Source organism: Ruegeria sp. A4, from assembly GCF_056543025.1.
Map to the genome: position 1 here is coordinate 1 of NZ_JBQGAW010000010.1, position 57671 is coordinate 57671.

The following is a 57671-nucleotide window of genomic DNA, read 5'->3' on the forward strand; positions in this document are numbered from 1 at the left end:
TCGCCTCTGCCTCGGTCTGAGGCTGCTCAGTAGCGGGAGGTGTCGCCTCTGCCTCGGTCTGAGGCTGCTCAGTAGCGGGAGGTGTCGCCTCCACCTCGGTCTGAGGCTGCTCTGTGGCCGGAGGGGACGTCTCTGTCCCGGTTTGAGTTTCTCCGGTATCGGGCTGGCTCGTCCCAGTGTCAGGCTGGCTTGTCCCGGTATCAGGTGGGTTCACCCCGATATTGGGTTGGCTCGTTCCAGTATTGGGCTGGGATGGAGCGCTGATCACAGTATACCCGTTGTTTTTGAGCCAATCGATGTAAGGGCCTGTAATGCTGTTTGCGAGGTCCGAACCTGCATTTGCCAAATCCGCCGGGCTTCCTGGTATGACGACGTACTGATTGTAGCCATCCGTCTGCGCCGTGGCCTGATAGGTAAAGTGCTGGTCGTACTCTGTGGGCTTGATTAGGACATTGTTGCCGACGTTCCAGTCCGGCTGACCACTATGCCCCAGAATCTGCGACGTGATGTTTTGGGTGATCGCGACATTACTGGAGCCGTTCGATACGAAGATGAGCGGAATTTCAATGCCGCCTGTCTGTGTTTTTTCATCTACGTGCAGAACGGAGTTCTTTGTGATGGTGATACCATCCGCACCGTAAACCGAAATGCCATGCAGATGGCCGTTATAGATCACGTTCCCTTCGATCAGGACATTGTGGTGGATGACGTTCGGGTCGCTGAGATCCTTGCCGTCCCCACCAAACCAGATGGTCTGGGTGTAATCTCCGTTGCCCATGTCAAAGACGTTGTTGCGGATGGTGATGTTGTCACTGCCGCTGCCGTTTGCGCGCTGGACCTGGATCATGTCACGGTGATCGCCCGCGCCCGCAGCGCCGCCGAAATCGTGAATATAGTTGTTCTCTACCAGGATATTATCGACATTGTCGAATACCAGACCATCCGAGCGGATCGAATGAACGTCGTTCCCGGTGAAGCTCACCCCATCGGAGTTAAGAGCGATGGCGCCCTTCCACCATTTCGAGAATTCGGTATTGATGACGTCGATATTGTTGGAACCGGAGATCATCAGTCCGGTGCCATATCCGGTGCCATCCGCAGATGTTCCGGTGCCGCTGGCAAAATCACCTTCGAAGTTCGAATTCTGGAATGTGATGTTCGAACTGTTGGTGACGCTGAATTTATTCTGGAAGTGATAGTCTCCAGAGCTGTACGTGTAATCGAATTTGATCGTGTCGAACGTTACATTCGACGCCCCATTGAGATGCGCTTCAGAGAAGCTTGCGCTTGCATTCGGATCAGCGGATTTAATCGTTACGTTAGATGAAAACTGTTTACCATTCAGGCTGAGCTTGCCGTAATTGCCGGCCGCAAGCAGTATTGTTTCCCCACCTGTCGCCTGTGACAAGGCCTGGTTCAGCTCTGCCGCAGAGGTTACCGTAATTGTCGTCGACATATTTCACCTTCTGTTTCATAGGCGCTGTGAGTGGCAGCGCACGAGTTCCCGCACACCCAGGACAAATGGAACAGCTGCCCGAGGGCAGTAGAGTGGCCTAAATATGGCTATGTTTGGAAATTGTTGCCTGCATTGGGACAATGACGTCCCTTTGCCTTCATTTCCGAGTGAACTCGATACTCGATACTGGGAATTGTTCCACTTCCCTTGGCGGTTGACGCCTGTTTGGATAATTGATTCCCGTTAAGCAACAATGAACACATAATTGCCACTATTCCGGCGCGTCCTTGCGTATCTCTGGTAGGTGTCGGCAATGAATTGCCCGGTGCCCCTACGGCAACTTGCAGATTTAATTGAGACCACCCCGGAAAAGCACCGCTGAGTGTCTCGGAAATGTCATGCGATCCGAGGGGCACCACAATAGACAGTATGCGGGGGTTCGACTAAGCTTTCGAACGGTCGCAGATCAGAAAGGTACGTCATGTCCAGATCACGTATTCTTGCGCTGGCAGGTACGATCCTGCTGTTCTTTAGCCCTGCCTTGCATGCAAAGACCCCTTGCGACAGGCAGCAATTCAAACCCAGATTCACGGCCCAAACCCAAGGTCAGGCTATTTCCGACGCAGCAACGCTGGCAAGTGCTTTGCAGAATGCCCGTGGCGGTGAGGTCTATCTGCTTGCACCGGGGAACTATGATACTCTGAAACTGGGCAAGGCTTACCCGTCGCCGGTGGTGATCAGATCGGCTGACCCTGCCAGCCTCGCGTGTTTCAGTGTCGCCATTCTTGACGGGGCCGAAAATGTCCATCTGGATGGCATCAGGTTCGACTATACCTTCAAGAACGCTGACCCGTATCATCTGGCCAACTTTGTTGTTCGCAACAGCCGGAACATCACTATCTCCAACTCCGTGTTCAGCGGGGATGTCGCACGCGGCACCGGAACGCCAGAAGATGGGGCGGGGTTTGGCACAGGTCTGCTGGTGTTCCACGCCGCCAATGTTGATATTTCAAACTCCGAGTTTCTCACATGGTGGAAGGCGATCATCGCTATTAATACAGACGGCATAAAGATCACTGACAGCGACGTGCATTCGATCCGCTCGGATGGTCTGGTGTTCGACAATGTCGACGACATCCTGGTTCAGAACAATTACATCCACAACTTTGGCGGGGCCGATGGAGTTGGCGATCACCGTGATATGATCCAGATCCAGCGGGCCAATAACAGTGGAAGCGCCAATATCACGATCCGGGACAATATCTTCGATGTAGGTGCAGGCGACTTTGCCCAGACGATCTGGGCCGGCGGAGATGGGAAGAACATCGGAGACCCCGAGGTACGGCATCGGAACGTGTTGATCGAAAACAACATGATTTACAACGGCCATGTCCACGGCATCTCCATCTACGGTTCCGACAACATTTCGGTCAGAAAAAACTCTCTGATCAATGTTCCTGGTGGCCATTCTGTGCCGGTGATCAATATCTCACCAGACTCTACATCCGTTGTCATCGAACAGAACGCCGCGGCAAACATCATGGGGTATGAAAACCAGCGCGATTGGGTGCTTCTTAACAATGCCATGATTCAGGATCAAAACCCGTCTCAGGAAGGGTATTATGATCAGCAGTTCATCTACCATGCGTTGGGGCGGGAAAAGGGTTATAATGAGTTTGGCGTGCGTCCCGGCAGTCTCATGGATCGCCTGAATGCCGGATCAACGCTGGCAAAGAACTATCCCACTCAATGAAGACTGACATGGATGATTTCCGCTGGCGTGTTTAATGGCAAGGGCGTGGCTATGAAAGCCACCAGTTTTTTTTGGTTTTGAAGAGTTACTTGAGTTAAGGGCAGGAAATTCGAATGATCGCTGTTTCGTCAGCCAAAACGAGAGAACAGGTGGCAAAACCGCTTGTCCTGATGCTGCTTGTCATATCTTTTGCGATGCCATTTTATTTCTTCCTCGGCGGGCTGAAACTCAATGGCTATCGTGTGATCCTTCTCCTCTATATGTTCCCCGCAGTTTTTGGGTGGCTGAGCGGTAAAGCAGGTAAAATCAGGGCGGTCGATTTCTTAGTAATCGGCTTTGCGTTCTGGGCCAGCCTGACTTTGGCCGTCAATCACGGCATTCAGGAACTGTGGCAGTTCATCGGAATGTTCATAATAGAAACGCTAACCCCCTATTTTATTGCCCGAACTTATATTCGCAATTTGGATTCGTTCCGGTTTTTTGTGAAATGCCTCTTCATTCTGATCATGGTTCTCTTACCGTTTGCGGCTTATGAAGCTGTCACGGGTAAGATGCCGCTCCTGAATCTGTTTGGGAAGGTGATGAGTGTTTATCAAAAGTGGTATTTTCCACCGAGACTGGGATTGCTGCGCGCTCAGACAACGATGCCGCATCCGATTTTGTTTGGAGTGTTCTGTGCACCGGCTTTTGCACTTACCTGGTATGTGTTGGGATGGAATAAATCCTTTAACAAAAAGGTTGGTCTCGTTTCCATCGTTGGGGGCACCGTCTTCTGTTCCTTGTCGTCGGGTGCTTTCATGAATGTCATACTTCAGATGATGCTGATGGCGTGGAACAGGATATTTTGGTTCCTGAAGAATAGGTGGAAAATTCTTCTCTATATTTTCTCTTTTTTGTACTTCGTCGGCGAAGTCAGTTCCAATCGGACTATGTTTCAGATCTTCGCAACACACTTCACTTTGACACCGGGCACCGCATTTACGCGGATCAATATTTTCACCTTCGCCTCTGACGATGTTCTGCAGAACCCGTTGTTTGGAATCGGGTTGAATGACTATACGCGACCCCACTGGATGGCCATGTTGACCACGGTGGACAATTTCTGGCTGGTGATAGCATTGCGGCATGGATTCCCGGGGCTGTTTCTGCTGTTGGGTGCGGTGTTGGTTGTCTTTTTCCAAGCCGGCAACAGGAATTTGACCGGCGCCGTCGCAGACGCCCGTCTTGGGTATTTGATTGCGTTGCTGGGCCTATGTGTTTCCGCGATCACGGTGCATTTGTGGGACTCTACCTTCTGTTTCTTCATGTTTCTTCTGGGGGCGGGGGTTTGGCTTTTTGATGCTGATGATCAGGAAAGCCAGGGCGGCGACAGTGTACAGACACCGACTGAAGGCAGGAAATTGCGTTATACGCGGTTTCCACAGATTGTTCCGGGTGAGTTAACAGCAAGGCGGGCTGTCAGAACCGGTTCAGCCGGTCGTCATCCAGCGCCGCCGAGACATTCCCAAAGCCCGCCGCAAACGGCGCAGGGGCGGCATTTGACCGGATAAAGTGGCACCCATCTCGTGCGTGGACATATCACCACGCAACGAAGTCCGTGGCCGCAGAAAATTGTTTGCGCGCCAATTGCCGCCATCGCTTGACCAGGCAGCGGTGTACCCCGCATCGCGCAAGGCCCGAAGGACCCTTGCGTCATAGCGCCCGAAGGGGATGCCCGCCTCTGTCACCGGATGTCCGCAGATTTTTTCAAGCTGCGCACGTGATGCGCACAGCTCTTCGGTCAGTGCAGCATCATCCAGGGTGGGCCACGCCGTGTGAGCAATGCCATGACTTCCAATTGTCATGCCCGCGTCGCGCAGGGTGTGAAGATGTTCGACATCCAGCGAGCCCACCTGCCCGATCCGATCGGTGAGAACGAAAAAGCGCCCCCGGAGGTTACGGGCCGCAAGGGCGGGCAGGGCAATACTGTAATCTGAAAGATTGCCATCATCGAAAGTGATCGTGAAATGGCCCGGATCGGGGGCTTGGGCGATCTGATCCAGCGCATATTCGAATTGACTGACTGACAGCCAGTAAGGGGCCTCGTCCGGTTCCAGGGCACGTTCCGGTGTGCCGATGCCGTGAAAAATGATACTCGTTCCAGTGGTCATTGGCGTGCTTTTTTCAAGCGGGAATGAAGCGTTTCGGCGGTGCCTATCAAAGCCGAACCCAATCCGGCGGGTCGGTATTCATAAGGTCCGGCCGCCAACAAGTCCGTTCCACCGGTCCGTTGTTTGAATTCTGTGACGGTCGGATTGATGTCAGGGTCGATACCGTCCAGATCGTACCATTTTATGCCCTGTGTCCGATGCCGCAGGATGGATTCCCACATCAGATAATGGCCGGCATTGCAGCGGCGCCCCACATCCGTTGTCGCGCCAAACAGATAGACCGCGAAATTTCCTGTCCGGCCGATTGTCATGCCGGCTATGTCGACACCATCTTTTTGGGCAAACAGAACCTCGTGGGAAAAATCAGCACCCTGAAGCGGGTAGTAGAATTCGGGGGGAATATCAGGTTGCTCGAACCCTTTGGCGGCCTGCACCTGTTGATAGAGTTCATGAAATCTGCCCGAGGCTTCGGAGATCGGGGCGCTTTCCAGCGACAGATCGCTTTTCAACGCTTTGCGCAGATGGTTGCGCCATTTGCCATGTTGCGCCTTAAGCAATATTTCTTCGTCCTGATCGCAATCGATGATGACGGTCCGATAAGGCCGGGAACGATCGGTGGGATGAAACCCCGCCGAGGCCGCAGACCGATCTATTACCGGAACGTCATGAAATGGCAGGGCGGGAAGCCGCAACCGAAGGATATGGCCGGTTTTCCGGGCATAGGCGCGCAGTGCCGCAAATGTTGCATCCAGCCGGTCCTGGTCGATTTCGGGCTGTTCGCGGTGATGCATCATAGGGCCTGCTGCGATCCAGGCGATACCACGCCCCAGGCCGGGCACGCGCTTTACGCGCAGGCAGGCCGCAGCGGTCAAGTGACCGGCCTGATCTGACAGGGTGATAAAATCAGTCGTGGCACCGATCCGTTGTGCCGCGGCCTGCGCATACGTCAGGGTCTGTTCGTATGTCAGATCGTGAAAACTGGCGCTGATCCGGGGCCATTCTTCTGCGGTGACTTTCTGAAACGAGAGGGTCGTGTTCATAATTGCATCCGTATCCAGCTGCTCCAGAGGCTGTTCGGCCGGATTCCCAACCGCGGGCGGACTTTCAGGAACCAGACACGGTAGTAAAAGAAATGCAAGGCATCCGCCCACAAAAGCAGTGCACGGGCACGAAGCCGCGCGGAAGCCCGATCAGGTGCCAGAACGATATTGTAAAGCGGCACCAGATCTCCTCCGTAGCTCAGCTTATATTCATACTCGCCGGCGCCGGCTTCAATCAGGTGCGTATCCTGATCGATCAGCTCTTCAACACGCGCGACCAGACCGACGCGGCCCAGGCCAGCCTTTGCAAATTCGGCATCGACTTCCCGTGCATTGAGCCACCAAAGCACCTTGCCATTCAGGGTGTAACGTAACTGGCTGGACAGCAGCGTTTCATCCCGCCACTGTTCATCGATTGCCGCATGGCCTTTCGGGCTCAGGCGTTGCATCAGGCTGCGATAGAACGCTGCCGCAACCGGCCAGTCGGAAAAATGCCCCCCTTTCCCGGCGGCCTCCCATTGTCGTGTATGCAATGCGATGAACCGATCCATCATTGCATCGACGGTTTCCGGCGTGGAACTGACAGTGCGCAAGACCTCACCTGCCGGTGTCAGGCGCTTGATGTCCCGCCGGACTTCGCGGCGGCGGCTTTTCGAAAGCGAGGCCATAAACGCATCAAAGGTATCAGGCAGAGTCATCAGTGTATGCCCGCGGGTGCTGATGTCGCGTAAAACGGATAGGCCACGCCCATTCAGGGCACGCAGGTTTTCCAGTTGTCCTGCGCGTTCTGACAATGGCGACAGGCTTACGACGCTACATTTCAAATGATCGGTCAGGTGTTCAATGACAGCCCCGAGAACTGTGTTTTCGTAACCGGCGGCAATGGGCAGTTCCATGACCGCGAAATTAGGATCCACGCCCGCCAGCCGGGCGACGCGCACCGGAATGGGGCCGGCCCAAAGGGTTTCAACGCAAAAGGGCAGAACGCCAACAAGCTCTGAACCGTTCCGCAGAATATAGCTGACGGGATGCCGGCTGGCGGCAAACGTTTTGCCGTAATGGTCCCACCAGGCAGATTGCCAGTCGGACAGGAAATATATCTCGGCACCGGACGCTGAGACAAAACTGTCCCAGCTGGCTTGTACGCTCAGCTTGTGTGCAGGTTTTTCGACACACTCAAGCTCGATATCTGCACTGTTGGAAATGGCGTCCCTCATGCCATCGGTTCCTGACCGAAAAGATGATACCGGATTGCCGCTCCGGACAGGCGCAGCCTTGCCTTGCGATCAGGTGTGGCGCGCAGAAGCCCGATCAGTCCAAAGGCAATTCCGCGCAACATTGCACTGCTCAGGAAGATCGCGCGCGTTATCAGCTCACCACTGCGGCCATAGTGCTTTCTGGCGTAGATCGTCTTGCTTTTCTGTTTTTGCACATACATGCGCGATTTGATCTGAGCGGTGCTTTTCGAGCCGCCTTCAAGATGCAGAATCCGTGCCTCAGGCGCGAAGACGCAGCGTTTGCCAACATTGCGGATACGTCGGCACCAGTCAGCTTCTTCCGAATAGATAAAGAACGCGTCATCCAGCGAACCGACTTCTTCGAAGACCGGGCGTGGTACCAGCATGAACATGCCCGACACCACATCCACGTCGCGCTGCGTTGTTCGGTCCCAGCCCCCATATTCGGGCCAGGTAAACAGCCGTTTCAGCCCGAATTCGATCACTGCCAGGCTGAGCGGTCCGGGATCGGCAAAACAGGTCAGCTGGATGGTTTCAGGGTCTTCGAAGACCTGGCAGCCGACGCATCCGACATCCGGATGCGCGTCGAGCCAGGCGCTCATTACATCGATCGCATGATCCAGGATGATCGTATCGGGATTAAGCAGCAGCAGCTTGGCGCCTGTAGCAATCTCGAGCCCTTGATTGTTGGCAGCGGCAAAGCCCAGATTTTCGGTATTCGCGATCAACCGGACCTGAGGAAATTCATCGGCCACCATTTCAGGTGAGCCATCGCTGGAGGCGTTGTCGACAACGATGATTTCGTGCGGCAGCCGGGTCTCATGCGCAATGGACGCCAAGCAATCCCGAAGAATGTCCCGGGTGTTCCAGTTCACGATAATGATAGATACAGCGTATTCGCTACTCGTGCCGGGCGGCGATGAAACCATGACGCTTCGCTCTCGTTAACCACTTACATTCCAAATTTTAACCACTGCCACATTCTGTGAACACTTAAAACGTGACCGTACCGGGACCGTTGTTGTCGAAAAGTAGCTATAAAAGTCAAATCATTTAGATCAGTATATTGAGGTAATATTTTGACGGTGCGAAACCTTGAAAGACAAGACAGTATTAAGATCGGGTTTGGGTAAATTTTGGCCTCTGGGTTTGGCATCGAATGACTGACCGTGGGAACGCACTTTATTGCGGCGATCCTGTCATGCGGTTGTCCGATCTGTTTCGCCGGGATTCTGCTGGCGGGTACACGGCCCTGTTCCAGGACCGGTCGGTGTTTTGGAGCTATAATACCCGTGTGGCAATCCGGGCGTCCTGTGACCTTTTGGGGTTGCAGCCCGAGGATGAAGTTCTGGCACCCGCCTATAATTGTGGTTCCGAGGTCGACCCGCTGATTGATGCGGGCCTTTCGGTTCGGTTGTATCCGGTTTCCGAAAACCTGCGTGTCGATCCCGCACGGATTGCGCCACTTATTACCGGGCGGACGAAGGCGATATATGTGATCCACTATTTTGGTGTGCTGCAGCCATACCTGGCGGACCTGCGGGCCTTGTGCGATCAGCATGGGCTGCGGATGATCGAAGATTGTGCATTGAGCCTTCTCAGCGGTGCTTCGCCGGCAGAAGGCCGCACCGGAGACGTATCGGTTTTCTGCTTCTACAAATTTGTGCCTGTTTTGGGTGGTGGGGCCATGGTCATCAATGCGCCGGACCTGAGCGCCAGGCATCCGTTTCCGCGACCTGCCCCGGGCAAGGCCGTGACCAAAACACTTTTGCGCGCTGGTTTGGCAACCGTATTGGGGCTGTCCCGCATGCAGGCAATGCTTCAGAAGGTACGCGGCCGACAAGAACCGCCGCCCCACAGTGACGGGGATCAACCGGAAGACATTCCGGGGCACTATTATTTCGACCCGGCGCTGCGCGGCGCACAGATGAGTGTCTTCACATCCCGTCCATTGCGGGCCTATTCCGTAGCAGAAACCATTGCGATCCGGCGGTCGAACTGGCAGCGGTACCGGGATGTTCTCAACGAGTTTCCCGAGATACGCATGCTTGTTCCGGAGCTTCCGGTCGATGCCTGTCCGCTGAATATGCCGATCATAGTCGCGGGGCGTGACCGGGTCGTACGGGCGCTGCAAAAAAGCGGGATTGGTGCCACTGCCTGGTGGGCGGGCTTCAACCGCAATCTCGACTGGTCAGGGCAGGCCGAGGCTATGACCCTGAAAGACAATGTCGTATCTTTGCCAGTGCACCAGTACCTTTCGGCTGCGCATATCGATCACATAATAGCGCAACTCAAAAGTGAACTTGTGGCCTGATCAGGCGGGCGGTTTATGCAGAGTGAGGTCAGCGTAACCGGGGCCATCACGCTGCCTTGGACAGCTTGCGTTTGAGTTTTGCGGCAAGCTCCAGCGCCAGGCTCTCGAACCCTTTTGGCTTCCCGGCAAGGCGCCAGAGCAGCAGATGTGTGCCAACATAGACAAAAACTCCGACGAGAACTTTGACCGAGAACCGTATACGCAGCAGCGGCAGGTCTTCCGCTGTCTCGTAAGCCCATCCCACTGCGTCGCCACTGCCATAGGCACTGCTGACAAATAGAACGGCAAGCAACATGGCAAAGGTCGACGCAAATGTACGCCAGGCCATCAGGATCGGTGCCAAAAACCCACCGGTTCCGAAATCCTTGGCCATGATCAGCGCCAGACCGATCGCAAACAGGCTGGCGGCTCCGGAGCCGAGGATCGCGCCGGTAAAGCCGTAGTTCGATCCCAGCACCGTCAGCGCAGTTGTGGCGATCAGCAGGATCGTGTTGCGGAGAAACAGGCGCTTTGTAGAGCCTTCGACGTAGCTTGCAGACCGAACATTGGCCTGCAATGTCTCGATCGCTTTCAAAGGGGCAAGCACCCAGATGACCTGTGCGGCGGCCAGCCACTGATAACCGGCCACGACAACGATCAGGTGATTGGCAACCAGAGCCATGCCGACACTGGCTGGAACGATGATCCCCAAAAGGATGGCGTTGGCCCGTTCGAAGGCTTCCCGGCTGGAGCCTTTGGTCCGGGAGGCGTTGGCAAGGCTTGGATAAACCACCCGTTCCAACGGGCCGATGATCTGGCTGGTGAACAGGACCACAAGGCGATAGCCGACCCTGAAAATCCCTGCATCTGCCAGACCCAGCATGCTTCCGATGACAATCTGGGGCATGTTGTTGATCAGAAACTGGGTGATCTGGGCCCCTAGTGACCATGATGACACATCAATGCAGTCATGCCAGCATCTGAGCGTTAACCTGGGTCGCATCGGGGCGACGGAAAAGCTCCAGATGACCCGGATGACCTGAGTGATGACGCTGGCGACCACGATGGCCCAGTAATCACGCCAGATCCATGTGAGGCTGATGGCCATCAATGTATATGCAATTCGGCTGGTCGTTTCTTCGCCTGCGATGAAACCAAACCGGAGATCTCTTTCCAAAAGTGGGAAGCGTGTGCTTTTGATGGAAGTTGCGATGGCAATGAAGCAAAGCGGGGGGATCAGCGATGTCAGTTCCGCAAGCCCGAAGAATGTCATCAGAGGGGCGCTGGCCCAGATAAGGAGTGCCGAAAAGACACCCAACAGCACCTGCATCGTGAACACGGTGTTCAGGTGATCGTCGGTGATTTCGGGCTGGCGGATCAGAATCATGGAAACGGCCCGCTGGACGATTTCCAGAAACGCGGCCGCGATTATGAAATAGGCAATGATCCCGAAATCCGTCGGCGTCAGAAGACGGGCCGTCACAACCAATGTCAAAACGCCCAGAAACTGGCTGAAAACGCCCGATGCAAACAATGTTGCGGCCCCCCTGGTAAGGGTCGCGCTGTGATCGGGTGTGCCCGGGGCGATCGTCACGCCTGGTTCAACTGGAGGCTTCAAAAGACTTGCCTTTCCATACTCGGAACAAAAAACTTATCAACGTACCAATGTTTCTAATCTGGCTACCCTCAACATCGCTTCAAAAAACCAGCACTTGCTGTTCTAGGAATTTAGTCGGCTGGCTGCTAGTCAAACCTGTAAGTATATTTTTGTGTTGAAATCGCATGTTTTTCCAGTTTCAGAGAGGTACACCATGTTTCAATCAGTACCGTCGCAGCGAGTCGGCGCTGAATATTACATAGCAAAATGAAGTTTCGCCTCAGTGTCTCAGATTGGATTCTGACTGCGCAAGGGTAACAAGTAGAAGAGACCGGTGTTTTCCGGACCCGGTGCCTGTTTTCAAGATGGTATAACAGTATGAAGATTGCGATTTTTGGTCTGGGGTATGTGGGGTTCACGGCAGCATGCTGTCTGACCCGTGAGGGGCATGAGGTGATCGGCGTCGATGTGAATGCCGACAAGGTCTCGGAAATCAATGCCGGGCAGCCCCCGATCAAGGAACCCAAGGTGGCCGAGCTGCTGACCGAGGCGCTTGCAAAGAACCTGATCCGCGCCACGGTTGAAATCCCCGACCTGTCGGATGTGGATCTGGCCATCGTTTGCGTCGGCACGCCCAGTTCCACTGACGGCTCGCACAACATGAATTTCGTGGCCGAGGTGACGCGACAGATTGCCAAGGCCGTTTCGCCCGACCGCGCGCGACCGCTGACCGTAGCGTACCGATCCACCTTCCGGCCCGGCACGGTGCGGCAGCTGATCGAGCCGATCTTTCAAAGCTATCTGGGCGATCGGACGGATCAGGCGGTCGAGATTGTCTATAACCCCGAATTCCTGCGCGAGGCTTCGGCGGTGGATGATTTCTTCAACCCGCCCAAGATCGTTGTCGGCACGGCAGACGGAAACCGCTCGGCGGTGATGGACGAAATGCACGAAGGCCTGGATGCGCCGGTGTTCTATACCGCGTTCGAAGAGGCCGAGATCACCAAATTCGTCGACAACACCTGGCACGCCACCAAGGTGGCCTTTGCCAATGAGGTCGGCCGGATCTGTCACAGCATGGGCGTGTCGGCCAAAACCATGCACGAGATTTTCGTCTCGGACACCAAGCTGAACATCTCGGCCTATTACACCCGTCCGGGGGGTGCGTTCGGGGGATCCTGCCTGCCCAAGGATGTGCGCGCATTGCAGCATATTGCCGGTGAGGTGGGTGCGCATACCCATCTGATCGACAGCCTGTTGCAGACCAATCAGGCGCATAAAACCTATCAGGCGCAGGACATCATGGCGCGGCTGCCCGAAGGGGGCCGGGTGCTGATGGCCGGGCTGGCCTTCAAGGCCGGAACCGACGATCTGCGCGAAAGCCCAAATGTCGATATTGCCCGGCGGCTGTTGCAGGCGGGCTATCAGCTGTCGGTCTATGATCCTGCGATCAAACCGGCCGATCTGCGGGGGCAGAACCTTGGTTATGCCTTTACCCACCTGCCCAATGTGGGCAGCCTGCTGGTGGACCGCGCCACGGCCGAGGCCGGGCCCTGGGATCTGGTGGTCGGTTCAAACCGGATCGTGAATGATCTGAACCTGGGTGATGCAGAGGTGGTAAGAACCTATGAATATGACTAGCCCTGTACCCGCCGTTCAGCCGATTTCGTTCGAAGAGCTGCGCCAGAGCCAGCCCCTGAAGGGCCTCAAGGTTCTGATCGTGGTGGAAAACCTGCCCGTCCCCTTTGACCGCCGCGTCTGGATGGAGGCCCGCACGCTGGCCGCGGCCGGCGCGCTGGTCTCGGTCATCTGCCCCACCGGCAAGGGGCACGAGGAACGCGTTTGGGAAGATGAAGGCATCAAGGTCTATCGCCACCCGCTGCCGCTGGATGCCAGCGGGGCGCTGGGGTATCTGCTGGAATATGGCGCGGCGCTGTTCTGGGAAAGCTGGCTGTCGCTGAAGATCAAGTTCACCCGCGGCTTTCATGTCATCCATGGCTGCAACCCGCCTGACCTGATCTTTCTGGTGGCGCTGCCCTTCAAGCTGTTCGGCGTGCGTTATCTGTTCGATCACCACGACATCAACCCCGAGCTTTACGAGGCCAAATTCGACAAGCGCGGTTTCTTCTGGAAGCTGATGAAGACGTTCGAGCGGCTGACCTTTGCCTCGGCCCGGGTGTCGATTGCCACCAATGAAAGCTATCGCAAGATCGCCATCGAACGCGGCGGCATGGCGCCCGAGGATGTGTTTGTCGTCCGCTCGGGCCCCGACCTCAGCCGGTTGCAGCATCTGCCGCCGAACCCGGCCTGGCGCAACGGGCGGAAATACATGGTGGGTTATGTCGGCGTCATGGGTGATCAGGAAGGGATCGACCTGCTGCTGGAATCCGTGGCGCATCTGGTCAAGGTTCAGGGCCGCGACGATATCCAGTTCTGCCTTGTGGGCGGGGGCCCCAGCCTGGACAAGCTGAAACAGCAATCCGTGGATATGGGCCTGTCGGACTATGTCACCTTCACCGGCCGCGCCCCCGATCGAGATCTGTTCGAGATCCTGTCGACCGCCGATGTCTGCGTGAACCCGGACCGGGTGAACGAGATGAACGACAAATCCACCATGAACAAGATCCTCGAATACATGGCCTTCGAGAAACCCATCGTTCAGTTTGACGTGACCGAGGGGCGGTTCTCGGCGCAGGAGGCCTCGCTTTATGCAAAGGCCAACGATCCGGTGGATATGGCCGACAAGATCACCGACTTGCTGGCCGATGACGAACGTCGCGCCGCCATGGGCCGCTATGGCCGCGCCCGGGTCGAGTCCGAGATGGCCTGGCCGCATCAGGTGCCCGCGCTGATCGCGGCGTATCAGCGGATCTGGAAGGGGTAACCGGCCAGAGCGCTACTTTGCTACTTGTTTTGTTCCTGCCTGCCCATGCGCTTTCCTCGGAAACCGAAGCTTCATGGCCGGAGCCTCAATGAAGTGCCATGACAGGACCGCGCATAACAGGGAGAGGGGGAAAGACATCGCCATGTTGATGACTGGCGTCACGACGCCAGACTGCGCCACCAGTTGCTGGATCGGGAACGCGTAGATGTAGACCCCGTAGGAATAGTCGCCAAGCTTGTTGTAGCGCAAGAGAAGCGGGATTTTGACATAGCCGGCAAAAACCACGGCATAAGACAGGCTGATCGCAAAGACAGGTAGAAACAGTGGTGTGAACCAGGCCATAAAGGACAACGCGGCGGACAGGGCCAGCAGCGACCAGGACAATGGTATGTGCCGGCGCCAGATGTAAAAAACCATTCCCGACAGAAAAGGCAGACCAAGCCTTGTGAGGACCTCGATCCTTGGATTCACGTCAATGAATACGACGATGATTGTATAGAAACACAGGAATAACAGCGTTAGACCGGCAAAAATCTTTTTGTTTCCCAAAAATCCAAGCAAGCCACATAAGAGGACGCCCACATAGCAGGTGACCTCGTATGAAAGAGACCAGAGCGAGCCATTGATCGCGGCACCATAGGGGTTGGATTCGAACACGCCTGGCAATGTGTATTGCAGTTTGAACAACAGTATGTTGCGGATGAAGTAGCTGCCGGCTTCGCCCCAAAAAACAGAAGGGGGCGCTTGTGTTAACAGAAGCCCGGCAACCAGAATGGTGATTACGGTTACCACGGCAAGCGCTGGGAACAGCCTCAGGGCTCTGGCGATCAGGAATGATGCTGCAGACGGGTTCCGGTCGAAACTGCGTGTAATGAAAAAACCCGAAATTGCAAAGAAAGCCCATACGCACATCAGACCAAGCGACAGCCCATGCAGTGTGGATTCAAACGGCTGCCCGAACTCGGCGCCCAAACTCAGAGGATAGGCATGTGACACCAGCACAAGACTGGCCGCGATGATCCGGATCAGATTGAAATTGTTATCCCGCCCGTCTGATCGATCTGCGATAAACAGCGCAGGCTTCCCCGAAATCACATGCACATTATGCTCACTCATCTGCGGTTCTCTAGGTCACTGGCACTATCATGGGATACACAATTATTTGGAAGCTGATCTTTGATACAATATCCATGGTGCGGTTGTCGCAAGAATATTGAATCCCTGGATCTTTGGCGGAAACGATTCCGTCGAGCAAACGACAATTGTGTCAGCTTTGGCGTTTGACAATGTGGTTATTGCGGACGGCACTGTATGATGTGCGTCCGAGGCAACGTTCTGAACCACGTTTTGCACCTGGGCCAGCGGCCCGATGATGTGCAGCGGGTGCTGGGTGGGATCGGCGAAGGTGGGGATCGCGGTGCCGTTAAAAATCATGAGAAAGGACAGGGGTCGGCAATTGGGCCGAAAAAAGCGTGGATCCCTGGCGTCTTCGACATAGGCACCCGCGCCCAGGCTACGCGTATCATGGCTGCTCAGTGCCTCAAGATACGAGGCGTAACTTCTGCCGTCCTGATACCATCCGATGCTCAGCACCAGGTTTCGTGCCAGAAAAAGTCCTGCGATCATCGCAATAACGATTTCGCGGGACGGTGATTTCACATCGGGAGCCAGAGACAGGCTTGCGGCCAGAAGCGCCAGAAGTAAAAGCGGGATGCGTTCGCCCAAATGCCCGACACCGAACAGGGTCGGGGGTACGATCAGGATCAGCAGCACGCACAGGGCCACTGCAAGCTTCATGCGTCTGTCGATCTGCAATATCCCGGTCACGAGCCCGCCGATCAGTACGCCCCACAATACGATGCCAAAGCCCCAGTCGATCGATTGCCATGTGGTTTCGGCCACGCGAAGGAAGCCATCAACTCTCAGATAGGCTTCGGTGCTCAGCCGAACCCATAATGTTCCCTGTTCGGCATGGGCGAGAATACTTTCTATCGGTATGGTGCTTCCCGCACTTATGGTTTTCGTTTGGGTAAACAACAGGGTTGGTATGACAGCGACCAGCGCAAGCCTTGAAGCTTTGTAAAAAAGGGTACGCCCCCCCGGGTGACCGGGTCCAAGAGCAAGTGACAGCTCGACCGCACCCAACAGTAACCCCCACAACGCAAAGGCCAGCCCATGAATGAAAAACAGGAGCACACCTATGCACATAGTCACGGTCAATTGCCGGACAGGCCGGCCCTGTGTCGCAATCCAGTATCCGATAGCGCCCAGCAGAACCCCCAATCCAAGCAGGAAATTCGAAAAGCCCCAGATCAGAATATGGTTATACGCCACCAGACCGGCCAAAAAAACGGTCAGTACCGAGAGTTGGCCGTGCAAAACACGTGACAGATACAGAATACCCGCGAACGGGGCCGCAATGATCAACCCCGCTATCAGCTTGGCCCCCAAAAGCGGGGGCAGTACATGCATGATACCTGTGCCTAGAATGTCCAGTCCGAGATTGGGCAGCGGTTGCCAAGCGGCTTCGTAGTTCTGTTGCAACATGACCGAGTCCGGCAACTTGGCCAGAATATAATAGCGGGCAATATGGGCGTAGAAATCTGTCAGCGGTAGAACAGGGGTTACGCACAGGGGAACGAGGCAGGCAAACAGAGTCAGTGCCAGAACCGGGCGCAGTGAACGGCGTCGAAGTGTCGTAATCATTGCTGCCGCAGGCACATTTCCACCCACATACCAAGAACTAAAAAACCTGATCCCTCAGATATCAGTAACAGATCATTGTGCAATCTATAGTGCTTAATGCCATCTGACACCCGGGACGCAATGACTTCAGGGGAAAGATCTGGTGGCCAGGGCGCTGCGATCACATCGAGCTTGCCGTCTTTCTAAAACGGTACAAAGCGGGGCAGGCGGTTCAGGCTTGGCTCCATGAAACGTTGCAACCTTGCATCCGCATCCGCTTCGGTTTCACCGGGCAGGATGGGGGTCACAAACCGGACCAGAGCACCATCGGTGCGCCCCATGGTGAAGCCGTCCTGAATGACGCTCATCTTGGCGCGGAAATCATTGACCATACGCTTGCCGCGCTGCTCGAACCAGTAATAGACCAGCTGTTTTGACAGCTCTTTCTGGATCACGGCGCGGTTGACCGTAAAGCTGCCATAAGGCGTGTTGCCCGGGTTGATCTCATAAGGTTCAAGGCTGAAGATTTCCCAGCCGCCCACCGGCAGGCACACTTCGGGCGAATGGATGCCGTCGCCGTCGGTCTGCTTGTCGTAAAAGGCCACGAACATGTTCACGAAGTCGCCCGATCCGGTGTTGATATAGGTGGCATTGAGGTAATCGCTGGCCCCCAGAACCTGTTCAACCTGTGGATCCAACGTGGTGGGCGACCCGGACCAGGGGCCAAGCTGCCGTGGATAGAGAACAAACGGGTCACGTTCCACAGGCCGCACTTCGGAAGCGGGCTGCAGGGTCCAGGCGGTTGAAACCGCAAGCGTCAGAAGGGCCGCAACCGCCAGCGCCACCGATGCGCGAATGCCAAAGATACGCAAGGCAACAGAACCCAGCCCCTGGGTATCCAGATCAATGGTCTCGGCAAAGGGTTGCGGATTCGGCGCCAGGCGCTGCAAGCCGATGGCCATCAGGAACAGAATGGCGACGCAGAGCAGGAAGATGATCCAGCCTTCAAAGAAATGCATGAAGCCTTCAGCCTGCTCGATGCCGTGCTGATTGACCAGCACGCCGATCACGCCAATGCGGATCGAGTTCATCAGCACGGTCAGAGGGGCCGCCGAAACCAGCAAAACCACCTTGTGCCAGATCGGGCCACGGTAAAGCAGGGCAAAGAGATACGAGAAGCTCAGGATCGGGAACAGATAGCGCAGCCCGGAACAGGCCTCGGCCACCTGCAGTTTGTAGACCCCCAGATCGATGATGTTGCCTTCGATGAAAACCGAAACACCGGCCATCTGCACGAACCAGACGCCCAGCTCGGATGAAATCCATTGCAGGAAGATCGTGAGCTTCCAATAGACGAACTGCGGCAGCGGCAGCATGAACACCAGATGCAGCACGGGAAGCTGGTGGTATTTGCCCCGCTGCCAGCCGAACACGGTCAGCATGACGCCGCCCACCCAGATGATCATGGCATAGGTGACGATATCGGGAATACGGGCCAGGTTGCCCAGAATGGCGATGATCAGGGCCACGGCAATCACAAGCACGCCCGGCCAGCGATCATGCACAACCGGGTTGGGGGGCGGCATATCCCGCAATTCACGCAGGAACAGATACAGCGAGATGATCGGGATCAGCGGGCCATGGCTGTATTCGGGGGTGCTCCAGGCGGCGCCCAGAGACACGATCCCGATCCAGAAGACGGGTATCGATCCAAGCAGCAGCAGGACAAACCAGAACAGCCCGACGGTGTTCATGACCGGCAAGCCTCTTCTGGCCGCTTCAAGGATATTACTGCGGCTGTTCTTCGAATCGAGGTGATGCATCACGGTCCATCATGCACAATAAGGTGCGGCCTGAAATTATGACGGCTCAAGCTCCCGCTATTTTGATCCGTTTTCGGGACATTGGGCGCGGGATGTCCTGATTGTCGATATCATGAACCGCGTGAATGAGCGTCAGGGTTTGAGAGAAAAGCGCCGGCCCAAAGTCAGAAAGACCGAGTTTGAAGTTGCCTTAAAGCCGTTTTGATCGTCCATTTCATATTGGTACCCCACGTTTACGGCCCAGTCTTTCGTGACCGCTCGTGTATAGGACGCACTGAACGTACCGCGCTGGCGCGGGTTGGGTTGACCGGTTCCCTCGTCTTCCTGGTCGATGTAATCGATACTGAAAGACAGCCCCGATACCGGGTTGATGAAATAGTCATATGTCAGAAACACCAGTGTTTCGCGTGTTTCTATGCTCTGCGTACTGGTGCCGACCCGGCGTTGCACCGTTGCCCCGATCCGGGAACTGGCCAGCTGATAGCTGTAGTCGAGCTGCCCGATCGGTGTGACTTCGTCGAATGGTCCTCTGGTCAGGCCCACGTTGAAGCTCAACACGCCGTTGGCGCGCTGAAAACTGCGGCCGGCCGTTGCGTTTATCCGTGACCCATTAACCCCGAATGTCTGGTCAATCTGAAAATCCGCCGAGCCGTCTGGCAGGGTTTTGCTCCATGCGAAATCCCAGACGAAATCCTCGGTTACGGTGTTGGTATTGGTTGTGCGCTGCGTGTCATCCACCTGACTGTAACCGATATTCGCACTGACGGTGGTGACAGGGGATACGTCATAGGTTCCGCCAACTGTCACAACCGTTGTTTGCTCATCGGTTCGCACGTTGTCCTCTGCCGAGAAATCAGTGTAGCCGAGACGCAAGTTGGCCTGAAAAACCGGTGACACCCGCAATGTCGTGATCGCCGTGTAATTGCTTGACTTGTTGTCGAACAGGTTCGGATCGATTGTGTTTGTATAAGTGCGTTCGCTATAGCTGTAGATGAATTGGAACCCGATTGGATCATTCAGGCCGGTTTGCCAATTCAGGTTGCCCAAGGAGTTGACCTGATCCCCGATGGTTCCGGTCACATCGGCGGCATCAATTCTGCCATCCAGATTGGTGTCGGTCAGTGAACGATTAAAAGCCAGATCCTGTTCGCGGTAATCCAATAGCAGGTCAAGCTGGCTGTTCTGGCGCGACCGCTGATACGACAGGCGGGCAGACGGGTCCGCAAAGCTGGAATCCGTCCCGATAATCGGCTCATTGGCGATCCGGTACAGTCCGGAAAGGTCAAGAGCCAATCTCGAATCCGAGGTCTGCTTCAGAATACCCAATGCCAGCGTATTCTCCCACCAGGTCGTGGACCCAAGCGAAGGATCGGTCAGGCGAAGATTGCTGTCATGTCTGAGCGACGAGAGATAATCCAGGGTCACACTCAGGCCGGTCCCGGTCCCAATCTGCTGACCGGTTGGCAGGCCGACCCTTCGGGCCGGGTTTCGTTGTGCCCGTTGTGCGATCAGTTGCTGGCTGGGTGTCTGCTGCACAACCGTCGGTGCGACGGTTGTCTGCTGCACGGATGTTTGCTGTGTCGAGGTTTGTGTTTGCTGCGCAGTCGTTTGCTGTGTCGAGGCCTGCTGCCCGACAGCTGGTGTAAACGAACTTATGACAGCGATCCCGCCCCCCAGAATGGTGGACAGCCTGCTCCTGGATTTCCCCACCTGTATCAGCCCCTATTCGAACAAGCGGCGTGCTGGTACGACAACAACGTCTCCGGGTCTAAGCACTGTATTGCCTTGGATGCCACCGCCCGAGCCTTTGTAGTTATAGGTGTATTTTCTCATCACGCCTGTTTTACTGTCAGCCCGGCGCAATTCGATGCGCTTGCGAGCCGCGAAATTGGTCAGGCCACCGGCCTGAGCCAAAACCTGGAGAATTGTTGTGCCTTCGGTTGCCAGATGCTTGCCGGGCACATTGACCTCACCCATGATGAAAACATCGATGGTTGGTCCGGATGCGGCCTGTCCGCCCAGAAGCGGCGGCGGAGCCAGCGACGCCACTGAAATAAAGACTGTCGGCGGCGTATTGAAATTCGAGGCCAACGCCGATGAGAGCGACGCGCTTAATCCGCTGGTCGACTGACCGGCCGCACGGATCGAGCCGGCAAGCGGAAAGTTGATGGACCCGTCCGGCAGAACCAGAATGGTCCGATTCAGGGTGGGGTCTTCGAGAACTTCAACCTGCAGCGCATCACCCGGTTGGATTTGATAGGATTGCGCCCATGATGCGGTGGCCACGATCATGGTAATGACAAGTGCGGTCAAGGACCCGATGACTGTACGCATATTCAAATCTCTCACTTTTTCCTACTTATGCCTTCCCACAAGCTGCAAAACAATCAGCAGGGAGTCTGATACATACAAGATGCGGCAGAAATGCAGCGGCGTCATTAGCTCTGCGTTAGTGGCTGTTGGTGGGTACAGCGTTCAGCTGTTCAATCTCAGCCTCTACCAATGATGCGACTTCCGTAGAAGCCCCGCTGAAAGCCCTGGCTTTATGGAGAAGACGCAGCGCATCTTCGTTCCGTTCCAAAGCCGCATATGTTTTCCCCAGATGATATAGTACCAGGGGATGCTCAGGGAACGCCGCTGCCGCAGGTTCAAGATAGGCGACCGCCTCTTCATAATTTCCCACCCGGTAGGCGACCCAGCCATATGTTTCTTGAAAGACCGGTTCCTGTGTGCCGCGCAAACGTTGCGCCAAAACTTGCGCGCGCCGCAGGCTCTCCTCATCGTTACGATGTGTTGTCAGCAGGCTTGCAAGATTGTTGGCTACAATCAGAGAGCGATTGGTGATCGGATAGAGCTTTTCGTATGTTGCGATTGCTTGGTCCAGATCCCCGCTGCGTTCGTACTCCGTCGCCTGCAGCATGAGCAAGGCCGGGTTTTCAGGCAGATTGGTCAATGCCTCGGTCAGAATTTCCCTAGCCTGATCGGGCGCGTTCCGTTCCGTTGCCAATCCGTGCAACGCAATCCATGCCCGCGTCGTAGTCGGATATTCCTCAAGAATGACACGGTAGAGCTGCTCAGCCTCACCGCGGTCGCCTTCACTGATCAACGCGCGGGCTTTGATCAGGCGGATTGGCAAAGAATCCGGGTCTTCTGCAAGCAACTGGTCAAGATGGGCGAAGGCTTCGGCCGTCTGCCCCTTTGTAAGCATCAGGCGAACAAGCGCGATATCGGCGGGCAGGCCAAATTCGGGATCATCCGCCAGCTCGTTCAAGAAAGAGGTCAGCTCTTGTGTGCGTTGCTGTGCGGCCAGCATGTGCGCCCTGAGCTCATTCGCGGAGCGCCGTGTTCCCGGGCTGTCCAGATCCCTGATGGCATGAAGGACGGTTTCCAGGCGGTCCCAATCCTGCATGCTCAGATATACTTCTCCCAACAAAAGCAGAAGCTCGGAATGTTCCGGAGTCTGGCGCAGGGCTTGGGCCAAAACACGTTCGGCGATCACCAGATCACCTTCCGCGATCAGAAATCGGACATAGCGCAGCGTTTCGTCCGGTGCGTTCCCCGAAATTTCCGTCGCCAGCGCCAGCATCTCGCCCATCAGTTCTCTGTCTCCGTTGCGCTCATGCGCCTGGGCCATCAGGGTCATCAATTGCGGGTCACGCGGCGCCTGACCGAGCGCTTCGCGCAAAAGCACAATCGCATCGCCGGTCTTGTCCTCGTCAATCAGCCAGGACGCCTTGAACTTGAGAGCGCTGACCTGGGCTGCATCCTCGGACAGGACTTTTTCCACCAAAGCGCGGGCTTCATCGGGCTGGCCGACCTGGAACAGCATGAGGGCAAATTCTGCCTCACTAGCGCGGGTCTGTATGTTTCTTTCCGCGCCTTCCAGCAGTGTCTGCATCTCGGCGATCGCGGCTTGTTCATCACCCGATCGGAATTTCAGCGCTGCACGCACCGTCTTGAATTGGAACGTGTTCGGGCCGTTCTGAGCGATGATCGTATCCAGCTCGGCAATTGCCGCTGCAGAGTCGCGGTTATCGTTCAGAAAGGCGATCAACCGCTGTGTCGGCATGTGATCTTCAGCGAGCGGATCCACCTCGGCCCGCAGCATCTGTTCTGCCGCATCCAGATTCCCCTGATCGATATAATGTTCCACAAGCAACTGCTCGACGCCCTCATCGTCAGGGAATGTCACGGCCATCTGCCGAAGAAACGCCTCGATTTCTGCGGGCATATCCAGTTCCTGAAGCGCGCGGAGCCGGATTCCATAAAGGCTTTCTTCCATTGGATCGGTGGCTATGGCCACCTCTGTTTCCTGCAGAACACCGGGCCAGTCCTCATCGCGGATCAGATGGTCAATGACGATCTGGCGCGCGGTCATCAGTTCCGGATGGCTTTTGATCATCTCGCGGGCTCTATGGACGGCGACGTCCACACCTGCGAAATCCCCATCCCTGACCGCGTCGGTGTAAGCCAGCATATTATTGATGGATTTGATTTCGATATCATCCGGAGCCAGAGCACTTGCCAATGCGCCGTGACGCCTGACGTCTTCCCAATTCCCCACTTCCAGAGCCATCTCGGCAAGGTTCCGATGGCCCTCAAGGTTGTCCGGATACTGTTCTATCAGCCGCAGATACTGACCATATGCAACCGGGATGTTGCCGCGCTCGCGCTCCACCCTGGCAAAGGTCAGTCGCGCTTCTTTGTGCTGGCCGTTGAGGTTGAAAACATTCCTGAACTCAACAAGTGCGCGTTCGACATCACCGGCTTCCAGATGGGCCAGCCCGGCCTGGAAATGCGCTTCGGCCCGTTCCTCGGCCGAGTCGCATGCGCTCAGCAGGAGCGTCGCCGCAAAAAGGGCTGCGATCAGCCGTGCGCCAATAGGAGGTACGATCCAGCTCATTGCTGTTCTCCTGCAAAACTCAAGGAAAAGCATACAACCAATCAACCTGTTCGGCTGTATGGCCCGTTCTCAGCAACCCGTGCCGCGCAGGACAACAAAGATGGTCCGGAACACGATTGAAACATCTGTGCTGAACGACATGCTTTTCCAATACTCGGTATCGTGAAACGCACGCTCAGCAAATGTGGACTGATTGCGTTTCGAAACCTGCCAGGGTCCCGAAAGGCCGGGACGCATGGCGGCATAGAATTTTCCAGGATAAAGTTCTTTCTGGCTCACCATCATCGGGCGGGGGCCGACCACGGACATTTCACCGATAAAAACGTTCCAGAACTGCGGCAGCTCATCCATCGAGGATTTGCGCAGGAAAGTTCCGAACTTGATGATACGTGGGTCATTGCGCAGCTTCTGATCACGGTCCCATTCTTCCTGGGCTTCGGGGTTCTTCGCCAGATGTTCCTGAAGCACGGTTTCAGCATCATGGACCATGGTGCGCAATTTGAGCATCTTGAAGGCTTTGCCATTCTTGCCGACACGTTCCTGCCGATAAAACGGAGTCACGCCCTGGCATGCAAGAAACGCGGCCAGCAACAGCACCACCGGCACGACAAAAGGCGCTGCAAGCACTGCGAACGCTATGTCAAAAAGACGCTTGCCTCCGCTTCTGTATATCCCTGGATATGACACTGCAGCAGGCACAACAGAAATACCGGAGTAGCCCGCGCCAGCGTTGGCCACTTCTTTCGAATGACTTGTCACTATTTAAACCCCCAACACACACAATTACTCACGAACCACTCACCAAACTTACGAACCGAACACGCTCGACCTCAACCACATATATTTAAAATCTTATATTTTTATACCACTTCGACCCTGCACTTACTCACTTGCGAGGCCGCTTTCCCGTATTCAACTGTTAACAAATTCCACCTGCCTTGCAAAACATTAATGCTGGCGAACGTGTTCTCTGGTCGCTGAATACAGGTGCTTTTTTACAGTATCGTGAAGATACGATCAGCTGATTGGCCGCAAATTCATGAACTTTCGTTTCCCCGTGGGACACAATGAGCGAAAATTCCACCCTTTAGGTTTGATTTCCGCCCTTAGAATCTTTTTTAATGTGTGATCGCATCAGGTTCTGGTCGCCTCTTTTTTGGTCAACCTAATAAGGACGCAACGGAAACAATCGCACCGATCACTTCAGATTGAGAAAGTGGGAAGGTCAATTCACCGCGTGTGCAGTTTAGTGGTGCCTGCTATCTTGATTTTGTGACAAACTAGTACCCAAGTACTTTTTGTTTATGTGATGTGTTCGTTGTGTAAGGGATTTCTGGTGGTTCAGAGTATGAGTTTGGATAATCTCCGGGGGGCCAGTACGAGGTTTGACAAGGCAGAAGGCAACCGAGGTGCAATGGCGTCCAGCGACGGGTTTTATCTAGATTATTTCGGGCTTGACCGACGGCCCTTCACGCTGCTTCCGGATCCCGGATTCATGTACTGGTCGCCGTTGCACAAGCGCGGTTACTCGGTCCTGCAATTCGGCATCATGAGCTGTGCGCCCATCACCGTGCTGACCGGGGAAATCGGGGCCGGGAAAACCACCCTGATACAGCATCTCCTCAGCGAGATGGAGCAGTCGATCACGGTTGGGCTGATCTCGAATGCGCAAGGCGGTCGCGGAGAGCTGCTGCAATGGGTCCTGCACGCGCTGGGTCTGCCGATCGAGGCGGATGCAAGCTATGTACAGATATTCCGGGCGCTGCAGGATTTCCTGGTCGCGGAATATGCCGAGGGCCGGCGGGTGGTTCTGATCTTTGACGAAGCGCAGAACCTGACCGTCGAAGGGTTGGAAGAAATCCGGATGCTGACCAATATCAACTCGAATACGGATGAGCTGATCCAGCTTGTTCTGGTTGGTCAGCCTGAATTGCGCGACATGGTTCTTGATCCCAAGATGCGCCAGCTGACACAGCGCGTTGCCGCAAGTTTTCATCTTGAACGGATGGATGAGTCTTCGGTCAAAGCCTATATCAGACATAGGATGAAAACGGCTGGCGGTTCAGGCGATGAGTTCACCGAAGAGGCCTGCAAGCAGATTTTCACACAAACGCGCGGTGTTCCGCGACTTGTAAATCAGTTCTGCGACTTTGCCCTGCTTTATGCCTGGACGAATGAGGCCGAGAAAGTGGATGAAGAGGTTGTGGAGCAAGTGGTCAAAGATGGCGTGTTCTTTGGCGGAAACTCACTCGAGAAGGAGCTGACAGTCTGATATGGGCCCGGTTCGCTATTACTTTTCCATTTTCCTGAGACGGTTTCCGTATTTTCTGATCGTCGCCCTGATCGTGTCTGTAGCGTCATTCATTGTCGCTAGAGCGTTGCCTGCCACGTATGTCTCGACGATGCGCCTTATTGTTGAATCGCCTCAGATTCCGGGCAATTTGGCTGCCAGCACCGTCACGACACCTGCAGCGGAACAGCTTCAGATCATCGAACAGCGCCTGCTGACCCGTCCGACCCTTCTGGAAATCGCGCGCGAGTTTCAGGTTCTGCCCGACCAGGATGAAGCAAGCCCCGATCAGGTTGTCAAAGCCATGCGCAAGAACACCTCGATCTGGATTTCCAGCGGTCTCAATCAGGCCAATCTGATGACAATCAGTTTCGAGGCGCGAACCGGTCCGATCGCAGCTGGTGTGTTGAACGCGTATCTGACCGAAATCCAAAAGCTGGACGTCTCGTATCGCAAGGAGCGCGCGACCGACACGCTGGCCTTTTTCCAGCTGGAAGTTGATCGCCTGAGCAACGAACTAAGCAGGCGCAGCGCCCGCATTCTCGAGTTCAAGAATGATAATTCCGATGCGCTCCCCGACAGTCTGCAGTTCAGGTTGGCTCAGCAAGGGGCATTGCAAACCAATCTTGAACAAACGGATCAGCAGATATTTTCCCTCCAGGCCCAGCGGGAAAACCTCATAAGCATCTTCAGCTCGACGGGTCAGGTTGTCGGGGTTTCGCCGCAAAACCAGACCCAGGCACAGCAGCAACTAAGTCTGTTGCAGACTCAGCTCGACAGTCAACTCGTGGTCTATTCCGAGAGCAGCCCGCAGATCAAACTGCTTCGCGCAAGAATCGAAAAGCTTGAGCAGGTTGTCGCTGCCGAACAAGCAACAGCCCCGACGCAACCTGACGTACAGACGGGCAATTCGTCCCTTGACCTGCAGCTGGCGCAGGTCGACTCACAGATTGTTGCACTCGAAGACCAACGCCGCGTGCTTCAGGACCGGCTTGACGCACTCACCCTGACGATTGATCAGACCCCGGCCAATGCCATCACGCTTGCAGAACTGCAGCGCGAACACGACAATATTCAAACCCAATATAATGTCGCGGTCAGCCGGTTGGCCGAGGCCTCGACCGGAGAACGAATCGAGGTCACGTCCCAGGGGCAGCGTATTTCCGTCATTGAACACCCGTCCACGCCAACCGAGCCGTCCAAGCCAAACCGATTGATGATCGCCGGAGGGGGCGCTGCCTTTGGCATCGCACTGGGGCTGGGGCTTGTGGTTCTGCTGGAGATCCTAAATCGGTCCGTACGTCGCCCCGAAGATCTGATCAGCAAGCTTGATGTCTGGCCGATCGCCACGATCCCCTATGCCCCCTCACGTGGCGAAGTCATCATACAGCGAACCGTTTGGGGTGGGATCATATTGGCCATTCTGATCGGGGTTCCCGCAGCAGTCTGGGCCGTGCACATCTATTATCTGCCCCTCGATCTTATTGCAGAGAGAGTCATGGATAAACTGGAGACATTCTGGTGAGCATTGTTTCGATTGATTTGGTGGAAATGTAATGGACCGTCTTCAGCAAGCGATTCAGAAAGCGCGTGAAGAACGCAACAGCCGGCAGCAATCTCAACCCGTGTCGGCTACAGAAGCTCGGCAGCCCCCGGCACAGCAAGTAAGTGTCGATGAAGATATCTGGCTGGCTGTACCAGAGATAAAGATCGAGAAACACCTTATCTCTCGCAACCGTTTGATGTCATTCTATGGGGGCGCAGATGCATCACCTTATGACATGTTGCGCACCAAGATGCTGCAGCAGACTCTCTCCAATGATTGGCACCGGATAGCGCTGACATCCCCGTACAGCGGATGTGGCAAAAGCACGACGGCCGCCAATCTGGCCTTCAGTCTGGGGCGGCAGGAAGAGCTGCGCACGATCGTGATAGATTTCGACATGCGGCGCAGGGGGTTGGCCGAGATCCTGAAACAAACCGGTAGCCACAGCATGGCAGACGTCATTCAAGGAGCGGTCCCGTTTCGCGAACATGCTGTACGTTATGGCAATAACGTGATCTTCGGACTGAATTACGCATCCACACGCAACCCGGCGGAAATCTTGCAGAGCCGACGGGCAATTGAATTTCTCGAACAGCTTGAGGCGGATTACAAACCCGACGTCATTCTGTTCGACACGCCCCCCCTGATGATGAGCGATGACAGCCACGGCTTTCTCAGGAACGTCGATTGTGCCCTGCTTCTGGCTGCCGCCGAAGAAACCAGCATTGACCATATTGACGTTGCCGAACAGCAACTGGCGGAACTGACCAGCGTCATGGGGATCGTGCTGAACAAATGCCGATACATCAGCGGGACATTTGGCAATGAGTACGGATACTACTGATACGGCTCCGGCCGATGCAGTGATCATTCCCCATTACAACGATTTGCCCCGGCTGGAACGATGTCTTCTTGCCCTGAGAGAGAATGATCTGACGGCAACTGAAATCGTTGTCGTTGACAACAACTCTCCGGTTTCGCTGGATACGATGCGCCAGGCCTTTCCCGAGGTGCATTTCGTGGTGGAAACCCAAAAGGGCGCGGCCCATGCCCGCAATCGCGGAGCTGCAGAAACCAGAGCGCCCCGACTGTTTTTCATTGACGCCGATTGCGTACCCGCGCCGGACTGGTTGAGCGTCGGGCGTCAGGTCGCGGATCAGGCCGATCTGATTGGTGGCCGGGTAGATGTCTTTGACGAAACCCCACCCCCGCGCAGCGGCGCAGAAGCGTTCGAGGCTGTTTTTGCATTCAACTTCCGCAGGTATATCGAGGTTCAGGGGTTTTCCGGCGCCGGCAACCTGCTGACCCGACGCGATGTGTTCGATGCGATCGGCGGGTTCATCAACGGTGTCTCGGAAGATCGGGAATGGACCATGCGCGCGGTCGCGCGCGGTTATAGCCTGATCTACCGGGACAACTTTCGTGTCAGCCATCCATCCCGGCAGAATTGGCCCGCGCTCAAGGCCAAGTGGCGGCGCACGACACAAGAGGCATATCTGCTGCATGGCACCAACGCCGCCGCGCGCATGCGGTGGGCGATCCGTGGGTTGGCCATGCCAGCCAGTGCAATTGTGCACACCCCGAAAATCCTCAGAAGCGACAAGCTGTCCTCGGCGGGCGAAACCAGTCGGGCGGTCATCACATTGTTCCGGCTCAGATGTCAGCGGATGATCTGGATGTTGCGCCAGGCGGCAGGTGGCAACATCTGATCAAAAGAAAAGGGACCGCGAAACGGCCCCTTGTCCTGTTCGTCAGGTTTGTGTGTCGCTCAGGCGGCCTTGCGGCGACGCGTCAGAGCCAGACCACCAAGCGCGGTCAGAAGCAGCAGACCACCGGCGGGTAGCGGAACTGCAGCCACGTCAAAGTCAAAGCTGATCGGACCACCATTCGTCGTTGCTTGCGAATTCGCCCAGCTGAACACAAGGTTCTGGCTCAGGGAGTTCGGGCTTACGCTGCTGAACAATGTGCTGAGCGTGGTCTGTATACCACCCAGAACCGCTGTACTCGCCAGAACGTTGCTGGGGTTCGCTGCGTCGACCCAGCTCATGGTCAGACCTGTGAACGCACCCAGTACCCGAATGGTAACCGACGCATTCGCTACTCCAATGAGCGGATCAATCGGCGATGTGAAGTTGACTGAATACGAGCCAGGCCCACCGAGTGTGGAAACAGATCCGATAAAGGCCGTATCAGATTTAATGTCATAGCTGCCGCCTGCCGTTACCGAGGTCAGCGCACTGGCCGATCCGGCCATCATCACAGCAGCAACAATCCCTGCCGCCATCATTTTTAAACTTCTAAACATACAAAGTCCCACCTTTGATTTTTATACACACAACCCGCTCGAAATCTCGGCAGGGCACCTACTGCAATCATTAATAATTCATTTCTATTTGATTGCGAAGGATTTTTCTCAGAATTGTGGCTTTTTATGGGCACAAACGCCCATTGACCGGCACAATGGATGTCTAAGTTACCGTTTGTTTCCCTATCGTGAACCAGAATCACCCCAATAAGGCGAATCTGCGTCTGGAGAACATACCGACTTTCCGGCGATTCCGAGCGTTTTCACACTGCACCAAGCATAATCCGAACCGGTTCGGGCGATGCAGAACCAACCCCGATCACTCTGTCATGAAATGCAACCGGCACGCCTTTTCACATGACGGGCGCCCCCGCTCTGCGCAAGGCGAGAAACAATACAAGCCATTTCAGCGCACTGTCTACTTTCAGCCCGGCACAAGGGCCCTGCGGGTCGCAACAGAAGGGAAAAAGGCCACAAACCCGGGTTCCACCATATTTATTCTTCGACGGTCCGAAAGTTTCGTGTAGCTTTGGATTGTTATTGTACTTAGTTCAGGCACGCATTTTCAATCGGAAGCCCTTGTTTAGCCGTTTGTCCATTGTGCCTGCCTATTTAGCGAGGAGACATTGCGCATGGGCGTTGGCCAGAACATAGCCGCTGAGAATGCGAACTGGACCTTTGGGGGCAGTGTTCCCGATACGTTTGTTGACCACATCAAATTGTCTGTTCCTCTTTATGAAATGGGTCACGGCCTGATCTGTCAGGTTTCCGATTTCTTCGTCCGCAATGACAGTCTCTGCTATGAAATCGGCACATCGACCGGGGAGTTGATCCGCAAACTGGCAGAACATAATGCAGGAAAGCCTGACGCACGCTGGATCGGGATCGATGTCGAACCTGAAATGGTGAAGGTCGCCGAAGCTCATTGCGCGGATGTCCCGAACATTTCCATTCTTCATGACGATGCCCGTCATATGGAGATGGAAAAGGCGGACATGATCGTCAGCTATTATACAATGCAGTTCATCCCGCCCCGGTACCGGCAGGAACTGTTCACCAAGATCTACAACACCCTGAACTGGGGCGGTGCGTTTGTCATGTTCGAAAAAGTCCGGGGGCCGGATGCGCGGTTCCAGGATCTTGTGACTCAGCTCTACAACGAATTCAAAATCAGTAACGGATTCTCAAGCGAGGAAATCGTCGAAAAGGCGCGCAGCCTGAAAAGCGTGCTGGAGCCGTTTTCCACCCAGGGCAATCTGGATCTGCTGGGCCGGGCCGGTTTCAAGGATGTGATGAGTATTCAGAAGTATATTTGTTTTGAAGGTTTTCTTGCTATCAAATGATTGCTTAGCGCGATTTTGGGCGGTGGCCACAGTGGAATTCGGCCCCACAGCCCGCTGGACGGAGGCAGCCAGGAACGCTGATGAACACGTCTGTTTCAAATCTCAATGACACGCGCCCGGACATCAGGCCCAGTCCAGGCGTGGCTGCATCCCGCAAGCCCAGACCAAATGCTGCGGAAATGACATGAGCGTATCGGCACCTTCGGACAAACTGGCCTTTCAGACCCGGTCGGCCCTGCTGGCCACGCTGGCGGTTCTTGCCTGCCTGTCCGTGTTTCTGATCAACGGCGGCCCGCTCTATTATTTCGACACAGGCAGTTATATCCGGCAGGGCAGCGTGGCCCTCAACAGTCTTCTGCCGCCGGTGAACGAAACCAGCACGACGGGTGGCACTTACACCGCAGATGACGACGGGACTGCAACCGGCTCCCGCTCGCTGATCTATGGCCTCATTATAGCTACGTTTTTTCGCGCCGACGCCCTTTACGCTGTTCCGGTCATCCATCTGGCTGCCACGCTTTTTGCGGTCTGGATGTTGGCGCGGACGGCGGGCCGGTCTCTGGGCGGTACGCAGAACACAATGCTGATGACCGCAATCCCGCTTCTGGCGGCGGCCAGCACCTCTTTGCCGTTTTACATCGCCTATATGATGCCGGACATATTCGCACCAATTTTCCTGATCGCGACTGCGGCGCTCACCGCCTTTGGGCAGACAATGCGCCTCTGGGAACTTTTTCTGATCTCAGGGCTGGCTCTGTTCTGCATTGTGCTGCATCCGTCGCATCTGGCGATCACAGGTCTGATGATCCCTTTTGTCGCCCTGACGGCTCTGGGTCGCAGGATGCCGGGGCGCTGGCGCGCAACGGTCCTGATGGTGATGCTCCTGACGCTTGCGGCGGCCGAACGCAAGGCCTTCCAGATTACCGTTGAAGCCCAGATGAACAAGGAAGTTGTCTATACCCCGCATATCACTGCGCGGCTAATCGTTGACGGGCCGGGGATGGACTATCTGAAGGATGTCTGCCCGGATGCAAGTATACCAACCTGCGCGCTGTATGAGGCGCTTTCATGGTCGGACGACCCTTACAGACTGACCGCATCCCATATCATTTTCGAGCGCTCTTCTCGGTTGGGATCGTTCCGTCTGCTGTCGCCGGAGAAGCAAAAACAAGTGGCGCTGGCACAGGGGGACTTTGCCAAGGCAGTCTTCCTGTCTAAGCCGATTGCGACGTCTTTCGCATTGGCCAAAAACGGCTATCATCAGATTATGCGCTACAGCATCACCATGACAATCCCGACGGATGTGGAATTGACCAACGCGCGCACGCTGGCCCGCCTCGACGAGGCGCAGTACGATTTGATTCAGAAAGGGAACCTGGCCTGGGACAGGGGCTGGATAGAAACGGCCGATATCGTGCACGGCGTGATCTATGCCGTCTCTTTTGCCTTTATCGTTTTCATTCTGCTGCGGCCGGGTAGTGTGTCGCGTGACATGAAGCTGTTTGCGCTGTTCATCCTGATCGGAATAGCGGTCAACGCTCTGGTCTGCGGAGGAGTATCACAACCCGCGGATCGTTACGGCGCGCGCGTGATGTGGTTGTTGCCCTTTACAGCCGCCTTTCTTTTCCTTGTTCAGCGCTCAGGCGCTTCGCGTATCATTGCCGGAGATCCTTCGTGAGTTCAGATCACCCCCTTTCCATCAGCGTGGTCATGCCGGCCTACAATGCCGAACATCTGCTGCCGCGCGTTTTGCCGCCATTGATTGAAATGCTGAATACCGGTCAGGTGCAGCAGGTTCTGGTGGTGGATGACCAATCCCCCGACGGCACCGCGGCGCTGGCACGGGAAATGGGCGCAACCGTTCTGACCACGCCCGTCAATGGCGGGCCAGGGGCTGCGCGCAACCTGGCCGCCCAGCAGGCCACGGGCGATATCCTGTGGTTCGTGGATTCCGATGTCATCGCCTGGCCGGACGGCCCGGACCATATTCGCCGGGCCATGTCCGAAGACAATGTGGGCGCCGTGTTCGGATCCTATGATGATGCCCCGGACGGGCAGGCCTGGTTTTCACGCTACAAGAACCTTCTGCACCGCTATCACCATCAGCGCGCCCGCCGCGAGGCGCGCACCTTCTGGGCCGGGTGTGGCGCCATCCGGCGCGACGTGTTTCTTGAAGTCGGTGGCTTTGATGTCAAAACCTATGAGGTGCCTTCGATCGAAGATATCGAACTGGGTTACCGGATCGCGGCCACCGGTCGCCGCATCCTGGTCGAGCCGCTTTTGCAGGGCAAACACCTGAAGGTCTGGACCATCCGCAACAGCCTGAGCACGGATATCTTCTGCCGCGCCTTGCCCTGGGCCCGGCTGATGATCTCGCGTGAGGGGTTGACCGATGACCTGAACACCTCGATGGCCGAGCGGGCACGGGCCGCAATCGCCGGGCTGTTGCTGCTGTCGCTTCTGGCCCTGCCGTTCTGGCCGGGAAGCTGGCCTTTGCCTTTTGTGTTACTGGCCGCGGCCTTTGTCGCCAATCTGGATCTGGTGCGCGCCATGTCCGGGCATGGCGGGCCGTGGTTTGCGTTCAAATGTCTGCTCTACCACCAGGTCTATTACGTCTATTCGGCCACCATCTATGTCTGGTGCCTGTTCGAATATCACATGCTGGGGCAAAAGCAGAAACTGCGTGTCACGCGGAACTAGAGACCCGCGTGGCGTGACCGGGTCTTGAAGACAATAATCAAAATTGCTTTGCTGGCAATTGTTCAAACGGTAATTTTTCGACCTGATCGAAACGTGGATTTCGCTCATGGACATAGAACGTGTCGTAGAGCGAGTTACGTACAAAATGATAGCCGTTGACAAACAGCAGTTCATTTAGCTCTGGTGTCGGGCGTTCAATTGTCATTGCTAGAAAACGGTATTTGTCGAAAGGAAAATCACGCAGTATCCGTGTTTCTGATCCTTCGACGTCCAAGCTGAAATAGTCGATTTCTTTTGGCGCCTTGTAACGATCGAATACCTCATCCAACGGCACCGCTTCAACTGTAACTACTTTACCTTTCTCCCGAAACTTGGCCAGTTTCGAGGCTCGGCGTTCGTTCATATTGTCGGCCTCATCTACCAGCAGGCTACTGCGTTGACCGTCAATCATGAATTCCAACTGGCCGGGTTCGGGGTCAACGGCCAACGGAACCGGAGTTGCCGTGCGCTGGTGCCAGTTGGTAATTCGGTGATAGTTGACGGGGTTTGGTTCGATCAGCAACCCGGTCCAGCCATAATGCTTTTCCAGAACAAACGTGTTGGAATCCGAAAATCCGTCAGCCGCGCCAAGCTCAACAAAGAAACCATTGCGCTTGCCATTATAAACTTCGTTGATCACCCACATATCCTGCCCCCGGTCCGAAACCCGTTTGGGCAAGTAGCCAAGATTCTTCATCGCAAAACGGCGACTTAAGTTTCGAGAGCTGACCACGCCGATATACGCAAAATAGGCAGGTTTCTGGAGGAACGGGTATGTTTCAACCAGTTTGGTAAGATTCTGCTTCATAAAGTTCTCCACTTAACAGCCCATTGTCATTGCCCGGGCAATTACATAATTCCACAGCTGCCGGCTATCTTAGTCCGACGACCCTCGCGATGTCCCACACTGGATACGGGGCCTCACGCGCACCGCGTCCGAAAATGATGTCAAACGGCACATGATAGACTGGTGCGATACTGATCGGCTGATCGGTATTGCGCAGATCGCTTTCGTAAATTGCGCTGTCCCGCGTCACCAGCACCCAGTCGTCGACCGTATCGCCAATTATGCTTTCACCAGGGTGCAACGGCGTATCTGTCGCTCGAATAAAATAATCCGCCGCAGTATCTTTAAGTGTTGGCATCCTGGCATGTACGTAAACCGACAGTGCCCCGGCCATGTAGCGTTCTTCTAGCTCTGCCTCTGTCCAGATGGGCGGGAAGGCCTCGTCGATCAGTGTCTGTACCGCGTTGATTTCCTCCGCATCGGGAAATGTCCCAGCTTCGACTTCGAACTTGATTCGATCGGCCAGATTTCGGGTCAGAGTGAAAGGGCGCAGCGTTTCAGGCCAGCTGATCCAGAGACTGACCGCCAACCCGCTCAATGCGCAGACAAGAGCTGGCGTAGGGGCCGCCTGAACCAGACGCAGACGCCAGAACACGATCAGCGGTATGATCATGGCAGGCGTGAAATGATGCGGCAGAATACGGTAGGCCTGTATATGAAAGAACAGAACATAGGCAATAACAGATAGCGTCAGCGCCTTGGACAACTTGTCTTGCCAAGGCCAGGCAAGCAAGGCCAAACCAGGCAAAATTCCGCTGGGTAACAACCAGAACAGAGTACGTTCAGTTTCAAATATCGTAATGAAGCGTAGGCGGTTTAAGATGCTGTCGGTATTGAACTCTGTGGACTGGTTCATCACTCCGAACCGCCCCAACAGCATTTCGAACAGCGATGCCAAAATCAGAATGGCCAGAGCAATCCCCCCTCCAATGATCACCTGTCGGATCGGAAAAGGGCGGGTTAGAAGAAAATAGGATATCAGAAAAAATCCGATTAGAAGAAGACCGTTCGGCGCGGTCAACAAACCCAGCGTTGATACAGCCGCCATCCAGCCGAATTTCTGTTCGCTAAAAAACAAGATATAGCCCAATACGCCCAGCAAGATCATCGGCTCGCGTGCCATAGGCAGAGCAATATCAGCAAAATACGGATTGTAAGATGGGTTGAATGCCATCACGAAAGAAAACAAAAGCAAGGCTAGGCCTAACCCAAGCACCGCCTGCATGCCGCCGTCTGTCTTGGCGGGGCGAACAAGGGCCAGCATAACGCCGAACAGGATCGAAATACCTGGCAGATAGGCAAGGCGAATAGAAACTTCATACGGCCCGAATATCCGCATAAACCCGGCTTGCATAAATGTCTCTGTCATCATTTTGGGGGTTGGGTACCCTCCGATTGCACCAGAGTCCGGAGGCCAGAATGGCAGGCCCCTGATAATAAACAGCATTGCGTTCAGAAAGCTGTGCGCGCCGTCGTCATTCAACACCTCCCAATAGAATTTCGGAGACATCAGCAACAGCACAGCCAGAGGTAGCAGGATCATACCGATAATATCCCAGCTTTTGCCCCGAAACATCTGTGGCTCAAAAAAATGTGCGGGGAACAAGTAAAGGCTCAGCAGGCAAAGCATCAGGATCAGTAAAATAAAGGCTGTTTCCGTCATCTGAATGCCACTGACAACCTGAACCAGCGCCGCAATAGCGGGGACACCGAACAGGGAAAGCGTAAACCCTTTAAGCAACCAGTGCTCAAACCGATCGCTGGGCGTGCGGACAGCCCATGCTAAAATCAGCCCCGGGGCCAAAAAGAGCGCGGAAGCGGACAAAGCGACCAACGGAACCCAGATGTAAAGAAACAACGCCTCATCCGTCACGAAATAAGGGGACGCTCCATCTGCCAAGGCAGCCTTTGCAGACAATGTTGCCGCAATATCCTGTCCGGCCAGTAAGATACCGGCCAATACAATAAGAAACAAAGAAAGGCGAAATACCATCACGTCTTATATAAACTCGTTAAATATAGTAGGTGAAAATTAACCGATGACGGATATCCCGTTGTCCTGCTGAATACCGTTCCTTTAAACCACCAACTTGTTGATAACATGCAAGTCATGTTGCTTTGTCAGTTTTTTCTGAATGAGTGAATTACACCTGCAATGCGACATCAATACGGCAAATTAAGCAGCATTGGCGATCCAGTGAAAACAAAAGGAGCAGGTTCAATATCCGGCGTCAGAGTTGGCCTCAGCGATGAGAAAGAAAAATCCTAGTCTGTTTTCAATGCCGGATTGCACAGATGACATCCTGCACGGGAACAGGCCTTGAATTGTACGCCGTGCAAGATCGCACGGCACACCCAATCTGTGAATCAGAGCAGGCGTGTACCGGATCACCAGCACTATCCTGGTCAGTGTCACCTCCGATTATCTGGCAGCGGAAAAACCGCTGATATGATCAATAACCCAGTTCAGAGCGCCGCTCTGTTACTAAGTTTGTCTGAAGACGTCTGGTTCTTTTTCTTGGGCTTAGCTTCAAACTCTTCATGATAAGAGCGCTCAACATTGACATCCCAGACGTCATGATCCTCGCCCAGAATATTGCGCGCGGCGTACATCGCCGACAGCATGGAATGATCCTGGTTGTTGTAGCGGTGCAGACCATTGCGACCCACGGTCTGGAAGTTTTCCAGCGTCTTCAGCCAGCCGCTGACCGTGTCCAGGGCGTCCTTGTATTCACTGTCATAGACCGGATAGGCCTTGGGCTGCCGGATAACCGCGTGGTCGATGACATCGCTGGCCTTGGCCAGACCCAGCTTTTCAAGCTCTTCACTGGCGAGATGCCTGAGATCCTCGTCACTTGACGACCACAACCCGTCACCTTTCTGGCAGAAATACTCCATCCCGATCGACGCGGTGTTCTGATCGGGCAGCATTTCCGCGGACCAGGCGCGGAAATTCTGGATGCGCCCCACCTTCACCTGCGGGCTGTGGATGTAGATCCAGTTGTCCGGGAACGGGTCCGCGTGATCCAGGATCAGGGTCACGATCAGGAAATCACGATACCGCAGACGGTCTGCCGCCTCGACCACCTCGGGTGGTGGCGGCGGATCAAAAGCATGGATCAGATCACGAACGGCCATCGAATTGACGAACTCTTCGCCCTCCACCCGCTCGGTGTGTTTTTCGCCATCTTCAGTCCAGTGGCGCACATCGATTGACGTGACGCGATTGCCATCACGGTTCACCTGGATCACTTCGGAATGGGTTTCGACCGAGCCCCCCTTTTCCCGGATCAGGTCGCGGGTCTTTTCCCACATCATGCCGGGGCCCAGGCGGGGATACTGGAATTCCTCGATCAGGCTGGCGGTGTCATTGGCCCCGGAAATCGCGTTCCAGACCGCCTTGGGCAGGGACAGGTTCTTGATCCGCTGCGCGGCCCAGTCGGCCCGGATTTCCGACGGCGGAATACCCCAGACCTTCTTGGTGTAGCTGTGGAAGAAATGCATATAAAGCCGCCCACCAAAGCGGTTGATGACCCATTCTTCGAACGTGTCTTCCTGCGGCTTGGGCCGCAGCTTCCATTTCACGAAGCTGCCGATGATCTTGTAGGTCTCGTAGGGGCCGATATTGCCCAAAGCGTTGAAGATACGCAGCGGGTAATCGTAGAATTTGTTGCGGTAGAAGATGCGGCTCAGGCGTTGCACGGTGATGAAATCATCCCCCATCACCTCGTGCCACATATCCTCGACTTCGCGCACCTTGGTGAAAAACCGATGCCCGCCAATGTCGAAGCGATAGCCTTTGTGCGTTTCGGTTCGCGAGATGCCACCAACCATGTCCGAGGCTTCGAACACCCGGGGAACATGCGTGTCGCTCAGTTTCTGAAGTTCATAGGCTGCTGTCAGCCCTGCCGGACCACCACCAATGACGACAACGGGAACAATATCTTTTTTCAAATCACTAACACCCATACCAAAACACTGACCTAAAGCTACAAGAGGTTATCCGAGATTCACAACAAAATCCTGTCAGTTCCCGAAACGGGGCTCCTGCGCTTTGAGTTCCACCCCTTCCGTGTAGAAAAATCAACCATCCGGTTTGACGAACCGCACTCGCGTCCTTCTTTTCAAATCGATGGCAGGCCCGAACCGGGTCGCCTGTGCCCAAAGCCGGTTCCGGCTTTGCGAAACCGACGGCCTTTCACACCGCCCGAAACAGCACGCGTTTTCCACAATGCCCTGAAACATAACGATGATTACTGACGGTCACAGCCAACCAAAACTCCCCGCCCGGAAGCGAAACATACATTGGATCCATACACCTCTTGCCCGGCGCCTGACCTGGACCATGACCGCTTTTTTCAGGCTGCGTCTGTGATGTCCTTCACTGTATCGGCGGACCGAAAGGGCGCATCAACAATGCTGTGACTTTTCTCGCATTGTGTATGGTTGAGCGTCAGAGCAACAGGGAATTCAGCGCCTCACGACTCGTGGCCTTGTGAATCTTGACAGGGTGGCAGCACTGCCGTCCTAATGCGTGCAAATGTTTGCAAAAGACCAGATACCCAGATCCGGGTTAAGACGAGTGTATTGGTAGCCAGTCTCGTTGTTAACGAGGGAGCGATTTTATGAAGTGTGTTATTCTGGCCGGCGGCTTGGGAACCCGGCTCAGCGAAGAAACCGTCAAGATTCCAAAGCCCATGGTCGAGATCGGCGGCAAACCGATCATCTGGCATATCATGAAAATCTACGCGGCTCATGGCGTCACTGATTTCATCGTCTGCCTGGGGTACAAAGGCTATGTCATTAAGGAATTCTTCGCGAATTTCTTTTTGCACAACTCGGACGTCACGATCGACCTGGCCAATGGCGGTCTTGAAATTGCAAACAGCAAGTCAGAACCGTGGCGCGTGACACTGATCGATACCGGAGACGGCAGCCAGACTGGCGGGCGACTTAAGCGGGTCATGCACCTTCTCAAAGAGGAAGAAGCGTTCTGCCTGACCTATGGCGACGGTGTTGGTGATATCAACATTCGTGCCGGGATCGATTTTCATCGGGCGCACGGCAAGCTTGCAACCGTCACAGCAGTTCCTCCGCCCCGCCGCTTCGGCCAACTCGAGCTCCAAAGCAACCAGGTTCTGAATTTCTCCGAGAAACCCGTCGGAGATGGTGGGCTGATCAATGGCGGGTTTTTCGTGCTATCCCCGAAAGTGGGCGATTACATTGACGGCGACAATACCGCTTGGGAACGCAGCCCCCTAATGAATCTGACACGCGATGGCGAGCTGATGGCCTTTGAACATAAAGGCTTCTGGCAGCCCATGGACACCATTCGCGAACGTCAGGAACTGGAAGAGCACTGGGCCACAGGCAACGCACCGTGGAAAATCTGGGAATGAGTGCGAGCGCGTTTTCTGGACGCAGGGTGCTTGTTACCGGGCATACCGGCTTCAAAGGCGCCTGGCTGGCTGCCTGGCTGTCCGAGGCAGGTGCGGAAGTCACTGGGTACGCCCTCGCCCCCGAGACGAAACCCAATCTCTGGACGTTGCTGAATCAAAGCAAAATACGGTCGGTCATCGGTGACCTGAATGATCGCGCGGCCCTGGACCGGATCATCGCGGAAACCGACCCTGAATTCGTCTTTCATCTGGCTGCGCAATCGCTGGTCCGCCGCTCCTATCGCACGCCGGTTGAGACCTTCGCCACCAATGTTCTGGGCACGGTTCAGCTTTTGGACGCATTGCGGGCCGCGCCCAACCTGCGCGCGGTGGTGGTCGCCACCTCGGACAAGGCCTATGAGAATGTCGAACAGGTCTGGGGCTATCGCGAAACCGATCCGATGGGCGGGCATGACCCTTATTCCGCATCCAAGGGCGCGACCGAGATTGCCGTCGCGGCGATGCGGCGCAGCTATTATGCGTCAGATGCGCACCCGACCCGGATTGCCAGCGCGCGGGCTGGCAACGTCATTGGCGGCGGTGACTGGGCCGAGGATCGGCTGGTTCCCGATATCGTGCGCGGCTGTCTGAGCGATGAAGGACGCGTCGTATTACGCTATCCCGGCGCAATCCGCCCTTGGCAACATGTTCTGGAACCTCTCAGAGGGTACATGATGCTAGCCCAGAAACTCGAACAGGACGCTGCCTTCGCAGTGGGCTGGAATTTTGGCCCTGAACGTGACGATGAACGCCCGGTTCTGGATGTAGCCCAGGCGGTCATCAAGGCGCTTGGGCAGGGCCGGATCGATATCGACACCCCGGCGGATACGCCGCATGAGGCCACAATGCTTCGGCTGGATGTATCGCAGGCGCGTGCAATGCTTGGCTGGCGCCCGGTCCTGAGCTTTGACGATACCGTCCGGCTGACGGCAGACTGGTATGCGGGCTGGGCCCGTGGTACCCCGGCGACCGAGCTGTGCCGCGCCCAGATTGCTGAATTCGAAACACTGAGCATGAGACAGGTATGACCGGCACGACCCATCCCACCTGCCGCAATTGCGGCGCGAACCTTGAGATGACACTTGTCGATCTCGGACTGTCCCCTCTGGCCAATTCCTATGTCGACCCCGCGAAAGTGGACAAACCGGACCCGGTCTATCCGTTGCACGCCCGCGTGTGCACCGAATGCTGGTTGGTTCAGGTGGATGATGTCGTACCGGCGGAAGAGATTTTTTCGACCGATTACGCCTATTTCTCCAGCTTCTCGGACAGCTGGCTGGCCCATTGCCGGGATTACGTGGAAAAAATGGTCAATCGGTTCGATCTGGGACCGGATGATCTGGTGATCGAGATCGCCTCGAATGACGGGTATCTGTTGCAGTATTTCGTCGAGAAAGGCATCCCGGTTCTGGGGATCGAACCTTCGGGCAGCGTGGCGGCGGCAGCCGAAGAAAAAGGCGTGCGCACGCTGGTCGATTATTTCGGCGAAGCGCTGGCCCAAAAGGTTGCCAAAACCGAAAAGCCCCCGGCGCTGATCGCATCGGCCAATGTGCTGGCGCATGTGCCTGACATCAACGATTTCGTTGCGGGCATCGCCACGCTTCTGACGGGTGATGCGGTTTATACGGTCGAGTTTCCGCACCTTCTGAACCTGATCAACGAAGTGCAGTTCGACACGATCTATCACGAACATTACTCCTATCTGTCGCTGCTGGCGGTGGAAAAGATTTTTACCAAGGCGGGCCTGCGTGTCTTCGACGTCGAGGAACTGCCCACCCATGGAGGTTCGCTGCGGGTGTTCGCCTGCCTTGAGGGTGCCAGCCATCCCGAAGGGCCCGGTCTGGCCAAGGTCCGCGCGGATGAGGCTGCGGCGCAGTTCGACCGGCCTGAGGGTTATATGAATTTCACCATTCAGGTCGAAGCGCTGCGCGACGGGCTGCTTGGCTTCCTGCGCGAAGCAAATGCCAGGGGGGACACCATTGCCGCCTATGGTGCCGCCGCCAAGGGCAACACGCTGCTGAACTATGCCGGGATCGGCCCCGACCTGATCTCTTACTGCGTTGATCGCAACCCGGCCAAGCAGAACACGCTGCTGCCCGGCAGCCATATCCCCGTGCACGGGGTCGAAGCCCTGCGCGAGACGCCGCCGGATTACGTGCTGATCCTGCCCTGGAACATCCGGGACGAGGTCACGGATCAACTGTCCGACCTGAAGGCGCACGGCACCCGCTTCGTGACCGCCGTGCCAGAGATCAGGATCAGCTGATGGCACGGGTTCTGCTGACGGGCGCAACCGGATTGATCGGGCGCGCGACAGCCACGGCTCTGACAGAGGCGGGCCACGAGGTGGTGACGCTGGGCCGCAACCCGGCAAGCGACATCACCTGCGATCTGCTGGACCCCGGTGCCACCACGACAGCCCTCGACGCCGCCCGCGCCAGCCATCTGGTGCATCTGGCCTGGCATGACGGCGCGCGCGACCGCTGGACTTCTGGGGCCAATCTGGACTGGATGGCCGCCACCCTGCATCTGGTGCGGGAGTTTGCACGCAAAGGAGGCCAGCGCGCGGTCTGCGCCGGAAGCTGTGCCGAATATGACTGGTCGGTACCGGAGCTGATCGAAACCAGCCCCCTGCGCCCCCGAACCCTTTATGGGGCGGCCAAGGCCGGGGCCGGCATGGCACTGTGCGCGGGGCAGAACGCGCTTGGCCTGTCCCTGGCCTGGGCCCGTATCTTTTTTGTTTACGGATCGGGCGAACCGCCGGGGCGGTTGTTCGGCGACCTGATTTCGAACCTCAAAGCGGGCCAACCCGTAGATTGCACCGATGGCCTGCAGGAGCGCGACTTCCTGCATGTCGACGATCTGGCACGCGCCTTGTTACGCGTGCTGAAAACTGATGTAACCGGCCCGGTCAATGTCGCCAGCGGCACCGCAATCCCGGTCCGAGACCTGATTGCAGAGGTGGCGAACCAGATGCACCGGCCCGATCTGATCCGCCTGGGCACCATCGCCCGCGCAGCGGACGATCCGCCCCGGCTGGCGGCGGACGTGACCCGGTTGCGGGACGAGACCGGTTTTATGCCACAATATGACATCACCTCTGGCGTGGCCGACATTCTCAGATTCGAAGGGGGACAGACGTGAAGAAATTGCTTGTCCCCCGCAAGAAATCTTTCATGCGCTTCGCTATGGTCGGAGTATTGAACACGGCGTTCGGCTATGCGCTCTTCACCATTCTCAATCTTTCTGGCCTACCCCCGCAAGTCGCGTTGGTGATCTCGTTTTCCGGTGGCGTTCTGTGGAATTTCATGACCCATGCGCGCCTTGTGTTCGATACCAAGGGCCTCGGTCGGTTGCCATTTTATTTCCTGTCCTATCTGGCGGTTTATGCATTCAATGCCCTGTCTTTGGAGGTCCTGCTGTCCGTGGGATTTCAACCAATCATTGCGCAGGGGATGATCGCCCTTCCGGCCGCAATCTTGGCCTTCATCCTGATTTCCCGGGTGCTGACAGATCGCTTTCCATGGCAACAGGAGGTGTGAAAAATGCTCAAATATAAAATTCTGGCTCAATAGCCACTGACGACCAAACTGACCATGGAGTCTGAAATTTGACATAAGTACTGTACCGCGAGGATAGTTAACTAATGCGTCTTTACCTTGCCGATCTCGGCCATAACCTCGTTACCGCGACATCGGACACCTACCCATTGGGCGTTGGAAATCTTGCGACCTATGCCCAGGCTCATGCAAAAAGCCCGACACCGATCGAGGTCGCGATCTTTCGTGATCCGCAGGAATTCAAAGCGGCCGTCGACACAGCTCCGCCCGATGTGGTCGGCTTTTCCAGCTATTCCTGGAACCACCATCTGGCCCTGTCCTTTGCCAACTACATCAAGGCGGTCAATCCCAACAGCCTGACCCTGATGGGCGGCCCCAACTTCCCGCTGACCGAAGAAGAGCAGGACAGCTGGATCCGGACCATGCCGCAGATCGACATGCATGTGCGTGGCCCCACGTATGAGGGCGAGCGCGCGTTCCTGAGCACGTTGCAACGGTTCATCGATGTCGGTGCCCGCCGCGAAGGCATGTGGGAGGAAGCCGTCGATGGCGCGCTTTATGTGCACCCTGAAACCGGAGAGATTCTGCGCGGGGACGAACCGCCCCGCATCCGTGATCTGGACGAAATCCCCTCGCCCTATCTTGCCGGGTTGATGGACAAGTTCTTTGACACCGGCCTGTTTGCACTGATGCAGTTGGCCCGTGGTTGCCCGTTCACCTGTGCCTTCTGCAACTCGGCGGTCAAATCGAACTCGAAAGTCTTCCGCCATTCGTTTGAGCGGACCAAGGCCGATCTGGATTACATCGTGGCCCGCATCAACCATGCCAGCCCGCTCTGTTTCGCGGATGACAATTTCGGCATGTACGTGCAGGACGAAGAGGTGGCCGATTACCTGGGCCATCTGATGGAACGGTACGACTGGCCGAAATACATCCGCACCACCACGGGCAAGAACCGCGGCGACCGGATCATCAAGGTGATGCGCAAAGCCAAGGGCCGGTTGCCGATGACCTCGTCGGTTCAGTCTCTGAATCCGGAAGTTCTGAAGAACATCAAACGCGACAATATCAGCTTGGACACCTATGCCGAGGTACAGCAGGAGCTGCATTCAAAGGGCATGCAATCCTATGGCGAGCTGATCCTGTGCATGCCGGGTGAGACCAAGGAATCCTTTATGGATGCTGTCGACAAGCTGATCGAAACCGGTGTCAGCCGGGTGGCGGCACACCAATTAATGCTGCTGCATGGCGCGCCACTGGCCAATCCTGACAGCCGCGAGAAATTCGGGTTCAAAACCCTGCACCGGGTCGTTGCCCGATGCCTGGGCAAATATACCGGCCCAACCGTGGTCGAGACCGAGGAAATGGTGGTCCAGTCCGAGAATTTCTCGTTCCAGGATTATCTGGATACCCGTGTTTTCCATCTGCTTCTGACAATCTTCTATTATGAAGACAATTTCGAAGAAGCCTTCCGGCTGGCGCGTTCTCTGGACATCCGACCGTTCCAGATCATCAAACATATGCAAAAGATTCTGGATCAGGCACCGGAGCCATTCCGCAATGCATTGGCTGGTTATCTGGAAGAGAACCAGGCTGAGCTGTTTGAAACCCGCGTCGATTGCGTGGCTTGGGCGCAGGACAATTACGATGACCTGATCAGCGGTGAACTGGGGGGCAATCTGCTCAGCAAATACTCGATGATTGGCCGGTTCATTGTACTGGACGAAGCGCTTGTTTTCCTGAAGCGGGCCATCTCAGACCTGCTGGATGAAGGTGATCACGAAGCTCATGCGATGCTGGATACAATCATCAACTACTACAGTGCCGTGATGCTGCATGTGCCCTTCTCGGAAACTCTGGAGCACGAACCGATCTGGAGCTCATCCTTTGATGTCGAGGCCTGGCGGAACTCGGGATATGAGGGCGCCCTGACCGATCATCAGTTCGACGCGCCACGCAAATTCCAGACGCAGGTCGACCCACGCGTTAAAACAACTCTGCTGTCACGGATCGAAACCTTTGGCGAGCATGCCTCGGGGCTCGGCCGGTTTACACGAACGATGTTTGCCAATGATTTCCGGCGCGACTTCGTGACAGGCGAAAACCGGCATGCAGCCGAATAGGCCCCGGGCTTATTCCCCATCCCCCAGATAGACAACTTCACGGCCCGGGAAGGCCGCGATGATGTCTGCGTTCTGCTCGGGCCCCATGTCACGCAGGAAAATCGGTTTGCCCTCGGGCAGGAACGGATCGTTGAGATAGAGTGCAGACCCGATATCGCCCTGTGTCGAAACAAAGACCAGAGCGTTTCCAAGCCCGGCAGCCTGCCGCCGTATGTCACCGGTATAGCCACCATACCCATTGTATTTCGACACCCCCCGCCATGGGGTGAAGCTGACAACAGACACCGCACACAGCAATAGGATGACGCACTGCAGGCGGCCACGATGCCGTTCGGGCAACCGGTCCCGGACGGTCTCGATCCCGGCCGCCGCCAAAGCCAGCGCCGGCAACAAAGCCGTATGCCAGTAGCGCGGCCCAAGATAGAACGTGCCCGTAAACCAGTAAAAAAACAGGGCCCCCACAAGGATCGCGAACACCACCAGCATGGCCCGGTCGAACCCGGTCAGTTTCCTGCCCCATATGAACGCAATCCAGACCGGAACCAGGGACCCGAATGTCCAGCCCAGAAGTTCGTAATTGAGCGCTGCAAAACCATTGATCAGATTCAGCAGACCCTCGGCCGGGCTATGCCCGACCCAGATGTCGAGCGCGCCCCAGCTCTCGGCCGGTGGCCCTACATTGGGACCAAACCCATAGGCATTCTGCGTGTCGGGCCATAACCGGCTCAGGTAATCCGCTTGCGGGGTCAGCAGCGCGTCTCCGGTGATCATCAGGTTGAGCAGCAAAAAGACCCCACCCGACAGAACACCGCCCAAGGCGCAGGCGATCACCTGTCCGATCCCCCCCGGCAGGCGCCGCAGCAACCACAGGCCGGTCAAAACGCTTATGATCAACCCATCAAGCTGTCGGGTAACAAAGGCCCAGCCCAAAGCCAGACCTGCAACAAGCGCAAGCAAGACATCCCTGCGCGTTGACCCCTCTCCGGCTCTGAGCAGACACCACCATCCCAGCAGCACCATCACCAATGTCGTGGAATGTGCCATCAGCGTGCCCCCGACGGCGAGCACCCAGGGCGACGTGGCCATCAGCAACGCCACCAGATCGGCCCGTTCGCGACTGACGGCACGGCACACGATGCCATGCGCCAGCCAGACAGAGATCCCGGTCAGCACGGGGTTGACCAGCCAGGGCACCCCGGCCAGCACGCCCAGGCTCAGAACGATGGCCCAACCCTGTGCCGGCACGCCGATCCACTGATCGCCGCGAATGTCGAACAGATAGTATTCCAATGCGGGCTGCGCCGCTGCGGGGGGGGCCGGGCTTCCGAGGACGCCCGCAGCAAAGGTACGCGCCTGAAACAGATATGCCACCTCATCCTCGACATGAGGCACGCGGTCGAACGCCGCCCAGGCCAGAGCCGCGCTGGCCAGCGTTGCAAAGACCGCCAGAGCAGCCACCGGGATACGTGGCATGCGATCGGGACCTGCCACGGCGAACATGGCGACCAGCGTGGCCATCTGGACAAGAGATAATGCACCGCCAACACCTATCTGCAATCCGAAGGCCATGTAATAGCCGTAGGCCACATAGGGTGTTGCGGACAGACTGAAAACCGCGACCAGAACCATCAGAAGAAACAGGCGAACAATCCCCGCCCCGGCGAAAAGTCCCCTGACAGCCTCCCGGCCTGCAGGACGCATCAGAACAACACACGTCAGCACCGCCTGTGCGGCCAGTATCATCAGCATGATCAGGTTTTCAGGTGGAGTGGTCGAGATATCCAATCTCGGGAACCAAAGGGGTTGGGTCAGCCATAGCCGGGCCGAACCGCCCAGAAGAAGGAGTGCACCCAGAACGCCGAAAAGAACCTGCGCCTGCGCCCAGAAAATACCCAGAAACAGCAGCGAAATGATAAACACGCTAGTAAACCACACGCGAAGCTCAACCAGCGTGGCATTGGTGACAGCAGTGTCGGCAGCCAATGCGGGTCCGGTACAGATGGCAAATCCCAGTGCCAAGCAGCCCCAAAATCCCCGGTTTGTCGGAACAATCACACCATATGCTCGTCTTTGACAATCGCCGGGTCTCTTGCGGGACCTTCGATATTGATGCGTTCCTGTTCAGTGACGATCGGACCACCCCGCACCTGATTATGGATCGAGGTTATGTATTCCCCCAACATGCCGATAAACAGCATCTGAATGCCCGAAAGGAAAAACAGGGAAACGATAATGGTTGTTGTCCCGCGTGGTACCTGATCGGGGTTAATGAAAAACAGCACTGCGGAAATAAGAGAAAACAGAATACAGGCAGCGGCAATCACTAACCCGCTGATCGTGCAGAAACGCATAGGCGCGCGCGTAAAGGAAAAGATTGCGTTAAGTGCCTGATCCGTCAATGCCATCAGGCTGTGCTTGGTCAACCCGCTTCTCCGCGCTTGCCAGACATAAGGTTTGATGATCCGGCGAAAACCACAACTTGCGATGATACCGCGGATATAGGGGTAGTGATCCTTGTGTGCCAGAACCGCCTTCAACACTTTGCGGTCGATCAGTTGAAACTCTCCGACAGACGGCTCCAACCACACATCAGATAACCCGTTGACAATTCGATAAAAGATGCCGCGCATATTGCGCATAACAAACCCTTCTTCACGGATGCTGCGAGCCCCAGCGACCACGTCATATCCGCTTTCCCACAATTCGACGAATTCAGGGATCAACTCGGGCGGATCCTGTAGGTCAACAGGCAACATGACGACGATCCCGTCACCGGTCGCATAACGAAGCCCGTTGAAGGTTGAGCGGAACACCCCAAAATTTCGGGCATTGACCACTACCTTCACGTCCTGATCCTGTGCTGCAATCTCGCGCAAGATGTCCACAGTTCGGTCAGAAGAGGCATTGTCGATAAAAATATGCTCGCGCCTGTAGCCCGGCAGTTCCTTGTCGAAAATCGCCTTTACGGTCTCATAGCAATGCGCCACATTATCTTCTTCATTGAAGCATGGCGATACAATGGAAATTGTTTTCATATCTTCATTTAACATCAGTTGGCACCGCTTACCCCACCAATAACCGGGTATAATCATACCATCCCGCGAAGATCAGGATTCGCCAACACTTAACCCGCAGGAATGATATGAAATAATGCGCGCATATCACCACAGAGGTGTGGCAAAATCATTTTTTCGTAGCAACAATACCCTGCGGCTATTGTTTCCGTTAAACCGACGTCCGCTATTATTTCACGTGATTGTAAGTAGGCAAGACGCAGATGAACCGTAAACTACGAAATTCACTCTTCAAACTTCACACCTGGCTGGGGCTTCATCTATCACTCTTTTTCGCGTTCATGTTCCTTACTGGCACTTTGCTGGTTGCCGGGTTCGAACTTGAATCAATCGGCCGCCCGGACATCTGGACCACGATCGACAAGGAAGAGCGCACCGCCAGCTTCGGCATGATCTATGACGGCATCAAAGAGACCCACCCCGAGAGTGGCATTTTTCTGATGATCAAGCGTCCAACCCCCTGGTTTGCGGATCGCACTTTTGGTCGCACGGGCTGGGGAGAGAATGTCAGTTTCTGGACAGACCCGGTAACCGGTACTATCGTCGGTGAGACGCGGCCCAATGGGTTTCGCGATATCCTACGGGACTTGCATGATACCTTTCTGACCGAGAAACGGGTCGTGTTCATGCTGGTCAGCGCCACATCCGTGATCCTGCTGTTTCAGATCATCAGCGGCCTCACTACTTATAGGCGGTTCTGGAAAGGGTTTTTTCGCTGGCCCAGCCGCGCTTCCGGATTGCGCGCATGGGCGGGCAGCACACACCGGCTGACAGCTCTATGGTCAGCGCCACTCCTGATTTTGACCGCCGTGACCAGTTTCTATTTCCTATTGGGCAGCTTGGGGTTCGAAGGCACCCAACCACAGCCCAAACCACCCGTCCCACGTGAAACCGTCCTGCCAGCCAATTTCGGTTCAGACCTTATCGATCAGGCCGAGGCCAGCGCCCGCGACGCGCTACCCGGGTTCGAGCCGTTCATCATGTTCCTACCAGATAAACCAACTGGTTCTTTCGGGTTCACCGGACATGTCGCAGGGCATTCGGTTTTTTTTGGACCAAGTAACGTATCGATTGATCCCGTGACGCTTGAGGTTCTGGGAGCTTACACCCCAAGCGAGGTTAGCGGGCTCGCCTACTGGAAGCCTTTGATGAACATGCTGCATTTCGGCACCTGGGGTGAGGCATATTCGATGGCGCTGTGGATCGTCCTCGGGCTGATTACGACCTGCCTCGCCATCACCGGTGCTTTGATTTTTGCAGGCCGACTTGCCCCCGAAGCGGCGCATCTCGGTCCGATCAGGCGGATCTGGCGAGGCATGGGATGGACCCGGTGGGCGTATTTGCTGCTCATGATGGGTATTATAGCGGTTGCTGTTCTCCGCTTCGGCCCCGGATCCCATTCTAAAACCAGCGCGTTTGCAGTTGATGCGCCGCCCTCGGCGGTCTGGATGCTCATGCACGCACCACTCAGACGTGACACCCCCCTGGATATCGAATTGCGGATCAGCGAGCCCGATGTCGAAACCGTATCCATCGAATTCAATGGGAAGGAGGTGCAGCCGCTTGAGTTCATGCAAACAGGCGAGACTGCCATAGCATCTTTTCAGCTACTGCCCTCGGACATGGAAAACACCATCGTTGCCCATCTGCAAAAACCGGATACGGACACAAGAACCGCCACCTTCCGCCTGGGACGACCCCTGTGGTAAGCGAAGCCCCGCCGCCTTTAATCAACCGGGATACTCAGCCCGCCGGGTTGTGTATCCTGCAAACCTGTTCCTTCTTCTCCCTCGGTGGGGGCATTCAACGCCATATCAACGACCTCAGCACCTCTCTGATGGCACACGGGCACAAGGTAATCAAAGCCGGAACCCCCGGAAAAGCCACTGCCCCCGAGGATGGCAGTCTGTTTTTGCCCTTGCGGTTCGACCGTGTCAGCGATCACGCTGCCAACGGCCAGCTTGGCCTTGTGACGCGGCTTTACTGGCTGGCACGTTCGGCCCTGACCCTGCGGCGGGCGCTCAAAGACCATAAGGTCGATATCATCCATGCGCATGAGACCGCCCCGCTTCTGACGGCTCGTCTGGCCAGTCTGGGAATGGGAATTCCCATTGTGATGACCTATCACGGCTCGTCGCCCGACCGTCTCAACGCGGTGGCCCGCGCCTGCCGGCAGCAAGCCGATCTGGCGATCTGCCCCAGCGAAACCGTCATGCAATCCCTGCTGGAACGCCAGGTCGACCCCGGCAAGGCACGGGTGATGCTTTTGGGGGTGCGCCCCAACCCGCCCGCCGATCCGAAAGCCGCGGATGCCCTGCGGCGTGAACTGTTGGGCGAAGATGGCACACATCTGGTTCTGTCCTTGTCTCGTCTGGATCACCAGAAGGGCCTCGACGCGATGATCGAAGTGGCCCGGCGTGTGCGGCGGGATCTGCCCGGTCTGCGGATCGTCGTCGGGGGCGAAGGCGTGCTGCGCGGCCAGGTCGAAGCCTGGGCTGAACAGGCCGGCGTTTCCGACATCATCCGTTTCCCCGGAGTGATCTCGGATGTCGCCACCTATCTCGCGGCCTCGGATCTTTATATGCTGACCTCCCGGTGGGAGGCCCTGCCGATTTCAATTGTCGAGGCGTTCCGCGCCGGGCTGCCGGTGATCGCCACCGATTGCGGCGGTGTGCGTGAATTGGTGGATGGCGATGTCGGGCGTCTGTGTGCGGTCGATGATCTTGATGCCCTGTCTCAGGCGCTGCGCGATCTTTGCACCGACCGCGCCGAATATGACCGGCTAAGCGCCAATGCCACGGCGCGCGGTGCAGAAGACAGGTTCTCGCCAGCCCATGTGCATAGCGGGTTTGAAAAGCTGTATCGGCAACTGGCCGGGCGGGGATAACCCCCGATCAGCCCGCCGCGCCGTTCTCGAAAGCACCAGCTTCCAAGGCATGGGCCAGATCGGCCCGCCCTGCACGATGCGCGGCCTGCGCAAAAGCCGCGCCGAACCGGCCCAATACCTGATCTTCACGCCAGAGCGTCTCAAACCCCTGCCGCGCCGCTGCGGCCATCTGATCCCGCGCGGCACCTCCGTTCTGAAAACGGCGCATGGCTGCGATCAGATCATCTTCGGTTTCGAACAGTTCCCCGCCCCCTGCCCGCTCGACGATCTCGGGGAACGGACCCAGCCGCCGGGCGATCACCGGCGTGCCCAGCCGGAAGCTTTCGATCAGGATGATGCCGAAGGTTTCATAACAGACCGAGGGCACGATCAGCCCCAGTGCGCCACGATAGTAAGCGTTCAACTCGTCCGGCGTCTTGCGGCCCAGGAATTTGATCCGGTCATTGCCTGCGGCCTGTGCCTTCAACTCATCCGCATAATCGCCATCACCCAGGATCAGCAGATCCGCGGCGGGATAGCGGTCAAAGGCCGGGAACACATCCTGCAACCCCTTGATCTTTTCCAACCGCCCGACAAACAGGAAATAGGGGCGGTCATGCGCCGCCGGTTCCGGCAAGGCGCTCTGATCCAGGTCGGGCAGGAAATAGGGCAGCACCTGCATGTCCTGCCGCAGGCCGAATTCACGATGTTTGGCGCGGCTGAATTCGCTTTTGGCAATGATCAGATCCATGTGATCCAGCGCCCGGTCCAGCGCACCGGTATACCGCCACAGCTGCGGTGGACGCTTGTGCTGCAACACGCAGCGCAGGCACTGGCGCTCATCGCACAGCTCGCGCCCATGCCGCCACAGAACATGGGTGGGGCAGACCAGCCAGTGTTCATGCGCTTCATAGATTTTCAACCCCTCGCCCATCGGCAACAGGCCGGGGCCGCCGATCAGGGATGTGTTGTTGTGCCAGATGATATCCGGCTTCCGCTCGGCCAGTAACTCGCGGATGCGGGCAGCATGGACAACCGGACGGCCCAGTTGCTGGGTCAGCAGGTTCGACATCACGCCATTGCGGCTGCGCAGCCCGACCCGCCGCACCCCGTCAGGGGTGCCTTCGGGCTGCGGTTTGCCGCCCAGAATCAGATAGCTGTCTTCGTCATGCACCACCGTCACGTCATGCCCGCGCGCCACAAGCGCCCGCGCCATGCGCTGAATGCCGATGGCGTCACCGCCAAAGGAATAGGGGGGATAAAATGTGGTGAACATCAAAATGCGTAACGATTTCATCTATCTCTCAATTCCTTGAGTGTCAGCCGCAGGCAGGTGCCCGCCTTGCGGCCCAAGCATCGAAACCAGCAGGCGCAGCCTGTCCCGCTGGAGCAGAAAAGCCAGCAAACCATAGGCCAGAACACCCGTCACCGTGCCGGCAAGTAAAAGCAAAGCCGGAGACAGGCCGTCCAGTTGCCACACGACCCCCTGCACTGCCGCCACCATCCCCCCTGACAGCAGAAGCGGCGCAAGATGCTGCCGCATCAAAGCCGGCCCGGACAGCCCGGCAATATGCCCCAGATTGGCAAATTTGAGCGGCCAGACCAGCAGAAAGACAGCCACAAAACCGGCTGTGACGACCGGCAACCCATACGGGGCCAGCACCACAATCACCCCCGCCGCCAGCGCCACCTCGACCCAGGACAGAACCGCCAGACGACCGGGCTGACCGGCCGCCAGACAAAAGGTCTGCTGCACCTTTTCGGCACACAGATACATGCCAAACACCGACATCAGGCTCAGGACCGGAGCCGCCGGAGCCCATTTCTGACCGAACAGCAGCACCAGCGCCGGTTCCGACAGAACCGCCAGCCCGGCAAAGGCCGGAAAGGCCAGAAACCCGGTCAGGCGCATGACGTCGATCAGCAAATCCGTCGCCGGACCACCATCGCGCGCCGCCGCACCAAAGGCAGGCTGCGCCACGGTGCGCAGCGGTGTGATAATCAGGAACGAGGCGGTCTCGATCACGCGCCAGGCGATTGCATAATACCCCGCCGGAACCGGCCCCAGCATCGCGCCGATGATCACCGCAGGCGATTGCACCGCAGCCAGTTCCGCCGCGCGCAGGCCCAGAATCCGGTGACTGAAATGCAAGACCCTGCGCATATGATCCCGCGACGCATGGAATGCCGGGCGCCAGGAGACCGCCCCCCAGGCCATCACGATATTGGTGGCCGTCATCGCCAGCCGCTGACCGACCAGGCTCCAGACCCCGTATCCCGCCAGCGCCATGCCAATGCCCACGACCCCTCCGACCGCCGCGCCGAGCGCTGCACGGATGGCCAGAACACGGAACCGCATTTCCCGGCGCAGGATCGCAACCGGCACCGCCGTCAGTGAAATCATCAGCACCGTTGGGGACAATCCGATCAACAATTCGCGCGCAACCGGCTCATTGTAGAAATATGAGACCGGCCCCGCCCCCAGATACAGCGCAACCGTCAACATACCCCCCAGCAGCGCCAACAACCAGAAAACCGAGTTCAACCGCTCTGGTGACAGCGCCTCATGGGTCAGCAGAATGTCGGAAATCGTTTCGCGCACCAGGAATTCGGAAAACAGCACAAAGGCTGCAACCATCGCCAGAAGACCAAAGGCCTCGACCCCTAAAATACGGGCAAGAATGGCAAAAATGATAAAATTGAACGCCTGCTCGATCCAGATACCGGCCGACATCCAGGCAACTCCGCTGCTGAAACTCTGCCGCCCTGACATCCGTTTCCTTCCTGCTGCCCGCCCCCTGCCAAGTGCCGATGGACACATGGCTCAAACACTCACACCTGTTGCGCACAGTATGCGCAATTGCAAACTTGACGCCTTAACGGTCGAATTTGGTCAAATTTATTGTCTATGTTCAGTCTGTACGTGTTCGAATACTATACGCAATACAGGGAATTATGCCCGTCATGTTCCAGGCGCCACGCAATTCTTGCAGCGGGGGCTGGGGCAGGGATTATTGAGTGAATAAAAGGTTTTCATTTTCATGAACAAAGTCGCAGAGCCGGTGGAGACGAACAGCACCACACCCGAAGAGCTGATCGCATCGGAAACCGCCGGCATGAGCCTGAGCGTGGTCATCCCCGCCTATAACGAGGAAAACGCCGTCCGCCACACGGTCGAGGACGTGCGCACCCATCTGGAGCCGCTGGGCATTCCCTACGAGATCATCGTGGTGGACGATGCCAGCCAGGACAACACCCGCGCCGAGGCCGAGGCCAGCGGTGCCACCGTCACCTTCAACGATGTCAATTCCGGCTATGGCGCCAGCCTCAAGCGCGGGGTGCGAATGGCGCAGCATGAATATGTAGCCATTCTGGATGCCGACAGCACCTATCCCGCGCGCTATCTGCCCGGAATGCTGGCCATGTGCCGCGATCAGGACATGGTCGTGGGCGACCGGGGCGCGGCGATGAAGAACGTGCCGCTGCTGCGCCGTCCGGCCAAGAAATTCCTGTTCGCCTTTGCCTCGTTCCTGGCCGAGCGCAAGATCAACGATCTGAATTCCGGCCTGCGGGTGTTTCGCAAATCCGAGCTGATCCCGTTCCTGCCGCTCTTGCCACAGAATTTCTCGTTCACCACCACGATCACGCTGTGCATGACCTCGAACGGCAAGCGGATGATCTATACGCCGATTGAATACGGCAAGCGGGTGGGCAAATCGAAAATCCGGCCGGTTGATTTCATCAATTTTATTATCCTGATCTTGCGGATCAGCACGCTGTTCAATCCGCTGCGGGTTTTCATTCCTATGGGGCTGGTGTTTTTTGCTCTGGGGACTGTGAAGTTCATTATCGACCTCACCTACCTGAACCTCAGCGGAACCACGGTGTTCGCGTTCCTTGCTGCGATCATGATCTGGTCATTGGGATTGATCGCCGACATGATCTCACGGCTGCATCTCAGACCCTGATTGGGCATGACACAAATTTTCTGAAGCAGTAAAGGAATGCACAAGTGACGGATGTTTCCCGACCCAATGGCGGCGACACGCCTGAAATCATCATTCTGGGCGCCGGGCCGGCCGGTCTGGCCGCAGCCCATGCCCTGACCGGGCAGGCGAAAGTGACCGTGATCGAACGCGCGCCCAGTGCCGGGGGCAATTCGGCCTCATTCCCGATTGAGGGCGTGATCTGCGATTACGGCTCGCACAGGTTTCATCCGGCGGCAGAGCCCGAGGTTCTGGCCGATGTGAAATCCCTGCTGGGCGACGATCTGCTGCTGCGCCCGCGCCACGGGCGCATCCGGCTGGGCGGCAAATGGATTCACTTTCCGCTGAAACTGACCGACGCGCTGATGCGCCTGCCCAAACCCTTTGCCGCGTCGCTGATCGGCGACATGGTGCTGAAACCCTTCCGCAAGAAAAGCGAAGGCCCCGAGACATTCTCGACCGTGCTGTATGACGGGCTGGGGCCGACGATTTCGGACAATTTCTATTTCCCATACGTGCGCAAGCTGTGGGGGCTGGATCCGGACAAGCTGGCGGTAAAACTGGCCGAGCGCCGGGTGGGCAGCGGCTCGGTCGGCAAGATCCTGATGAAGATGCTACGCCTGCTGCCGGGGCTGCGCAGCGAAACGACGGGTCGGTTCTTTTATCCGCGCAAGGGGTTCGGGCAGATCTCGGACGCGATGCGCAACAGTGCCGAGGCCAATGGCGCCACCTTCCTGTTCAACACCGAAATCACCGCCATCGAACGGGACGGCAATCGCATCACCGGGCTGACGATCCGCGACGAAGCGGGCGAGCGGCACCTGACCGGCGATCTGATCCTGTCGACCATCCCGCTGACCGGGCTGACGCGCCTGATCGGCGACCCCCCGGCAGAGGTGGTCGAGGCCGCCCGCGCCATCCGCTTCCGCGGCATGATCCTGCTGTATCTGGTGCTGGAGACCGATCAGTTCACCGAGTTCGATGCCCATTACTTCCCGGAACTGTCGATCCCGATCAGCCGCATGTCGGAACCCAAGAACTATAACGCCAGCGGCGCGCCAAAGGGCGTCACCGTTCTGTGTGCCGAACTGCCCTGCGACCCGGATGAAAAATGGTGGTCCATGTCCGACGAGGAACTGGGGCAGGAGTTCACCAAATGGCTGGGCCAGCTGGGCCTGCCGGTCACGGTGCCGGTGCGCCGCTGCGAAACCCGGCGGCTGAGCCATGCCTATCCGGTCTACGATGTGGGCTATGAAGAGCGGTTCGATGCCGTCGATCAGTGGCTCTCAGATCTGGACGGATTGCTCGTATTTGGGCGGCAGGGCCTGTTCGCCCATGATAATACGCACCACGCATTTGCCATGGCCTATGGCGCGGCGGATTGCATCGACGACAAGGGCAATGTCGACCGCGCGAAATGGAACAGCTATCGTGAGGTCTTTGCCACCCATGTGGTGGAAGACTGACCCATGCCCGCCTGGCAGGCCGATATCCTGATGTATCATTCGATCTCGGACGCGCCGGGACCAACCTCGATCGCGCCCGACATCTTTGCGGCACAGATGCGGGCGCTGGCGGCGTCCGGCCTGCCGGTGGTGAAACCGGACGCGCTGGCCAACCCGCCTGCCCCCCGTGTGGTCATCATCAGCTTCGATGACGGGTTTGAAGATTTCGCCGATACCGCCTGGCCGATCCTGCGCGAACATGGCTTCTGCCCGATCGTCTATCTGCC

Annotated in this window: 44 protein-coding genes (1 of these 44 running past the window's edge); 23 read left to right on the forward strand and 21 right to left on the reverse strand. The window is 56.5% G+C overall.

Features of this window, described 5'->3' with window-relative positions:
• A partial coding sequence (locus ACR0E2_RS18610) for a right-handed parallel beta-helix repeat-containing protein (protein ID WP_480447487.1) occupies nt 1–1456 on the reverse strand: 1456 nt, incomplete at its 3' end.
• Nucleotides 1457–1937: 481 nt separating this feature from the next.
• Here ACR0E2_RS18610 and ACR0E2_RS18615 point away from each other — a divergent pair.
• Both ACR0E2_RS18615 and ACR0E2_RS18620 read left to right on the forward strand, forming a co-directional pair.
• Entirely contained in the window at nt 1938–3209 is a 1272-nt protein-coding gene (locus ACR0E2_RS18615) for a right-handed parallel beta-helix repeat-containing protein (RefSeq protein WP_480447489.1), read from the forward strand.
• A 113-nt stretch (nt 3210–3322) separates the two neighbouring features.
• Complete coding sequence (locus ACR0E2_RS18620) at nt 3323–4759, forward strand: O-antigen ligase family protein (protein WP_480447490.1); 1437 nt, start codon at nt 3323–3325, stop codon at nt 4757–4759.
• Here the strand turns inward: ACR0E2_RS18620 and ACR0E2_RS18625 are convergent.
• From ACR0E2_RS18625 to ACR0E2_RS18640, 4 genes are read right to left on the reverse strand one after another with little or no spacing between them, the layout of a single operon-like run.
• The gene (locus ACR0E2_RS18625) at nt 4679–5359 is read right to left on the reverse strand and encodes a polysaccharide deacetylase family protein (protein ID WP_480447491.1); all 681 of its coding nucleotides are present in this window, start codon (nt 5357–5359) and stop codon (nt 4679–4681) included. The genes ACR0E2_RS18620 and ACR0E2_RS18625 overlap by 81 nt on opposite strands.
• Nucleotides 5356–6399 (reverse strand): lipid II:glycine glycyltransferase FemX, encoded by a 1044-nt coding sequence (locus ACR0E2_RS18630; protein WP_480447492.1) that lies wholly within the window; start codon nt 6397–6399, stop codon nt 5356–5358. Before ACR0E2_RS18630 ends, ACR0E2_RS18625 begins: the two co-directional genes overlap by 4 nt.
• Nucleotides 6396–7616, reverse strand: a complete 1221-nt coding sequence (locus ACR0E2_RS18635; protein ID WP_480447493.1) for a GNAT family N-acetyltransferase — start codon at nt 7614–7616, stop codon at nt 6396–6398. Before ACR0E2_RS18635 ends, ACR0E2_RS18630 begins: the two co-directional genes overlap by 4 nt.
• On the reverse strand, nt 7613–8566 hold the full coding sequence (locus tag ACR0E2_RS18640) for a glycosyltransferase family 2 protein (protein ID WP_480447494.1): 954 nt from the start codon (nt 8564–8566) through the stop codon (nt 7613–7615). Before ACR0E2_RS18640 ends, ACR0E2_RS18635 begins: the two co-directional genes overlap by 4 nt.
• 272 nt (nt 8567–8838) lie before the next feature.
• On the opposite strand from ACR0E2_RS18640, the gene ACR0E2_RS18645 reads away from it, so the two are divergent.
• Nucleotides 8839–9951: a DegT/DnrJ/EryC1/StrS family aminotransferase gene (locus ACR0E2_RS18645; protein ID WP_480447495.1), complete on the forward strand. Its 1113-nt coding sequence runs from the start codon at nt 8839–8841 to the stop codon at nt 9949–9951.
• A 46-nt stretch (nt 9952–9997) separates the two neighbouring features.
• On the opposite strand, the gene ACR0E2_RS18650 is transcribed toward ACR0E2_RS18645, so the two are convergent.
• On the reverse strand, nt 9998–11524 hold the full coding sequence (locus tag ACR0E2_RS18650) for an oligosaccharide flippase family protein (RefSeq protein ID WP_480447496.1): 1527 nt from the start codon (nt 11522–11524) through the stop codon (nt 9998–10000).
• Nucleotides 11525–11905: 381 nt separating this feature from the next.
• On the opposite strand from ACR0E2_RS18650, the gene ACR0E2_RS18655 reads away from it, so the two are divergent.
• Together ACR0E2_RS18655 and ACR0E2_RS18660 are read left to right on the forward strand one after the other, a co-directional pair.
• Nucleotides 11906–13168, forward strand: a complete 1263-nt coding sequence (locus tag ACR0E2_RS18655) for a nucleotide sugar dehydrogenase (protein ID WP_480447497.1) — start codon at nt 11906–11908, stop codon at nt 13166–13168.
• Nucleotides 13155–14411 carry a glycosyltransferase family 4 protein gene (locus ACR0E2_RS18660; protein ID WP_480447498.1) on the forward strand — a complete coding sequence of 419 codons (1257 nt, stop codon included), beginning with the start codon at nt 13155–13157 and terminating at the stop codon, nt 14409–14411. The genes ACR0E2_RS18655 and ACR0E2_RS18660 overlap by 14 nt, the downstream gene beginning before the upstream one ends.
• Nucleotides 14412–14423: 12 nt before the next feature.
• Here ACR0E2_RS18660 and ACR0E2_RS18665 read toward each other — a convergent pair whose 3' ends face one another.
• The 7 genes from ACR0E2_RS18665 to ACR0E2_RS18695 all read right to left on the reverse strand — a co-directional run bounded on the left by ACR0E2_RS18665 (nt 14424) and on the right by ACR0E2_RS18695 (nt 24581).
• Complete coding sequence (locus tag ACR0E2_RS18665; protein ID WP_171331834.1) at nt 14424–15527, reverse strand: acyltransferase family protein; 1104 nt, start codon at nt 15525–15527, stop codon at nt 14424–14426.
• A gap of 42 nt (nt 15528–15569) precedes the next feature.
• Nucleotides 15570–17117, reverse strand: a complete 1548-nt coding sequence (locus ACR0E2_RS18670) for a hypothetical protein (RefSeq protein ID WP_171331833.1) — start codon at nt 17115–17117, stop codon at nt 15570–15572.
• Between the two features lie 182 nt (nt 17118–17299).
• On the reverse strand, nt 17300–18850 hold the full coding sequence (gene xrtD, locus ACR0E2_RS18675; RefSeq protein ID WP_480447499.1) for a VPLPA-CTERM-specific exosortase XrtD: 1551 nt from the start codon (nt 18848–18850) through the stop codon (nt 17300–17302).
• 201 nt (nt 18851–19051) lie between these two features.
• Complete coding sequence (locus ACR0E2_RS18680; RefSeq protein ID WP_171233832.1) at nt 19052–20485, reverse strand: hypothetical protein; 1434 nt, start codon at nt 20483–20485, stop codon at nt 19052–19054.
• Nucleotides 20486–20641: 156 nt separating this feature from the next.
• On the reverse strand, nt 20642–21253 hold the full coding sequence (locus tag ACR0E2_RS18685; protein WP_170346999.1) for a polysaccharide biosynthesis/export family protein: 612 nt from the start codon (nt 21251–21253) through the stop codon (nt 20642–20644).
• Between the two features lie 115 nt (nt 21254–21368).
• Nucleotides 21369–23822, reverse strand: coding sequence for a tetratricopeptide repeat protein (locus ACR0E2_RS18690; RefSeq protein WP_480447500.1), 2454 nt, complete (start codon nt 23820–23822; stop codon nt 21369–21371).
• Between the two features lie 69 nt (nt 23823–23891).
• Nucleotides 23892–24581: a sugar transferase gene (locus ACR0E2_RS18695; protein WP_480447501.1), complete on the reverse strand. Its 690-nt coding sequence runs from the start codon at nt 24579–24581 to the stop codon at nt 23892–23894.
• A 655-nt stretch (nt 24582–25236) separates the two neighbouring features.
• Here ACR0E2_RS18695 and ACR0E2_RS18700 point away from each other — a divergent pair.
• The 4 genes from ACR0E2_RS18700 to ACR0E2_RS18715 are packed head-to-tail and all read left to right on the forward strand — an operon-like array spanning nt 25237 to nt 29367.
• The gene (locus ACR0E2_RS18700; RefSeq protein ID WP_171120590.1) at nt 25237–26094 is read left to right on the forward strand and encodes an ExeA family protein; all 858 of its coding nucleotides are present in this window, start codon (nt 25237–25239) and stop codon (nt 26092–26094) included.
• A 1-nt stretch (nt 26095) separates the two neighbouring features.
• Nucleotides 26096–27637 (forward strand): GumC family protein, encoded by a 1542-nt coding sequence (locus tag ACR0E2_RS18705; protein WP_171331829.1) that lies wholly within the window; start codon nt 26096–26098, stop codon nt 27635–27637.
• Between the two features lie 31 nt (nt 27638–27668).
• A complete protein-coding gene (locus ACR0E2_RS18710; protein WP_171331828.1) occupies nt 27669–28502 on the forward strand; it encodes a CpsD/CapB family tyrosine-protein kinase in 834 nt (277 codons plus the stop codon).
• Entirely contained in the window at nt 28483–29367 is an 885-nt protein-coding gene (locus tag ACR0E2_RS18715) for a glycosyltransferase family 2 protein (protein ID WP_171331827.1), read from the forward strand. Before ACR0E2_RS18710 ends, ACR0E2_RS18715 begins: the two co-directional genes overlap by 20 nt.
• 59 nt (nt 29368–29426) lie before the next feature.
• Here ACR0E2_RS18715 and ACR0E2_RS18720 read toward each other — a convergent pair whose 3' ends face one another.
• Nucleotides 29427–29963, reverse strand: coding sequence for a VPLPA-CTERM sorting domain-containing protein (locus ACR0E2_RS18720; protein ID WP_171331826.1), 537 nt, complete (start codon nt 29961–29963; stop codon nt 29427–29429).
• Between the two features lie 632 nt (nt 29964–30595).
• On the opposite strand from ACR0E2_RS18720, the gene ACR0E2_RS18725 reads away from it, so the two are divergent.
• The 3 genes from ACR0E2_RS18725 (at nt 30596) to ACR0E2_RS18735 (ending at nt 34006) form a co-directional block, all read left to right on the forward strand.
• Nucleotides 30596–31306 carry a methyltransferase domain-containing protein gene (locus ACR0E2_RS18725; RefSeq protein WP_171233828.1) on the forward strand — a complete coding sequence of 237 codons (711 nt, stop codon included), beginning with the start codon at nt 30596–30598 and terminating at the stop codon, nt 31304–31306.
• Nucleotides 31307–31490: 184 nt separating this feature from the next.
• A complete protein-coding gene (locus ACR0E2_RS18730; protein ID WP_480447502.1) occupies nt 31491–32984 on the forward strand; it encodes a hypothetical protein in 1494 nt (497 codons plus the stop codon).
• Nucleotides 32981–34006 carry a glycosyltransferase family 2 protein gene (locus tag ACR0E2_RS18735; RefSeq protein WP_171172400.1) on the forward strand — a complete coding sequence of 342 codons (1026 nt, stop codon included), beginning with the start codon at nt 32981–32983 and terminating at the stop codon, nt 34004–34006. Before ACR0E2_RS18730 ends, ACR0E2_RS18735 begins: the two co-directional genes overlap by 4 nt.
• A 37-nt stretch (nt 34007–34043) precedes the next feature.
• On the opposite strand, the gene ACR0E2_RS18740 is transcribed toward ACR0E2_RS18735, so the two are convergent.
• From ACR0E2_RS18740 to ACR0E2_RS18750, 3 genes are all read right to left on the reverse strand, one after another.
• Nucleotides 34044–34853, reverse strand: coding sequence for an FkbM family methyltransferase (locus tag ACR0E2_RS18740; protein WP_171331822.1), 810 nt, complete (start codon nt 34851–34853; stop codon nt 34044–34046).
• 64 nt (nt 34854–34917) lie between these two features.
• A complete protein-coding gene (locus ACR0E2_RS18745) occupies nt 34918–36885 on the reverse strand; it encodes a hypothetical protein (protein WP_480447504.1) in 1968 nt (655 codons plus the stop codon).
• A 473-nt stretch (nt 36886–37358) separates the two neighbouring features.
• Nucleotides 37359–38846 carry an NAD(P)/FAD-dependent oxidoreductase gene (locus ACR0E2_RS18750; RefSeq protein WP_480447505.1) on the reverse strand — a complete coding sequence of 496 codons (1488 nt, stop codon included), beginning with the start codon at nt 38844–38846 and terminating at the stop codon, nt 37359–37361.
• 671 nt (nt 38847–39517) lie between these two features.
• Here ACR0E2_RS18750 and rfbF point away from each other — a divergent pair.
• From rfbF to ACR0E2_RS18780, 6 genes are all read left to right on the forward strand, one after another.
• Nucleotides 39518–40291 carry a glucose-1-phosphate cytidylyltransferase gene (gene rfbF, locus ACR0E2_RS18755; RefSeq protein ID WP_171331819.1) on the forward strand — a complete coding sequence of 258 codons (774 nt, stop codon included), beginning with the start codon at nt 39518–39520 and terminating at the stop codon, nt 40289–40291.
• Nucleotides 40288–41358, forward strand: a complete 1071-nt coding sequence (rfbG, locus tag ACR0E2_RS18760; protein ID WP_480447507.1) for a CDP-glucose 4,6-dehydratase — start codon at nt 40288–40290, stop codon at nt 41356–41358. The genes rfbF and rfbG overlap by 4 nt, the downstream gene beginning before the upstream one ends.
• Nucleotides 41355–42596 (forward strand): methyltransferase domain-containing protein, encoded by a 1242-nt coding sequence (locus ACR0E2_RS18765; RefSeq protein WP_480447508.1) that lies wholly within the window; start codon nt 41355–41357, stop codon nt 42594–42596. Before rfbG ends, ACR0E2_RS18765 begins: the two co-directional genes overlap by 4 nt.
• The gene (locus ACR0E2_RS18770) at nt 42596–43474 is read left to right on the forward strand and encodes an NAD-dependent epimerase/dehydratase family protein (RefSeq protein WP_480447509.1); all 879 of its coding nucleotides are present in this window, start codon (nt 42596–42598) and stop codon (nt 43472–43474) included. The genes ACR0E2_RS18765 and ACR0E2_RS18770 overlap by 1 nt, the downstream gene beginning before the upstream one ends.
• Nucleotides 43471–43872 carry a GtrA family protein gene (locus ACR0E2_RS18775; protein ID WP_480447510.1) on the forward strand — a complete coding sequence of 134 codons (402 nt, stop codon included), beginning with the start codon at nt 43471–43473 and terminating at the stop codon, nt 43870–43872. The genes ACR0E2_RS18770 and ACR0E2_RS18775 overlap by 4 nt, the downstream gene beginning before the upstream one ends.
• A 104-nt stretch (nt 43873–43976) precedes the next feature.
• Nucleotides 43977–46013, forward strand: a complete 2037-nt coding sequence (locus tag ACR0E2_RS18780; RefSeq protein ID WP_171331814.1) for a B12-binding domain-containing radical SAM protein — start codon at nt 43977–43979, stop codon at nt 46011–46013.
• Between the two features lie 9 nt (nt 46014–46022).
• On the opposite strand, the gene ACR0E2_RS18785 is transcribed toward ACR0E2_RS18780, so the two are convergent.
• Both ACR0E2_RS18785 and ACR0E2_RS18790 read right to left on the reverse strand, forming a co-directional pair.
• Nucleotides 46023–48068 (reverse strand): hypothetical protein, encoded by a 2046-nt coding sequence (locus ACR0E2_RS18785; RefSeq protein ID WP_480447511.1) that lies wholly within the window; start codon nt 48066–48068, stop codon nt 46023–46025.
• Nucleotides 48065–49048 (reverse strand): glycosyltransferase family 2 protein, encoded by a 984-nt coding sequence (locus ACR0E2_RS18790; protein WP_171331846.1) that lies wholly within the window; start codon nt 49046–49048, stop codon nt 48065–48067. Before ACR0E2_RS18790 ends, ACR0E2_RS18785 begins: the two co-directional genes overlap by 4 nt.
• 242 nt (nt 49049–49290) lie before the next feature.
• On the opposite strand from ACR0E2_RS18790, the gene ACR0E2_RS18795 reads away from it, so the two are divergent.
• Together ACR0E2_RS18795 and ACR0E2_RS18800 are read left to right on the forward strand one after the other, a co-directional pair.
• Nucleotides 49291–50796, forward strand: coding sequence for a PepSY-associated TM helix domain-containing protein (locus ACR0E2_RS18795; RefSeq protein WP_480447512.1), 1506 nt, complete (start codon nt 49291–49293; stop codon nt 50794–50796).
• Nucleotides 50790–51974 (forward strand): glycosyltransferase family 4 protein, encoded by a 1185-nt coding sequence (locus ACR0E2_RS18800; RefSeq protein WP_480447513.1) that lies wholly within the window; start codon nt 50790–50792, stop codon nt 51972–51974. Before ACR0E2_RS18795 ends, ACR0E2_RS18800 begins: the two co-directional genes overlap by 7 nt.
• Before the next feature lie 7 nt (nt 51975–51981).
• On the opposite strand, the gene ACR0E2_RS18805 is transcribed toward ACR0E2_RS18800, so the two are convergent.
• Nucleotides 51982–53229 (reverse strand): glycosyltransferase, encoded by a 1248-nt coding sequence (locus ACR0E2_RS18805; RefSeq protein ID WP_480447514.1) that lies wholly within the window; start codon nt 53227–53229, stop codon nt 51982–51984.
• Nucleotides 53230–53250: 21 nt separating this feature from the next.
• Nucleotides 53251–54687: a lipopolysaccharide biosynthesis protein gene (locus ACR0E2_RS18810; protein WP_171331809.1), complete on the reverse strand. Its 1437-nt coding sequence runs from the start codon at nt 54685–54687 to the stop codon at nt 53251–53253.
• 307 nt (nt 54688–54994) lie between these two features.
• On the opposite strand from ACR0E2_RS18810, the gene ACR0E2_RS18815 reads away from it, so the two are divergent.
• The 3 genes in view from ACR0E2_RS18815 to ACR0E2_RS18825 are tightly spaced (at most 44 nt apart) and all read left to right on the forward strand, a layout consistent with a single transcriptional unit that may run on beyond the window.
• On the forward strand, nt 54995–55921 hold the full coding sequence (locus ACR0E2_RS18815; protein WP_171331808.1) for a glycosyltransferase family 2 protein: 927 nt from the start codon (nt 54995–54997) through the stop codon (nt 55919–55921).
• A gap of 44 nt (nt 55922–55965) precedes the next feature.
• On the forward strand, nt 55966–57405 hold the full coding sequence (locus ACR0E2_RS18820) for a protoporphyrinogen/coproporphyrinogen oxidase (protein WP_480447515.1): 1440 nt from the start codon (nt 55966–55968) through the stop codon (nt 57403–57405).
• A gap of 3 nt (nt 57406–57408) precedes the next feature.
• Nucleotides 57409–57671, forward strand: the 5' portion of a protein-coding gene (locus ACR0E2_RS18825) for a polysaccharide deacetylase family protein (protein WP_480447516.1). Its footprint extends 487 nt past the window's final position; the window shows 263 of its 750 coding nt (coding positions 1–263); it begins with the start codon at nt 57409–57411; its stop codon lies beyond the right edge, outside the window.

Coding starts and splice junctions, on each gene's coding strand:
- ACR0E2_RS18615 (WP_480447489.1), top strand. CDS start 1,938: ATGTCCAGATCACGTATTCTTGCGCTGGCAGGTACGATCCTGCTGTTC.
- ACR0E2_RS18620 (WP_480447490.1), top strand. CDS start 3,323: ATGATCGCTGTTTCGTCAGCCAAAACGAGAGAACAGGTGGCAAAACCG.
- ACR0E2_RS18625 (WP_480447491.1), bottom strand. CDS start 5,359: ATGACCACTGGAACGAGTATCATTTTTCACGGCATCGGCACACCGGAA.
- ACR0E2_RS18630 (WP_480447492.1), bottom strand. CDS start 6,399: ATGAACACGACCCTCTCGTTTCAGAAAGTCACCGCAGAAGAATGGCCC.
- ACR0E2_RS18635 (WP_480447493.1), bottom strand. CDS start 7,616: ATGAGGGACGCCATTTCCAACAGTGCAGATATCGAGCTTGAGTGTGTC.
- ACR0E2_RS18640 (WP_480447494.1), bottom strand. CDS start 8,566: ATGGTTTCATCGCCGCCCGGCACGAGTAGCGAATACGCTGTATCTATC.
- ACR0E2_RS18645 (WP_480447495.1), top strand. CDS start 8,839: ATGCGGTTGTCCGATCTGTTTCGCCGGGATTCTGCTGGCGGGTACACG.
- ACR0E2_RS18655 (WP_480447497.1), top strand. CDS start 11,906: ATGAAGATTGCGATTTTTGGTCTGGGGTATGTGGGGTTCACGGCAGCA.
- ACR0E2_RS18660 (WP_480447498.1), top strand. CDS start 13,155: ATGAATATGACTAGCCCTGTACCCGCCGTTCAGCCGATTTCGTTCGAA.
- ACR0E2_RS18665 (WP_171331834.1), bottom strand. CDS start 15,527: ATGAGTGAGCATAATGTGCATGTGATTTCGGGGAAGCCTGCGCTGTTT.
- ACR0E2_RS18670 (WP_171331833.1), bottom strand. CDS start 17,117: ATGATTACGACACTTCGACGCCGTTCACTGCGCCCGGTTCTGGCACTG.
- xrtD (WP_480447499.1), bottom strand. CDS start 18,850: ATGAACACCGTCGGGCTGTTCTGGTTTGTCCTGCTGCTGCTTGGATCG.
- ACR0E2_RS18685 (WP_170346999.1), bottom strand. CDS start 21,253: ATGCGTACAGTCATCGGGTCCTTGACCGCACTTGTCATTACCATGATC.
- ACR0E2_RS18690 (WP_480447500.1), bottom strand. CDS start 23,822: ATGAGCTGGATCGTACCTCCTATTGGCGCACGGCTGATCGCAGCCCTT.
- ACR0E2_RS18700 (WP_171120590.1), top strand. CDS start 25,237: ATGGCGTCCAGCGACGGGTTTTATCTAGATTATTTCGGGCTTGACCGA.
- ACR0E2_RS18705 (WP_171331829.1), top strand. CDS start 26,096: ATGGGCCCGGTTCGCTATTACTTTTCCATTTTCCTGAGACGGTTTCCG.
- ACR0E2_RS18710 (WP_171331828.1), top strand. CDS start 27,669: ATGGACCGTCTTCAGCAAGCGATTCAGAAAGCGCGTGAAGAACGCAAC.
- ACR0E2_RS18715 (WP_171331827.1), top strand. CDS start 28,483: ATGAGTACGGATACTACTGATACGGCTCCGGCCGATGCAGTGATCATT.
- ACR0E2_RS18720 (WP_171331826.1), bottom strand. CDS start 29,963: ATGTTTAGAAGTTTAAAAATGATGGCGGCAGGGATTGTTGCTGCTGTG.
- ACR0E2_RS18725 (WP_171233828.1), top strand. CDS start 30,596: ATGGGCGTTGGCCAGAACATAGCCGCTGAGAATGCGAACTGGACCTTT.
- ACR0E2_RS18730 (WP_480447502.1), top strand. CDS start 31,491: ATGAGCGTATCGGCACCTTCGGACAAACTGGCCTTTCAGACCCGGTCG.
- ACR0E2_RS18740 (WP_171331822.1), bottom strand. CDS start 34,853: ATGAAGCAGAATCTTACCAAACTGGTTGAAACATACCCGTTCCTCCAG.
- ACR0E2_RS18745 (WP_480447504.1), bottom strand. CDS start 36,885: ATGGTATTTCGCCTTTCTTTGTTTCTTATTGTATTGGCCGGTATCTTA.
- rfbF (WP_171331819.1), top strand. CDS start 39,518: ATGAAGTGTGTTATTCTGGCCGGCGGCTTGGGAACCCGGCTCAGCGAA.
- rfbG (WP_480447507.1), top strand. CDS start 40,288: ATGAGTGCGAGCGCGTTTTCTGGACGCAGGGTGCTTGTTACCGGGCAT.
- ACR0E2_RS18765 (WP_480447508.1), top strand. CDS start 41,355: ATGACCGGCACGACCCATCCCACCTGCCGCAATTGCGGCGCGAACCTT.
- ACR0E2_RS18770 (WP_480447509.1), top strand. CDS start 42,596: ATGGCACGGGTTCTGCTGACGGGCGCAACCGGATTGATCGGGCGCGCG.
- ACR0E2_RS18780 (WP_171331814.1), top strand. CDS start 43,977: ATGCGTCTTTACCTTGCCGATCTCGGCCATAACCTCGTTACCGCGACA.
- ACR0E2_RS18790 (WP_171331846.1), bottom strand. CDS start 49,048: ATGAAAACAATTTCCATTGTATCGCCATGCTTCAATGAAGAAGATAAT.
- ACR0E2_RS18795 (WP_480447512.1), top strand. CDS start 49,291: ATGAACCGTAAACTACGAAATTCACTCTTCAAACTTCACACCTGGCTG.
- ACR0E2_RS18805 (WP_480447514.1), bottom strand. CDS start 53,229: ATGTTCACCACATTTTATCCCCCCTATTCCTTTGGCGGTGACGCCATC.
- ACR0E2_RS18810 (WP_171331809.1), bottom strand. CDS start 54,687: ATGTCGGCCGGTATCTGGATCGAGCAGGCGTTCAATTTTATCATTTTT.
- ACR0E2_RS18815 (WP_171331808.1), top strand. CDS start 54,995: ATGAACAAAGTCGCAGAGCCGGTGGAGACGAACAGCACCACACCCGAA.